The organism is Pseudoalteromonas sp. ABV4_021, assembly GCF_056159365.1.
The window spans coordinates 603074-660744 of record NZ_JBSWVB010000001.1 but is presented as its reverse complement, the minus strand read 5'-3'; the positions used below and the strand labels follow the sequence as shown (position 1 = coordinate 660744).

Here is a 57671-nt window from a genome sequence, read left to right as displayed (position 1 = left end):
GCCACGCTGCTTTTACCCTATTGCTAATTAAATGCATGGGGCGAATATCGCCCCAGAAAAAAGAAGATTGTCAATTATACTCAACGAGACTACTTACTCAACTAACTTAACGTCTATTTGTTGTTCAGTGTCTTTTTTTGCGATGTAATCGCGAATTTGCGTTTCTAGTTGGTCAACAATTTGCGTATTATCAATACGCGTTTTTTGACGCTCACCATTGATATACAAACCAGAGCGCTTATTAGCGCCCGCTAAACCTAAATCGCTCACCAGAGCTTCGCCCGGACCATTTACTACACAGCCAATAACCGAAACAGTCACAGGTTCAATAACGTCTTCTAAACGCTCTTCGAGCTGATTCATCGTGCTTACTACATCAAATTCTTGACGTGAACAGCTTGGGCAGGCGATAAAATTAATGCCGCGAGAGCGAATACGCAAAGATTTTAAGATATCAAAACCTACTTTGATTTCTTGCACTGGGTCGGCTGCAAGTGAGACACGTAACGTATCACCAATGCCCTCGGCTAGTAACATGCCTAAACCAACCGCAGATTTAACTGAGCCCGCTCTAAAACCACCGGCTTCAGTAATACCTAAATGCAGCGGCTGTTCAATTTCTTTCGCAAGCAATCGATACGCACCAACCGCTAAAAATACATCTGACGCTTTTACCGATACTTTAAAATTATCGAAATTAAGGCGCCTTAAAATATTTACGTGACGCATCGCTGATTCAAGCAATGCTTCAGGTGTTGGCTCACCGTATTTTTCTTGGATATCGCGCTCTAACGAACCACCGTTCACACCAATGCGAATTGGAATGTTCTTTTCGCGTGCAGCATCAACAACCGCTTGAATACGCTCTTCACTGCCGATATTACCTGGGTTAATACGCAAACAATCGGCACCATATTCAGCAACTTTTAGCGCAATACGGTAATCGAAGTGAATGTCCGCAACCAGCGGAATATCAACTTGCTGTTTAATTTCTTTAAATGCTTCAGTCGCGTCCATTGTAGGCACAGAAACACGTACAATATCCGCACCAGCTGCTTGAATTGCATTGATTTGCGCGACCGTAGCCGCGACATCGGTAGTTTCGGTATTGGTCATTGACTGCACGGCAATCGGTGCGCCATCGCCAATTGGCACATTACCTACATAAATGCGTTTTGATTTGCGGCGTTTTATCGGAGATTCTGAAAACATGCTTATTACTCACTCAACGGCAGGCTAAATTTGGCGAGTCGATTAGTAGGGAAATGTGACATATCAACTAACTCACCATTAAACTCAACATCAACAATATAGTGCTTGCCCAGCACCACATTAAATGGCGCTTTGCCATCTAATGTCATGACATAGCCTTTTTTCTTAACACCAAATGCGACACGCTCGCCATCGGCATCAAAAATCTCGACCCAGCTATCATCTTTAAACGTCATCACAATAGTACTGACGTTTTTCTTAGTATTTTTTTTCTTTTCAACCACCGCCGGTTCAGCCACTTGTGGCTGCTCAACTGACGTGGTTTTAGGTTCTTGACTGCTCGTTTGCAGAGGTTCGTCATTGCTGAACTGAGACACTTCAGCAAGGTTTATTTGGCTTGCAGCTTTACGCTCAGTTACGACCGGTACATTACTGTTTTCTTGACTTGGCGTTTCAACCACCGTTTTGCTTGTTTCAGCTTCCGTTGGTGCTGGTTCACGATTTTGCCACCAGATAAACAACGATGAACCAAGAATAAGTGCAATAATTGCGTAACTAAAAAGCATTAATCGGTTATCTTTTGCTTCGCGTTCCGTACGTCTTGAAAAGCTTTGCATTCGCTTTTCAGTTTCTTCCCTTTGGTGCCTAAACTGCGACATTAATTGTGCTTCGTTTAGGTTAAATTCGCGACAATAACTGCGAATATGGCCTTTTACAAAAGTGACGGGCCCTAACTGGCTGTAATCGTCACATTCTATGGCTGAAATTTGTTTTGATGTTAATTTTAACTTATGTGCCATTTCATCAATTGAAACAGCGTGTTGCTCGCGAGCAGTTGCTAACTGCTCACCTAAACCTATTGTTGGTTCTTGAGCTAATACTTCTTCGGTCATAGTGCGTAAGTTTTAGGATTTACTAACAAGATTTTTTTACCTGGGCTTAATGTTGCCGACTCTTGAATCTCGTTCCACTCAGCAAGCGACTTCATGCGTAAATTGTACTTCACAGAAATACTAAATAAGGTGTCGCCATCTTTAACTAGGTGGTAAATATTAGGGTTGTTAAGATAAATTTTTGTGCCAGCAAAAACCGGATCGTTTTCGGTTAAGCCATTCCATTCAAGTAACTTAGCTAATTTAACATTGTATTTAACCGATACCGAGAACAGATTCTCACCACCTTTCATAACGTGATAAGGCGTTTCAACCAGCTTATTAAGTGGAATACGTTGTGTAACCGGCGCTTGTTGCTGTGCTTTAGCTTGCGCTACAACCACTTCATTTTTCGCAACTTGTGTAGTTGGCTTAGCAACTTCCACTTTTACTTGTGGTTCAATCTCGGCTTTGCTTAGTGTTACTTCCGCTTGCTCTGGTTGCGCTTTACGTTTAACCACTTTTACTTGTGGCTTAGCAACAACCGATTTACCATCTGGGTTAAGCTCTTTTTTAAGCTTGCTTAACTCATTTTTGCGGTATTTTTCACGTAGACGCTCAAACTCACTGTCGGATGTTTTCTTAAGTTTAATCTGTTGTGCTTCAATTGAATTACTGTAGGTTTGCTGCAGCGTTAATGCCAATGTATTGGCTTTTTCGATATGCCCCATACGATTTTCAATTAAGTATGAGAGCATTAACGAGCGAGAAGAAATACGGCCTGATTTTTCGTAACGATTCATAAATGTTTGCGCACGATGTAAATCGCTTTTGGCATAATAAATCGCAGACAAGTTAACCAGTGACGAGCCACGCGATGGGCTGTGTTTTACTGAAGCTTCAAGATATTCTTCCGCCTCATCAAATTCGTTATTTTCAATCGCACATAGCGCTAGGTTTTCATAACTTTGCGAAACGCGCAGATAGCTTGGAATTTCGATTGCACGCAAAATGTATTCTGATGCTTCATCGTATTCACCTAAACCACATAAAAACACGCCATAGTTATTTAGCGTATTTGGATCATCCGGTGCAATATCAATTGCGCGTAAGTAAGACTCTTTAGCAAGTTCATTTTCACCCACTTGCTGGTAATAATACGCAGTAGTGTAATGAACTTCAGGTAATTTAGGCGCAAATTTAGCGGCGCGCTCTAAGTTATATTTTGCTTGTGTGCTATCGCCAGAAGCTAAGTATTTTAATGCTAATGAAATGCGTGTTCTTGCCGCTTCATCGTTATCTATTCGATTTTCGACAACTGGCTTATCACTACCAACATAAACACTTTCGGTTACACATCCTGTTGTTGCTAATAGCGCAACACCTACTAATATTGAACGACGCATAGTTATACTCATTTTCTGACAATTATCTCAATTCTACCCGAATTAGCCTCGGGATCATCTTATTTTTTCTAGATCCTTTACGGGTTTACCGTATTGACACTAATTTTGTTATCATCGAGTTGCTTTTTCTTCATTACACGCTTAGTACGATCCACAACATCACCCACTAACTGACCACATGCTGCATCGATATCATCACCACGTGTACGGCGTACAATACAAGTTAAACCAGCGGCTTGTAACACTTTAGAGAAACGGTCAATACGACTGTTACTTGAACGGCCGTATTCGTTGCCCGGGAACGGGTTAAATGGAATCAAGTTAATTTTTGATGGCGTGCCTTTTAACACTTTAACTAGCTCGTGTGCATGATCAGTGCTGTCATTCACACCTTGTAGCATAACGTACTCAATAGTGATGTCTTTGTTTGCTTTAGAGCCGTCAATATAGCGACGACACGCAGCTAAGAACTCTTCAATTGGGTACTTCTTGTTGATTGGTACAAGCACGTCACGCAATTCGTTATTCGGCGCGTGAAGTGAAATAGCTAATGCAACGTCAATTTTTTCTTTTAAGATATCCAGTGCAGGAACAACGCCTGAGGTACTTAAAGTAACGCGACGCTTAGATAAACCAAATGCCCAATCATCCATCATCAGTTCCATTGCTGGAACAACATTGTTGAGATTAAGTAGTGGCTCACCCATGCCCATCATTACCACGTTGGTAACTGGTCGCTTAGTTGAATCGCCATGTAAACCAATATCTTTTGCGACACGCCAAACTTGGCCAATGATTTCAGATACTTTTAGGTTACGGTTAAAGCCCTGTTGCGCTGTTGAACAGAAAGTACACTCAAGCGCACAACCAACTTGTGATGAAACACATAATGTTGCACGGTCTTTTTCAGGGATCCACACTGTTTCAACTTCTTGACCCCCTTCAAGCACTAATGCGTATTTAATTGTGCCGTCTGAAGCCACTTGCTTAACTGAAATTTCAGGCGCTTTAATTTCGCATTCTGCGTGTAGCTTGGCTTTTAGCTTTTTGTTGATATTCGACATTTCATCAAAGTTATCAATGCCGAAATGGTACATCCATTTCATTACCTGATCGCCACGGAACGGCTTTTCACCCCATGAAACAAATAACTCTCGCATTCCTTCACGGGTTAAATCTAATAAATTAATTTTCTTTTCCGCAGCACTCATAACTCAGACCCTAGTACGTAATACAACTTTATATTAGCTGATATATCAACTTTGCTTTACTTTTACATTTGCGCAATCGGCATATTTAGCCAAGTACCGTAAATTTAAAGCAAAGTTGACACTGTAACTAAAACAGACTGTTTTAGTTCAAAATGACAAGAAAAGGGCTAAAGAGCCCTTTTCTACTGCATTAACCTGAGCTAATGCACGTTTGTCTACGTCGTTAAAATTAACGAGTACGTGGACAGATTTCTTCGTCAGAGAAGAAGTATGCGATTTCGCGAGCAGCTGATTCTACAGCGTCAGAACCGTGTACTGCGTTCTCGTCGATGCTATCTGCGTAGTCAGCACGTAAAGTACCAGCTAGTGCTTCAGCAGGGTTAGTAGCACCCATGATTTCACGATTTTTAAGTACTGCGTTCTCACCTTCAAGAACAGTAACCATTACTGGACCAGATGTCATGAACTCAACTAAAGCACCGAAGAAAGGACGCTCGCTGTGCTCAGCGTAGAAACCTTCAGCTTTCTCTTTTGAAAGGTGAACCATTTTGGCTGCAACGATTTTAAGACCAGCAGTTTCGAAACGGTTGTAGATAGCACCGATGTGGTTTTTAGCAACTGCATCAGGTTTTACGATAGAAAAAGTACGCTCTAAAGCCATCTTTTATGCTCCATAAATAATTAATGATTTTAACGGCCGCGAATTATACGCATATTTGTGTGAAAATCCTATTAAAACCGAAAATAATCTGATTACTTTTCCAACAAAGTGAGAAAAATAAATAAACATTATCACCTCAATGCTAATTCAATACCGCCAAACAAAACACCTAGGCTAATTTGATCTATATCAAAATTCTCAATTTCTCGGTGCGTTAGAATTACCCGCTTTTTAAATCATGCAACTGGCCAGCACCCAGTTCGATGTATGAGGACACGTCAATGAACACACCTTTTGTACCTGAATTACTGTCACCTGCAGGTAGCTTAAAGAACATGCGTTATGCTTTTGCCTATGGCTCTGATGCAGTATATGCCGGTCAACCTCGCTATAGTTTACGCGTACGTAATAATGAATTTGACCTTGATAATTTAGCGCTCGGGATCAATGAAGCACACGATTTAGGTAAAAAGCTTTATGTGGTATCAAACATTGCACCGCATAATGCCAAGGTGAATACCTATTTGCGCGATATAGAACCTGTTATTGAAATGGGCCCCGATGCCTTAATTATGTCAGATCCTGGTTTAATTATGCTGGTACGTGAAAAATGGCCGGATATGCCTATTCACCTTTCTGTTCAAGCTAATGCTGTAAACTTTGCAACGGTAAAATTTTGGGCCCAGCAAGGGGTTGAACGCGTGATTTTATCGCGTGAGTTATCACTTGAAGAAATTGGCCAAATTCGAGAGTTATGCCCTGAAACCGAGTTAGAAGTATTTGTTCACGGTGCATTATGCATGGCGTACTCTGGTCGTTGTTTGCTGTCTGGTTATATTAATAAGCGCGATCCAAACCAAGGTACCTGCACCAATGCATGTCGTTGGGAATATGATGTAAAACCGGGCAAGGAAACCGAAACCGGTGATGTTGTTCATAAAATTGATCCAAACTCAGTGATCCCAACCCTAGGCCAAGGCGCACCAACAAACGAAGTATTTATGTTGGAAGAACAAGGCCGCCCTGGCGAATACATGCCTGCGTTTGAAGATGAACACGGCACTTACATTATGAACTCGAAAGATTTACGGGCAGTGCAATACGTAGATCAGCTAACCAAAATGGGTGTACACAGCTTAAAAATTGAAGGTCGTACTAAGTCGTTTTATTACGTTGCGCGCACCGCACAAGTTTACCGTAAAGCCATTGACGACGCTGTTGCCGGTAAACCATTTGATCCTAACTTGATGCGCACCTTAGAAAACCTTGCGCACCGTGGTTACACCGAGGGTTTTTTAAAGCGCCATGTGCACCAAGAATACCAAAACTATGAATATGGCCACTCAGTGTCAGACAAGCAGCAATTTGTTGGTGAAGTATTAGGCCGTCACAACAACGGTTTGGTTGAAATTGATGTTAAGAACAAATTCTGTACTGGCCATTCAATGGAACTTATGACACCACAAGGCAATATTCAGTTTACCTTAGATCATATGGAAAATAAGAAAGGTGAGCGCATTGATGATGCTAAAGGTTCAGGCCATATTGTAAAAATTCCATTACCGGAAGATATTGAACTTGATAAAGCGATTCTATTAAGGAATTTAGATTCAGACCAAGATACGCGTAACCCTTTTAAAAAGGCCTAGTATCATGGCATTGATGATAAATTCGAAGTGTATCAATTGCGATATGTGCGACCCTGAATGCCCTAATCAGGCAATTTACATGGGTGATAAAATTTATCAAATTGATCCAGAAAAATGCACCGAGTGTGTTGGTCATTACGACCAACCGACTTGTGTCAGCGTTTGTCCGATTGACTGTATTAAAAAAGACCCACAGCATGTTGAGTCTCTTGATGAATTAGCCGAGAAGTTTATTCGCCTAACATCAAACTAGTAACAGCAATTACAGATACTTTAGAAAGAAAAAAACCGAGCATATTTGCTCGGTTTTTATTATTTTTAATATGCTAATTAGAGTCAACTGGCTCTAACTGCAGTTTGCTGGCAATTAATACCGCTTGCGTTCGGTTGTATACACCCAGTTTTCTGAATATTGCCGTGATATGTGCTTTCACTGTGGCTTCTGAAATATTCAGTTCATACGCGATTTGTTTATTTAACAAACCTTCGTGTAAATAGCTTAAAACTTTGTATTGTTGTGGTGTGAGTGATGCAATTTGCTGCGCAAGCTCTGCATCTTGTTCAATCACTTCTTCAACTTTATCAGCCATTGATTCTGGCAACCAAGTTTCCCCATCTAGAATTTCTTCGATTGCAGCCGCAATTTGTGCTGAAGATGACGATTTTGGAATAAAACCAAGGGCACCATAACTCATGACTTTTGAAACAATTTGAATGTCTTCGGTGCCAGAAACAACGGCAATCGGTAAATCGGGGTAATCTTCACGAATACGAATTAGACCATATAAATCGCCGCTACCAGGCATGTGTAAGTCTAGTAATAATAAATCGAGCTCTTGTTGTTGTTCTAGTACTTGCAGCGTCGTATCAAAGCTCTCAGATTCAAATATCTCTAAATCATCGAAACTGCCGTTTAAAGCCCCTTTAAGTGCTTCGCGAAACAAAGGGTGATCATCCGCTATCAAAAACTTGCTCATATATGACTCCTAATAAAAAGGCTGTTATCCCTGATAACAGCCTTAATGTTACTGTGAGTTTAATTGATTCACAAACCTTTTAGCGGTTTAGACGGTTTTCAATTAGCTCCTCTACAACACTTGGATCGGCAAGTGTTGATGTATCACCTAGCTGTTGGTATTCATTTGCTGCGATCTTACGTAAAATACGGCGCATAATCTTACCTGAGCGTGTTTTTGGCAAACCTGGTGACCATTGGATCATATCTGGTGTTGCTATTGGGCTAAGCTCTTTACGAACCCAATTACGTACCTCTTTGGTTAATTCGTCGCTTACTGCTACGCCATCATTCGGCGTAATATAAACGTAAATACCTTGGCCTTTAATATCATGTGGGAAACCAACAACTGCCGCTTCAGCAACCGCTTCATGTGCAACTAACGCGCTTTCAATCTCAGCTGTACCTAAACGGTGACCCGAAACATTCAGTACATCATCTACGCGGCCTGTGATCCAGTAGTAACCATCTTCATCACGACGACAACCATCACCGGTAAAGTAAACGCCCGGGTATGCTGAGAAATAAGTCTGTTCAAAGCGCTCATGGTCACCGTACACAGTACGTGCTTGTGACGGCCAACTATCAAGAATAACTAGGTTACCTTCTGTTGCACCTTGTAATGTTTCACCCTCAGCATCAAATAACGAAGGCAAAATACCAAAGAATGGACGTGTTGCTGAGCCTGGTTTTAAATCTGTTGCACCTGGTAGTGGCGTAATCATCATACCGCCAGTTTCAGTTTGCCACCATGTATCAACGATTGGACAATTACTGTTACCAATATTTTCATAATACCAAGCCCATGCTTCTGGGTTAATTGGCTCACCTACTGAACCTAAAATGCGCAGTGATTCACGTGTAGAAGAAGCTGTTGGCTCATCGCCTTTCGCCATTAACGCACGAATAGCTGTTGGTGCGGTATATAGAATAGTAACGTTATGCTTATCAACTACTTCACCCATACGACCTGATGATGGATAGGTTGGTACACCTTCAAATACAACCTGAGTGCAACCATTCGCCAATGGCCCATAGGCAATGTAACTGTGACCCGTGATCCAGCCCACATCTGCGCTACACCAGAAAACGTCATCTTCTTGTAAATCGAAAACATATTGATGCGTAAGCGAAGTATAAACTAAGTAACCTGCCGTGCTATGTACAACGCCTTTAGGCTGACCTGTTGAACCTGAGGTATAAAGAATAAATAACGGGTCTTCTGCATCCATTACTTCTGGTTCGCAGTTTGTTGCTTGGTCAGCAACTAAATCATGCCACCAAACGTCTACATCATTCCATGCAACATCACCACCTGTAAGTTGGTGCACAACAACGTGTTCAACACTTGTAACGCCAGCTTGCGTTAATGCTTCATCAACGTTTGCTTTTAGTGGTACTGCATTACCACCGCGACGACCTTGGTCAGATGTGATAACCACTTTCGCACCAGAATCTTGAATACGGTCTGCAATTGCTGAAGGAGAAAAGCCACCAAACACAACTGAATGCACTGCACCAATACGAGCACACGCTTGCATTGCATAAATTGCTTGTGGCGTCATAGGCATATAAATCGCAACGCGGTCGCCCTTTTGCACACCTAGCTTACGTAAACCATTTGCTAGCTTACACACTTCATCATGAAGTTGCTGATACGTAATGTTTTCTGAATGCTCAGGGTTATCACCTTCCCAGATAAGCGCAACTTTATCGGCTTTATCTTTTAAGTGACGGTCAATACAGTTATAAGACACATTCAGTTGACCATCTTCATACCAACGGATATCAACATGGCCTTTATCAAATGAGGTATTTTTAACTTTGGTATACGGCTTAATCCAGTCTAGTCGCTTACCTTGCTCACCCCAAAATGCTTCTGGGTCGTCAATCGACCATTGATATAGTTCGTTATATTTTGCTTCGTCAATTAACGCTGCTTCTTTAACAGACGCTGGTACTGGGTAAATTTCTTGTGACATGAGTGCCCCTTTCTTAACTTTGTTGCTAGTCGCCTAAATGCAACCTAGTCCAATACCCTCAAGCATTACTCAGCTAGGTGGTATAAAGAATTAGACCTTAGTAGCATCTTAATTTAAATATAGAGAGTACTTAATCAAGAACATCTTTTTAACAACTCCAATTATTACTGCTATCTCAATTACTTTTATTATTCATAATATTAAATTTTTATTTTGCGATTTACCGCTATCTACGACTATATTTTTTAACGAATTATTCACAAATACAACTAGTTTCATGGGTTTTAATGGAATTAACACACTGTTTAAGCCCGTTTAGCTATACCTTAGTCGTATAGACCAATGGGTAATTGAGCAAAATCTGAACATAGCCAACAGTGAAGATGTTAACTTAATCGGGATACAGTTATGAAAAACAATAAACTAACAACAACAGCGCTCAGCGTTTTAGCAGTATTGTTCGGTACTTCAGCCCAAGCGGGTGTATTAGAGTCTACAGATGTAAAATATGGTGGTTATGTAAAGCTTGATGCAATGTGGAGTGATTGGTCTGCTGGTACGGTAGGTGGCACAAGCATTGGTCGTGATTTTTATGTACCAAGTACCACTCCAGTGGGTGGTGACGCAGATACAGATCCTGTATTTGATATGCATGCACGTCAATCACGTTTTAACTTGGCAACGTCCACTAAATTAGACAACGGCGAATCAATTAACACCAAAATTGAGCTCGATTTTATTGCATCGCCAGGTGGTAACGAGCGTGTATCAAATTCTTATGCGCCGCGTATTCGTCAAGCATTTGTAACGTACAATGGTTTCTTATTTGGTCAAGCGTGGTCAAACTTCCAAAACGTTAGCGCATTACCAGAAACACTTGATTTCGTTGGCCCTGCTGAAGGTACTGTGTTCGTGCGCCAAGCGATGATTAAGTACACTTCAGGCGGCTTTTCTGTATCGGCAGAAAACCCTGAAAGTACGATTACCACAGCAGGTGGTGTGCGCAACGAAACCGACGACTCTAGCTTGCCGGATATTACAGCTCGTTATACCTTTAAAGGCGATTGGGGTCACTTCACTGTTGCGGGCCTTGCAAGACAACTTACTTATAAAGCGGGTGGTGCAGACGCATCAACATCGTCATTTGGTGTGAGCGCGTCAGGTCGCGTTAACTTTGGTAAGAATAATTTAAAATACATGGTCACAGCAGGTAGTGGTTTAGGGCGTTACGTTGGTTTAAATGTCGCACATGGTGCAGTGCTTGATGGCAATGATTTAGATGCGATTGACTCAGTTTCGGGCTTTGTTGGTTATCAACACCACTGGAATGAAAAGTTACGTTCAACTTTCCTTGCGTCATATTTTAGTGCTGATAATAACCAAAACTTGTTAAATATCACTGGTGACCCAACAAAAACATCAATGAGTTACAGTGCAAACTTGCTTTATTCTCCTGAGAAAAAACTTACTTTTGGTGTTGAATACAAAGTAGGTGAGCGCGAAACCGAAAGTGGTGTTGATGGCGATATCAACCGCTTACAACTCTCAGCTAAGTATGCTTTCTAAAGCCTACTTGCGAACTTTATAACTTAGATTGCTTCCTAAGTTGTTGTCAGTAATAAGCGACCAATTGGTCGCTTATTTTTTAGTAAATTAACAGTCACTTCCTGCCCGATAAAAACGACACAGTATTTTTCAATACAGTTAATGCAGTGTTTACTTCGCTAAAAAAATCACCTAATTAAGTAAAATTGATACTACCTTTGACCTTCACCAAAAAAGTAAATTAGCGAAAAATTATATGCAGTGTCGTTGTTACTGTATTTACTATTGAAGAAACGTTTAGCGTCTAACTGAAGAGCAAAATTGTTGTTAATTTGGTAATGCATACCTAGGCCTGCATTTAACGCAAATGTACTGTCACCATCATCTTCATTATTTTTTGCATACAACATTTCACCAGCACCTGCACTAACAAACGGGCGAAAACTACTATCGCTGTTAAAGTAATAGTTTGCACCCACATTAAATTGTTCAAATGTTTGATCACCTGAACCAATTTCTCGCGGTAGTTGACCTTTTAAATAATCAAGCTTCATTGAGAAGCGCGGTGAAAAATACAGACCTAAATTCCAGCCATTGGCAACATCTTGCTCTAAACCCCAATGCTCACCAGGATTTAAACTGCCGTAATTTAGACCAAGGCCTATGACGCCGATATCAACTGGGTCTTTTTTACTAATATAGTTTTTTTGATAAGTAGGTGCTTGCTGCTCCTTACCTGAACCAAGTTGATAGTGCACATTAAGTTGCACTTGATCTTCATACTCACCCGTTGGTAGTTGCATCTTCGCAAAGTTAATTCCACCGGTACCCGCTTTAACCACTTCCATATCAAACAGGTTGTTAATGCCCTTACCCGCAGCATCAATTGGATCAAGTAAAAATAGCGATACATCACCTAAGGTTTTTGAGCCCCACACCTCTCCGCCAGTGCTACGAATTTCCATTTCTGTTTGATATGCCCATTCGCCGTAAGCCCAACCTAATACCGGTGTAATCACTAAATCTTGCATTGACGGTATTTCAGCAAATCCTTCAATACCGTATTCCCAATAAAATGTGCTCATAGTGAATGCGTATAAAAACGAATCCCACTGGCGATAGCCTGACTTACGTGCAACTTGGTAATAAACACCACCAAAATACGGGTGCCCAATCCAGTTGAGCCACCAAACGTCGCGGTCCCATGTTGGGCCTTCTTTTACATTGTCAGTCCACTTAGAAAATACGCCGTTTTCCTTATCCCATTTAGAGATATCTTCTGGCAACATTAAAATTAAGCCAGCAACACCGAAGCCATACCCCATCACAGATTTAGTTTGTGACCATAAGCGCTCTCGGTCTTGACCATAGTTGTTTGAAAATAAATTTATTTGATAAGGTGATTGATAAAAGTCATCGGGAATATCTTTTAGATTCCAATCGCTATTACTCGGTAAATTATAGGTTTTTACTTCAACCGACGTAATGTCATCTTTAAGCTGGGTATTTAACTGTTTTTGCTCTTCCTGGTTAGCAAAAAGTGGTTGAGTCATCACTGATGAAAACAGTGCTAACTTAATCATACGATTGAGCATTTTCATAGACTGTGTGTGCGTCCGTTCTTGGGTAAGCTGCAAAAAAGCGGCTATTTTAGCTGCTTTTGTAATTTAAGACACTTAATGTTAGCAAAAAATTGTAAACATCAATGCAAAAAGGCCACATTAGTGGCCCTTTTCGTCGTTTAGCTTATTTTATAGTTCAGCGTCATCCGCAGCTAAACTTTGCGTTTCACCTTCTTCAGGTTTAATTGTCGCTTGTAGCAATAACATTTCACGTAGTTTCTGCTCAATTTCATTGGCAATTTCAACATTCTCTTTTAAAAACTTAATAGAGTTTGCTTTACCTTGACCAATTTTGCTGCCTTTGTAGCTAAACCATGCACCCGCTTTATCAACTAGATTATGCTTAACACCTAAGTCAATTAGCTCGCCCTCTTTCGAGATACCTTGGCCATACATGATAATGAATTCAGCTTGTTTAAACGGCGGTGCAACTTTGTTCTTAACAATCTTAACGCGTGTTTCATTACCAACTATTTCATCGCCTTCTTTCACCGAACCCGTACGACGAATATCAATACGTACTGATGAATAGAATTTAAGTGCGTTACCACCCGTTGTGGTTTCTGGGTTACCAAACATAACACCAATTTTCATACGGATTTGGTTAATGAAAACACACAGCGTATTTGAGCGTTTGATATTAGCAGTTAATTTACGCAATGCTTGCGACATCAGACGCGCTTGAAGACCAACGTGAGTGTCACCCATATCTCCTTCAATTTCCGCCTTCGGTGTTAGTGCAGCTACAGAGTCAACAATCACTACATCAACAGCACCTGAGCGTACTAACATATCGCAGATTTCTAACGCTTGCTCACCAGTATCTGGCTGAGAAACTAATAACTCGTCAACATTTACACCTAATTTTTCAGCATATACTGGGTCTAGTGCGTGTTCAGCATCAACGAAAGCACATGTCTTGCCTTCTTTTTGCGCTGCAGCAATTACCTGTAGTGTTAATGTTGTTTTACCTGAAGATTCTGGACCATAAATCTCAACGATACGACCTGTTGGTAAACCACCTATACCAAGTGCAATATCAATACCCAGTGAACCTGTTGAAATAGCTTCAACATCTAGCGCTTGGCTATCGCCTAATTTCATAATTGAGCCTTTACCAAATTGGCGTTCAATTTGTGATAGCGCAGCTGTTAGGGCTTTTTGTTTATTATCGTCCATTTGACTCTCCGAATCTGTGTTATGCAGCAAAGTATACTGTATAGATTACCAGTATCAAGTGTTTTTTATTAATTAATTAGCTCAATTGCCTTTTTTAAAGAATATTCAATCACTTGCAACCTAACTTCGCTACGACCGCCTGCGAACAAACAGTGTTCAACTGATAGTTTATCCAGTACTTTTACCGCAATCCATACAGTACCAACTGGTTTATCTTTTGTACCACCTCCTGGGCCTGCAATGCCAGAAACAGCAATAGCAACGTCGGCGTTCGTTGCATTTATTGCCCCATCTGCCATCTGCTCGATAGTTTCTTTACTTACTGCACCAAATTGTTCAAGTATTTCTTGCTTAACCCCAAGTAACTCATGCTTAGCATTATTGCTGTAAGTGACAAAACAACGATCAATATAAGCTGAACTTCCAGCAGTATCGGTTAACGCATAACTAATGCCACCACCAGTACACGATTCAGCAGTAGTGATCCAAAGCTTTTTATTCGTTAAACTAGCACCTAACTTTGCCGCTAGCTCAGAAATATGAGCGGGTAATATCATTTTTACACCTTTTACATAACAACTATTAGTCAATTATGCCGTTAGATTTATATTCAGACCATACTATCAGCCAACAAACGCCAATGATGCAGCAATACTTAAAAATTAAGGCTGAACATCGGGATACATTAGTCTTCTATCGCATGGGTGACTTTTACGAACTGTTTTTTGATGATGCCAAACGAGCTGCAGAATTACTCGATATTTCGCAAACTCATCGCGGTAAAGCTGGGGGCGATCCTATTCCAATGGCAGGAGTGCCTTATCATGCAGTTGAAAACTACCTAGCGCGTCTTGTTCAAATGGGCGAATCTGTTGCCATTTGTGAGCAAGTTGGCGATCCTGCCACCAGCAAAGGGCCCGTAGAGCGCAAAGTCGTACGCATTATTACGCCGGGTACCATCTCTGACGAAGCCTTATTAAAAGAGCGTCAAGATAACTTGTTATGTGCAGTATCACATAACGATAAAGGTGCGTACGGTATTGCTTATTTGGATATCAACTCAGGTCGTTTTCGCATTTTACAAGTCGATACTGACGAAGCGCTGAATTCAAGCTTGCAACGCATTTCACCCGCTGAACTACTTTACCCTGAAACCTTTGAAAATTTAGCGCTGATTGAACAGTGTAATGGCCTGCGCCGCCGCCCTATTTGGGAGTTCGATTTAGACAGCGCCAAAACCGCGCTTAACAAGCAGTTTGGCACCAAAGACTTGGTTGGTTTCGGCGTAGAGAATGCAAACCTAGCACTACAAGCTGCAGGCTGTTTAATGCAATATGTAAAAGACACTCAGCGCACTGCATTGCCACACCTTAATGCGATTGGTCTGGAGCAAAATGAACAAAATGTCATTCTGGATGCCGCAACCCGTAAAAACTTAGAGCTAACCGTCAATTTATCGGGCGGGTTTGACAATACCTTGGCGCAAGTACTTGATAAAACAGCAACGCCTATGGGCTCTCGTTTACTTAAACGTCGCCTGCATAGCCCTATTCGCGACCAGCAAGAGCTTAACAACCGCCTTGATGCACTCGGTGAAATCCTCGACTTAGCAATTAATTTTGAACTACACGATACGCTTAAACAAGTCGGTGACTTAGAGCGTATTATTGCGCGCTTGGCATTGCGTTCAGCAAGACCACGTGATTTATCGCGTTTACGTTTAGCACTGCAAACACTGCACCCTATTCACGATTTATTAAATGATGCAAATAGCACGCGCTTAAAACAAATCAAGCACGCCACACCGATTTTAACTGAACTTCAAGACCTACTTGAACACGCTATTATCGACAATCCTCCGGTACTAATTCGCGATGGTGGTGTTATTGCCCCAGGTTATAACGCCGAACTCGACCAGTGGCGTAACCTTAGCAAAGGTGCAACCGATATTCTTGAGCAAATGGAAATTCGCGAACGTGAGCGCACTGGCATTGCAACCTTAAAAATTAGCTACAACAAGGTGCATGGCTATTACATAGAAGTCAGTAAGGCCAACGCTAACCTTGTACCAGCAGATTACGTGCGCCGTCAAACACTAAAAAATAACGAACGCTATATCATTCCTGAACTAAAAGAGCACGAAGATAAGGTTCTTAACAGCCAGTCAAATGCATTGGCGCTTGAAAAGCGTCTGTATGAAGAATTGTTCGACATTATTTCACCACAAATCGACGTACTACAAAAAATGGCTGCGGCGCTCAGTGAATTGGATGTAATTAATAACCTTGCAGAACGTGCTGAGTCTCTCGATTATGTTAGACCCAACCTCAGTGATGACAACTGCATCGATATTAAAGGCGGCCGTCATCCTGTAGTTGAGTTTGTTATGCAACAACCATTTATTGCCAACCCAACTTACCTTGATGATAAACGCAAAATGTTAATTATTACAGGGCCAAATATGGGTGGTAAATCAACCTATATGCGTCAAACTGCGTTAATCGTATTAATGGCACATATTGGTTGTTATATTCCAGCAGAGTCTGCCATCATAGGCATTACCGACCGTATTTTTACACGTATTGGCGCGAGCGATGACCTTGCATCAGGTCGCTCAACCTTTATGGTAGAAATGACTGAAACCGCCAACATTCTTAACAATGCGACCGAAAACTCGTTGGTATTAATGGATGAAATTGGCCGCGGTACCAGTACTTATGATGGTCTATCACTGGCGTGGGCAACAGCCGAATATTTAGCGAAGAATATCGCTGCGAAAACACTGTTTGCAACTCACTACTTTGAACTAACTGAGCTTGTTGACCAGCTGGAAATTTTAGCCAATGTGCACCTAGATGCAATTGAATACCAAGATACCATTGCGTTTAAACACACCGTATTAGATGGCGCTGCAAGTAAAAGCTTTGGCTTACAAGTAGCGGGCCTTGCAGGTGTGCCAAAAGCGGTTATTAACCGTGCCAAACAAAAGTTGTCGCTACTAGAGCAACATCAAAGTGTCAGTGAAATGCCGCTTAACAATGAGGCAGATACGCAAATATCACAACAGGCGAGTTTATTTGATGCGCCTAACCCTGTGGTTGAAACCTTAGACACTATTGACCCGAACGATTTAACCCCGCGTCAAGCACTTGATTTAGTGTTTAAACTGAAACAACTGGCAAAAAGTAGCTAACTCGCGTTTAAGCTAGCTAGTTTTTAGCTAACCAAAACTCGGATTAGTTACTTTAATTTAGAGCAGAGCTTGTCCTTTTTCTGACAAGCTCACTTTAACCCCGTGATAAAACTCTATTTCTTGGTGTAATAAACTGTCTTGCGTCGATATATTCAAATACTCACGCATTTCTTCAATCTGACACCAAAAACTTAAATCTCCCATAAACGGGACTTCTTCCAAATCTTGATTCGCACCAAATAACTGCGCTAACGACAAAGTTTGTCCGTTTAAACAATCCAAAATCTGCCATTGTGTGCGGTTTAAACCGATATCATCAGGTTGCTCTTGTAAGAAGCGTTGAACCGAAGTTTTTAGATTAGGCCAATGTTTAAAATCGAGCGCTAAACAACCTTCTAACGCAGCTAAATCGGTTGTCAGTGCTTGCCACACGGTCATTGCTAATTCAAAAAATGGTTCACTTGGACTAAAGCGGGTTTTATAATACTGTGCAACTTGGGTTGCCTCTAATTCACGCGGAGGTAAATGATCAGATAATAAAACCACGAACAGATTACGTGTGGTGTTAAATTTCGCCCGATACCACGCAATAAACTGTAAGCCAATCAAACTATCAAACAGCTCTGGCGTTAACCACAAGGTAGTTTCATCGCTGTCTTCTATGGCATTTAATTTAGCGTTACGCGCCTCAAACTTGGCCCGTACCTCTTTGAGCGGTAAACAAAAATAGTCTGCTAAAAATGCGGCGCGATAATCACTCATCGCAGGCAGCGATACTTCAGCGCTAATAGGACCATGATGAAGCACATCTTGCCACGCAATAAATTGCCCCTGAATGCCAATGCGCTTTAAAAATAGGTTTGCACTGTCGCCATTAGTAATATGATACATAAACTAACCTCATCGACTGATAGTTGTTTGTTCTAATCCACTAAATAATATTCAACACTCGAAACCACGCGCACACGTTTAATATGTGGTGAGTTAGAATCTCGGTCTGAAATACTAAATTGCCCTTGGCGCGCAGATTTAATTTTACCTAAGGTGGATTTTGAATCGGTGGCAAATTTTTCAGCAACTTCGCGTGCTTTTTCTGTTGCTTGTTGGATCATCTCTGGCTTGATGTCATTCAAGCCAGTAAAAATGTACTGTACTTTAGCGTCATAGCGATCGCTTGAGATGGCAATGCCCTGTTTTGCAAGTTGCGTCACTTTAGTTAACGCGTGGCGCACTTTTTTTGGCTCGTGGCTATAAACCGTAATGCTCGACATCACAAAATAACGCATTTGGCCTTTTTCTAATTGCGCGTATGGCTGCGCTAGCTTGTCTGCAACATTAGGCGGCGATACTGAAACTTCTTCGTCGCTAAAACCATGTAACGCTAAAAATGCACGTACTGCTTGGTTTTTAGCCTCTAGCTCATCGATCAATTTTGTTAAATCGTTACCCGCAAGTGAGTAATTAATCGGCCAAATAACGGTGTTTGCCATCACTTCTTTTTCTGCCAGTCCTTTTACCGCTACACTGCGGTCGAGGGTTTTAAACTCTACAATGCCTTGTTTTAACAACAAGCTGGCAATAATAATTGCCAGCGCAAAGATAATCGTACTGGTTAGCGATTGTTTATTCATGGTTATCTACCCTATGTTTATCCTTGCCAAAGTATTCAGGCGTTTGCGTTGACAGTACTTTCAGCGGCTGCGATGACGTTACCATAACACCATGTGGTGTATTTTCATCAATCTTTACAAAATCGCCTTTTTTAATTGTGAAGGTTTTATCACCGAGCTGCATTTGCCCTTCACCATCGACAATATAAACCATCTCACTGTGCTCTTTATGAATATGCAGTGGTACTGACTTTTTAACATAGATCAGAAATTGGCTTGCATCTTGGTTGCTAGTTAGCGGCACAACTTTTATGTTGTCTAAATCACTTGGTGCAACCATTTGCTCAAGATTGATAGGTGCTGCGCTAATAGCAGCGCTCAGCAGCAGTAGAGTCATATTTATTAGTCCATATTTATGCCCTGTTGAGCATAACAAGACCCTGTTTTATATCAAGTATCTAACAACATTATTGCTTTATACTTGTAAACGAATTTTATAAGATAGCAACAACTCAACTGTGGTGAAACGCTATGACGGTAAAAAGGATAAGTCAATTTTTCAACCCTAAATCAGTGGCAGTTATTGGTGCGTCAAACCGTACCAATCGCGCGGGTTACGTGGTGATGCGCAACTTGTTGCAAGGCGGTTTTAATGGCCCGATTATGCCAGTAACGCCAAAATATAAAGCAGTTCATGGCGTGCTTGCTTACCCAACAATAGACGCTCTGCCACAAGTGCCCGATTTAGCCGTTATTTGCACCAGTAAAGACCGTTGCTGCCAAATCGTTGAACAGCTCGGTAACAAAGGCTGCAAAAATGCCATCATTATCGCATCAGGTATTGATAAAGATTTAAAGCACGCACTAATCGACACCGCGCGCAAAGCTAATGTAAATATACTCGGGCCAAATAGCCTTGGGTTGTTAATCCCGCGTATCGGACTTAACGCGAGTTTCTCCCATATGGTTGCTAAGCCCGGAAAAATAGCTTTCGTGTCGCAATCTGCTGCAGTTTGCTCAACGATTCTCGACTGGGCACAAACAAAAGACATTGGCTTTTCATATTTTGTCTCGGTGGGCGATTGTGGTGATATTGATTTTGATGAATTGGTCGACTTTTTAGGGCGCGATGCCAATACTCAAGCAATCTTGCTTTATATCGACAATATTGAACATACCCGCCAATTTATTTCCGCCGCGCGAGCCGCTGCTTTCAGTAAACCCGTCATTGCAATAAAAACCGGAAAAACCGCCGCAGGCGCGGATGCTGCTATGGCGCACACCGGTGGCAACCAAGGTTCAGATGCGGTGTATGATGCCATGTTCCAACGCGCGGGTATGCTGCGCGTAAATGACTTACGCGAACTATTTGCCGCAACACAAACCTTAGCACTGCACCCTAAACTATTAAAACAAGAAGCCCTGACCATTTTAACCAATGGCGGCGGACCCGGTGTAATGTCTGTAGATACCTTAATCCAAAGCTCGGGCAAGCTTGCTGAGCTTTCAAAAGAAACCATTACTAAATTAAATCAGGTATTGCCTCAGCACACTTCGTTCGCCAACCCTGTTGATATTTACGGCGATTCCGATCCGTGGCGCTATCAAAAGGCGGTCGAAATTCTAGTGCAAGCACCTGAGGTTGATAATTTACTCATTTTACATAGCCCATCGGCATTGGCACCCAGTGAAGAGTTTGCCAAAATCATCTCAGAAACCGTTAATAAAGTGCCTAAAATGCAGCGCCCGTATGTAATGACCAACTTTATGGGCGAAACGGCAGCATATGAAGCGCGTAAAGTTTGCCAATCAGCGGGCATTCCCACTTACCGCACGCCAGAAGGTGCAGTAGCGGCTTACATGCACTTAATTCAGTATCGTCGTAACCAAAAGCACTTAACGCAAACACCAGAATCCCTATTAGATTCAGATAACATTCACACGGAGCAAGCTGGCAAGCTAATAAGCGGCTACTTGCAAGAGAAGCGCCACTACTTACCTACGCATGATGCAGCGGCGCTGCTTGAGTGTTATCAGATTAACTGCATTGCAACTGAGCATGCATTTACACCTAGCGAGGCACGCGAACTAGCCGAGAGCATTGGCTTTCCGGTTGCGCTTAAATTAGTAAGCCCTAACATTCCATCTAAGTCTGACGTTGGTGGTGTTGTATTAAACTTAAACGATGGCGTTGAAGTAGAGCAAACGGCATTTAATATGCTACTGCGAATTAATGAAACTTATCCAGATGCCAAAATTGATGGTTTTGCGCTACAAAAAATGGCAACCCGTGCTGGCGGGCAAGAACTGCGCATAGCAGTTAAAACAGATGCTAATTTTGGCCCTGTTATTTTACTCGGCGAAGCCGGTACTGCACTTAATTTTGACCTAGCAGCGGTTGCCCTGCCACCGCTTAATATGAATCTAGCCAAGTACTTAATCGCCGCTGCAAGCGATAAAGGGTTTATAAAAGAAAAACATTTACCGACCAAAATCGACAAGTACACTCTGTGCGCTATGCTTACTCGCGTATCACAGATGGTAGTAGAAAACCCCGATATCAAGTCACTTGAGCTTAACCCCGTATTAGCTTTACAAGGTAAATTTTTAGTACTTGATGCGGCAATTGAGCTTGAAAAATACCAAGCATCAAGTCGTGCAAAACGCTTAGCAATTAAACCGTATCCAAAAGAGCTTGAGCAAAATATTACCCTTAAAGATGGTTCAGCTGCGATATTAAGACCGATTCGCCCAGAAGATGAAGAGGCGCATCGAGAGTTCGACAACCAGCTGACCAAAGAAGATAGATACAAACGTTTCTTTGGTGAAATGCCGCAATTTAGTCATGAGCAATTAGCAAAAATGACGCAAATTGATTACGACCGCGAAATGGCATTTATTGTCACTCAGCGCCGCGACGATAAATGGCAAACACTTGGTGTGTCTCGCGTTTTAATGGACCCAGATAACCTTGTCGCCGAGTTTGCCGTGGTTGTGCGCTCCGACCTAAAAGGGCTTGGGCTTGGTCGTATTCTAATGCAGTCGGTGATAGATCATTGTAAACGCCAAAATGTGCAAAAAATTGAAGGCCTTACTTTACCTGAAAACGGTGGCATGATTGGCCTGTCGGAAAAACTAGGCTTTAAAGTGACGCGTGATTTCGAAGAAGGTACAGTTATTATGACAATGCCACTTAGCTAAGAGGTCGATGTGAATCAATTACGACTGAGTATTGCACAAGTATTGGAAAGTTCTGGTGAAGGACTAAAACTTGGTAGGTTTATCGATGCGCTATTGATAATTCTGATTATCGGCAATGTCGTTGCTATTGTACTTGAGTCGGTTGAAGAGGTCGCAGCCAGTTACAAACACCTTTTTTTAGCGGTTGAAATCTTCTCTGTCGCGATTTTTACTATCGAATACCTGCTGCGGTTATGGGTTTGTGTTGATAAAGAACATTATCGCGATTTGCCTATTCCCAACTGGCGAAAACGCATTCGTTATTTGCGCTCTCCTTTAGCAATTATCGATTTAATGGCGATTTTGCCAACATATTTAATGCTATTCGTTAGCTTTGATTTGCGTTTCTTACGTGTATTTAGATTGTTACGCGTTTTTAAGCTGACGCGCTACTCGCGTGCAATGCAATTATTGTTGCAAAGTATTCGAGAAGAAAAAGGCCCATTACTTGCCGCCTTTTTTATTATGAGCGTGGCGCTTATCACCGCATCGTGCGGTATCTACTTAATTGAACATGACGAACAGCCCGATAAGTTTGGCTCCATTCCCGATGCCATGTGGTGGGCAATGGCAACACTCACCACGGTCGGCTATGGTGATGTTGTACCAATTACGCCACTTGGCCGCTTTTTTGGTGGGGTAATAACCGTGCTGAGTATGGGTATGGTGGCAATCCCAACCGGTTTGCTGGCATCGAGCTTTTCAGATCAATTAAGACGCCGTAGGGTGCAATTTGCGCAGTACGTGGCATTATGCTCGCGCGATGGTGATATTTGTGAAAAAGACCAAATACAAATTGAAGAAATGCGTATTGAATTAGGCTTAAGTAAAAAAGAAGCCGAGCGTGCCATTAAGCGTAAAATGAATGAAATAAAACACATTAATTACTGCGCTAACTGTGGCCATAAGATCCCTTAGCATTTAACGCTTAAGTAATGACTTAACCTGTGACGCATCAAGCGGTGAGTAAAAGTAATAACCTTGCACATACTCACACCCTTCTGCCTGCAAGAACAACAACTGTTCCTTGCTTTCAACTCCTTCAGCAATACACACTTTACCTAAGCTTTTTGCAAGCGCTAAGGTTGAGCGAATAATCGCTTCGTCGTCTGCTTCATCGCCAATATTTCGAACAAAGCCACCATCAATTTTAATCACATCCACCGGAAAACGTTTTAAGTAAGCCAGCGATGAGTAGCCGGTACCAAAGTCATCAAGATAAATGCGACAACCTGCACTTTTTAGCTTATCCATGGCCGCTTTTGCACTATCAAAATCAGCCATAAGTACAGATTCGGTAATCTCAAGTGCCACCATGTGACATGGCACTTCATACCTGTTGCACAATGCAATAATTTGCTCTGCGAGATCATGGTGATGGAAATCTTTCGCAGATAGGTTAATCGATACATAAAAGTCATTATCGATCTCGCACCAGTGTTGCATATCTTGTACAGCGCGTGTTAACGACGCCATTGTCATTTCCGTTATGAGACCGGTGTTTTCGGCAATGGCGATAAAACGCGATGGGCTAATTGCCTCGCCATTGTGCTGCCAGCGCATCAAGGTTTCAAAACCAACCACCTTACCAGTGTTAACATCAATAATCGGCTGATACTGATTCGACAGCTCATTTTCACTATGCGCTTGCTTAAGCCTCGATTCTAAGCGAAGTAAACGCTGTACTTTTTTATTCATTTCTTGTTGGAAAAACAAAAAGCATTCGCCACCTCGTTTTTTAGCGTGATACATCGCAATATCGGCAGCTTTAATCAAATTAATTGCGGTTGTTTCATCATCTGGGAATATGGCAACACCAATGCTGGCAGTTATTCTCACAGTTTCACCTGCCAGCGCAAATGGCTCTTTTAGCGCCGCAATTAAGCGCTGACACAAGGCTATAATGTCTTCTTTACTGCTTATACTCTCAAGCAAAACCGTAAACTCATCGCTATTTAATCTCGCCGCGGTCGCCTTGCCGTCAATGACTTGTTTAATGCGTTCGGCTATTTCCACCAACAATTTATCACCATCATGATGACCAAATGAGTCATTCACTTTCTTAAACTGGTCAAGATCGATAAATAACACTGCCAATAACTGATCGCTATTTTTATTAAGACTAATGGCATGAGCCACTCGATCAATAAACAAACTGCGATTAGGTAATTTGGTTAGTTTGTCGTAATTTGCCAGTAAATACAGCGCTTGCTCAGCTTCTTTTTGACTACTGATATCGGTGATCACCACAATATAGTTATCAACCTCACCGTTTTCAGCCGCAATCGCTGTGGCTTTTATCAAGCAATTATATTTTGTGCCATCAGGGCTGGTAATGGTTTCTTCCGATTGATAATGCTCACCCACGTTTAGCTTGCCGAGCGCCCTCAAATAATAAGTGCGCCGTTTAGCACTTAGGCCAAGTGATAGCTTGCGTGCTGAATCTTGTTTAAGGTCAAAATGATGGCTTTCGCGCAATGCTTTATTTATCGCAAGAATATTAAACTCGCGATCCATCACAAATACCCAATCACGAGTATGTTCAAATGCGGCGCTAAATAAACGGGCACTGTTTTCAAAGTCACGCTCGCGCGTAAAGTTGGTATAGGTACCTGATACGCGCTGCGGCACATCTTCATCCCACTCAATAACGCGACCTACATCTTTGTACCAACGCCAATGGCCTTGGCTATGACGTACTCGGTAAGCAAGTTCAAATTCGCCTTTATCGGTGCTGACAAATTCTAACCATTCAATACGATAACGGGCTCTATCATCGGGATGAATTTTTGCTAAGTATTCATCCAGTGATACTTCACTTTTATCAAACCCTAATTCATCAACTAAACGTGGCTGATAACTATGACCAAGGCCACTTTGCCATTCCCACACCCCGGATTGACTGCTTTGTAGCGCCATTTTTAAACGCGTGGCATTTTCGCTGCTTTGTTTGTGTGCAGCTAGCAAGCGCGTTTGATAGCGATGACGACGTAACATCCACACCGACACAATACTTGCCAATAATATAAAGTAAATGGCAAATGCCGCGGGCGAGCGCCAAGGTGGGTAATTGACTTGAATCGTAAAACTCTTAAAGTCGGTATAGCTGCCGTTTAACGGGTCTCTGGCTCGTACGTAAAAGATGTGTTTGCCTGGTGAAATTCGTGCAAAAGCGACCTTGTTGTTACTGGTTCTAACTAATGCAGAATCATCTAAACGGTATTCGTATTCAACGCGTTCCTGATACTTAAATAACATCGCAGAAAAGCCAATTTCTAATCCGATATCATCGTAATCAAGCTCAAGTAAGTTTTGCTGAATAATCGACTCAGCTTCAAGTTTGCGCGACATTAGGGTAATTGAGGTTATATTCACTCGCTCTGATATGTGTTCATTAGCGTCATTGCGCTCAGGAAAGAAGCTGGTCACCCCTTTAATTGAACCAAATACAATGCGGCCATCAGAGTAAGTTATTTTAGCGGCTGAGTTAAATTCATTAACGGCAATGCCATCATCCACTGTGAACTGCCTAAAGTGTTGGGTATTTGGGTCAAAGCGCCAAATACCACTGTGGCTCGCCATCCAGATCATGCCTCGCTGATCTTTGGTTAGGCTATAAAACAATGAACCGCGAGTATCAACTCTGTCTTCAATTTTGTATTTTTCTTCAAATGTGGTGCTATCTAACCCGACTAACCCGTAACCATAATAAGAAAGCCAAAGAATGCCGTTGTTATCGACTACATAAGACGCAAGCGACAAATACTCCACTTCATCGGGGACTGGAGCTGTATAACGATACTCAACCGTGTTGTCCGGCATCAGTTGATATAATGTTTTATTGTGATAGAACAGCGGCAACTTGCTGTCATCTAGCGGTGGTAAAAAATACCCTGCAAACGTATCACCAATCACTTTTACGTCGGGGTGAATTTGCGTTAGTTCCTCTGTTACTACATTGTATTTAAAGTAGCCATAGCGAAAACTCTTAAAATACATATCACCTGCGTCGTTAAAATGCCCTATCACAACCTGCTTGCTAAACATGTCTTTGTACTTTTCAAAAGGCATTTCAACCGCTGAAATTGTTAACGTTTCCAAATCAAAGGTAAATAATCCTCGCGTGCTTACCAGCCATAACTTTTCGTTAAAGCTAAACATTTTATATACGTGGAATTCATGGTTTAAGCGGTCAGCTAAGTAACCTTCTAGATAGGTTTGGCTTTGGTAAGAATAAGGATTGAAACGCGTAATACCGTCACTAGTCGCTAACCAAATATCTTTATTATGCTCAACAATGCTCCAAATATTGTTATGGGATAAACCACCATACAAGGTATCGCGGTTATAGTTTTGAAATGAATAATTGTTATTCGAGACGAAGTACGCACCGTCGGTTTTACTGGCAAGCCACATTGAACCGTCATCTGAAAGCAGCATATCAACGATGCTATTGTCGCTCAATTTAAAATCGGAATTATCGAGTTCTGTGCTTTTTATTAGCTGATCATCATCGGCAAAGTAATTATAAACACCTTCATTGGTGGCAAGCTTTAATCCCGATTTAAACGGCATGATTTTCCATATGTTTAAATCTGAAATACGAAGTTCGCTACTCAGTTTATCTATTTCACCAGCTACCAAGCGTTCGATATGATCAAGTTCAACCGTGTGCAAACCTTGCACGGTGCCAAGCCAAAGTTGAGAACCCGAGATATGAAATGACTTTGTATTGTATTGATCGTGATGGGCTGCGGGCTCATTTAAAAACTCAAGTTTAACGATTTTTTCAGTACGCGTATCCATCACAAAGGCACCTTCCGATGTGCCTATAATTAAAAAATGTTTGTAATATTTAAGCGCTCTGACATACACGTATTTAAAGTCTCCTGGGATTTTAAACACACTTTTCACTTCACCGGTTTCACTGTTTAACAGCGCTAAGTCATGAACGCGTCCCAACCAGTAAAAATTAGGTTGATGGGTTTCTAACATCACGACTGGAGAGTGAGTTCGGTCATTTTTAAAATCAAGCACTCGCTCAAGATGGTAAGTATCAGTTTTATATCGATACAAGCCAGAATAGGTAGTGGAAATCCAAATATCGTTTTGTTTGTCTTCGTAGAGGAAATCTATCGATTTATCTCGCAGTTGCCCTTCAGCACCTGTCATAGTTGATAGTTGATAACCGTCGTAACGGTTTACGCCTGCTTCGGTTCCAACCCATAAGTAACCATTTTTATCAACTAATAAACCCGTTACATAAGACTGCGCTAGTCCTTCATTTGGCGAGAATCGACGTACGTTTGCCTTACTGTTTGCCAGCGCATTTATTGATACAGCACACAACAAAATCGCCAGTACGCAGTATCGCCAAATCATTATGCACAATCCTTATTGGCTAACATACAGACGATTTGACGCCCTTGATTTTGATAAGCGCTAAAAAACGGAGCCAACTCAGCTGGCGCAGTATGTTCGATAAATCCGCAGCTTTGATACCAGCTAACTAAATGATTGTACGCAAACGTGAAAAATGGTTTTCGATAATCCAAAGCGATTGTTTTAATTAGTCTTGATGCCAGTTTTTGACCGCGAAAGCATGGTGCTGTAAATACGCCAGATAATAAAAAATGTCCGTCTTTTAAGCTTAACTTTGCAGCTGCCACAATTTGATTTTCAGCTTTGATAACCCACACCTTATCATGGCTTTTAGCACGCCCTCTTACTTTAAAGTTTTGATAGAACTTATTAACCAAAGGATACATAACTGGGTCCAATTGCTGGCACGTAAATGAACTCACATCATTGTCGCTAAATAGCGTTCAAAACGTTGTTTTAGCTCACCTTGCTCTGATTGTGGACGCTGTAAAATAGATGAATAAATTTGATCGCGCGTTGCTTTGCCACGCTTTACTTTAAACGCCCAAAATGACGCCTCGTAATCGAGTTGAATTAAATACTTTTCTTGACGAGGTAAGTTACACAAATTGAAAGACATGTTCTTTTAATACAGCTAATAAAATATTATGTTATTGTAGCAATGTACCATATAAGTTTGACCAATCAACACTAAAATGAACGCTGCGTTACGTCATAAAATGATAAAAAGCTCGATAACTAAAAGCTGCAAGCGTGCTTGTACCATGCTTTGTGCCTTATTGTTTTTGAGTAAGATGGCGTGGGCAAATGCCCCCATAAAGCAAGCGCTAGTGTTTAATAAACCGTTAGATACACACGTTTCTCGCTTATTAATCAAACGTCTAACACCTGCTTATAAAGCAATTGGTGTCGATATAAGCATTATTGAATTTGATCACAAAAGCTCACTTGCTGCGGCTAACCTTGGAGAGCTTGATGGCCAGATTGGTCGTGTGATTGGTATTTCTAAGGAATACCCAAACCTAATTGCGAGTAATACTCCGTTAATGTATTTGAATCTGGTACTGCTTACCAACAAGGGACAATGCGAGAATTGTCGCATTCAGCAGTTGAGTACGATTAGCCACAACCCAAGCTACCCGTTTGCACAAAAGTTTATTGCTCAAGAAAAATTTAAAGGTGAGGTAATAAGTAATAATAACCTTGCTAGTCAACTGCATATGCTGCGCGACCGCACAATTGATGGCATTTTAGTACTAGAGTATTTGCTAACGCATTACATTGATGATGCCACCCTAGCCCATTTTGATAAACGCATTGTGTCGCAAAAGCCTATTCATCATTACCTGCACAAAAAACATAAAGCAATTTTGGCCCAATTAGACCTACAGCTAATGCAAAATGCTGAAGCTACCCTTGAACATAAAACCCCTAAATAAGTGAATTTAAATTAGCTAAGGCGAGACTAGGGAAAGCTAAAAGTCGAGTTTTGTTTGCTCTGTATCCAGCTCTGGTGAAATTTGTTGTTGAGCCATTTTTTGACGAATGCGCTTTTCGCGTTGCGCGCAAAGCTTAATCACATGTTTTTTTTGTGCGTTCGTTAATTGGTTCCAGTGAAAGCGCTCTTCTCGCGAACGAAAACAGCCTAAGCAATAACCTCGGTTATTAGCCTGACACACCCCTTTGCACGGACTGGGTATTTCAAATATTTCTATTTGCTCAATAATTGGTTTTTGCTCAGCCATTCACTCACAGTGGCTTGCTTGCAAAGCAGGCAAACCTAGGTCTTTTTTTACGCACTCATATTTACAGTTTAACCATTTTTTGCACAAAAAAAACCAGAGTATTGCTCTGGTTTCTTAAAACTATAATTTACTTAGGCTCGCTGGTTACTTTTGATTAAATACCGGCTTCGCGTAAATTTGCTTAATAAATTCATGTAATTCCGGAGCAACCCCTTCAAAGCGGCTGTGGTAAACACGCTTCGCATCATCACAAATTTCATGTTCTGCAGATTCTGCCGCCAAATAATTATTGGGGTGCAAAAAATAGTTTTTGTGAATGTAGTTATCAATGGTTTCAGCAAGTTGGTCTGGCGTATCGCAATCGCTGCTAATTGGCTCACCAAACGATAAATGCACATGCCCTTTATTGGTAGCAAACCCTTCAATAATACTGGCTATATCTTCACCTTGCGCTTTTTTGTATTCGCCAAAGGTCGCTTTATGATACTGCTCTTTTGCCTTCGCTTTTTCGCATGGTTCAAATTCGTATGAAATCGCAACCGGTACAACATTGATCGATTTTACATAGTCTGAAAAGTCCATTTTTAGTTTGCGACCATGTAGCTGCAACATTTTAATTAGTGCAGGATCGGTAACATCATTACCATCTTTCGCTCGTCCTTCTTTTTGCGCAATCCAAACTGAGTTACCGCTATCAAGCGAATCATAAATATAATGCGAAAGTGTCGTAAGCGTTCTCAGCATCTCTTTTGGCGACTTAACAGAACGTTTAACAATAAAACTCTTATTTAAACGCATTAACTCGGTCATGTATGGCACTTGCAACAGGTTATCACCAATCGCAATGCGCACGGTTTTCATATTATTTTGAAATAGACCGTAGTTTACAAAAGCAGGATCAAGCGCAATATCACGGTGGTTTGAGATAAACAGGTACGCTTTGTTTTTATCAAGCTTATCTAACCCTGAGAAAGTAACTTTGCTGGTTGTGCGCTTAACTAAAATATCAAGATAACGTGAAACGGCCTGCTGAACTTCATCAACAGTTTTAAATTTACCGTATTTGGTACGTAATTTTGATTTAACTAAATAGTTGCCAAGAAATGGAATAGCACGCAACCACGATGGTAAGTTGTGCTCTGCAATTACCGAGATAAATGCATCATCATTTAACAGACGCTCAACAGACGCGGCTACTTCTTCATCATTATATGGGCGAATATCTGCAAATTTATCGTTTGAATTAGTCATAACTTGGTTTACTGCATCACAAAAAGGTCAGATATTTTACCTGTCATTATTCTGTTTGGCTAAATTTAACATCTCTTACCAGTTAAGAGTAAATTAAATGGTTATCAAACCGCAACGGTTGTAACTGAAAAATAGGTATATTTTTACTATCGTTAATTACTTGTCCCTTGCCGTTTGTGACAATAAATTCATTTTGCGCACTCGCCACACCTGCACAATCAGCGAAACGTTCATGACGAATAAACTGATGATTATCCAATTGCCAATACGCCACAATAGCACCGCGAGGAGAAGTAACAGCAATACGATTATCACTGTCAGCAATTGCGATACTGGCAACGTATTGCTCGAAGTTTTGCCAAAAGTTCGGTGCCGCCTGCAATGGCTGAAGTTCGCGGCCTATTTTATGGCTAAACACCAAAGGATGCGCATCGCGATAATTTCCCTGATATTGCGCTCCGACAATCACTTCGCCACTTTTTGCTACCGCTAGATGACGTAAACTTAACTGAAAATGCGGAGGAGTGACAGATTCAACCAACTTGCCAGAGTCGAGGTGAATGTAGCTTAAATTTGGTGCCATACTCGCTAGATTTAATTTTTCACGACCTTTATCTGGATGTGTTTTAATGCCTCCATTGGCAACCACAATATGTTCACCATCGGGCATTAACGCGCATTGATGCGGCCCAATACCGCCACTTGGTATACGCTTTTCCACAGCAAAATTGTGAGTATTGCGCACAACTAAATAACCAACTGCACTTTCAATATGATTTTCCGTGGTGATCAGTTGCTTGCGTTTACTATCAATCACACCATGACCATAAAAATGAAAACCTTGCTCTGCGTTGAAGGTTTTCTCTAGCTGGTTTTGTGCTAAGTTCACCACAAACAGCTTGGTAAACGGGCGGCGTGAAAACGCCACAACCCGTTCACTATCAAGCATTAATAAATCATGGCCGCGATTATCAATTTTAACCTGGTTTAATAAATTCCCTGCTTTATCAAACGCCACCACAAAATGTTCACCCTGGTGGTTGGTTGCCGCACTAACAAAACGACGTTGCGCTTTGCTTGAACACGCAACTAAGTTAGCGCCGAGTGATAAACTTAAACCACATAACGCTAAACTTTTGATAAACGCTCTACGCTCCATGATTAATCACCGTCATTCGAATTAAAGTTAGGATTAAGGCCCGTAAGCTGAATAAAATCGGTAGACAGGTAAGTTCTTAATTCGTCTATTTTTGTGATTAGTGGCGACAGTTTATTGCGGCTGTCTTGTATTGTTACCGCTTGCGATAGCGGTTTCTCGATATCATTTAGTAACACATCAATTTCGTCAAAGTAATTTAGAATAGTGTCATTCACTTGTGTATTTTCATGAATATCCACTAAGTACTCGTCAAAGCCATAACCATTGCCCGCAAGGTAGGCCTGCTTCAGCCCTGCAAAATTGGTTTTAATGTTTTCAAGCGACGATAAGCTAATGTAACTTTCCGCTTTTTCTGGGTAACCTGGGATCAGTGTGCCTTTAACATTATTGAGCTTGTTATCTTTAATTACTTCAATTAGCTCAAACCAATTAGTAATAAAATCTTCAAGCACCGCTTGTTTCGTGTTGTACTCGCCGCTGCCATTTTTAAAATCAAGAACAAAACCAATCCTCTCGTGTTGCCATAGTGCTAAAATTTCAGTTGCGACTGTTTTCACATTAGCGGCAATTGCCATTACCGCGAGGCAACGATCGTGTTTATTGCTTGCACTTAGTAACGATGCATCTTGTGCTTGATTAAAAATTAATAACTCGAGCGCTGGTAACCCTTGTGCGCCATCTTGTAGGCTGGCAACGGCATTCTCATCGATCACTTGAGCCGCTAGCAATGACGCAACACCGCGCTGAACGGCATTATTGTTATCAGGCCAAAATTGTAAGCGATAATGGCGAAATTCTTCAGACTCAGGCCCCATTTTTACCGCTTTCGCAAATTGCCAAGCCTTACTTAATGCTAACCATGCATTTTTTAATTCTGTTAGCTCGCTTTCGCTTGGCGCCTGATAAGCACAAAACATAATGCTCGCCGCATCTAGTTTATCCGCGTCATCCATCAATGTTTGGTATGCTGGCAAAATATAATTATCAGCTTGCGCTGCTAATAATTTTGTCATGGCTTCATCTTTCGTTAGTTTAACCACGGGTGGCGTAATAGGTGGTTTTTCGCTGTTGCTATCACTGCCACCACCACATGCACTTAGTAACGCAGCCGTCACAAGCAAAGAAAGTACTTTAAGTTTCATCGTATTTGCCCTTAAATTTGTTTTAGAAAATAAATCAATGCGTCACGCTGCTGTTGGTCAAACGCTACAAACGCGCTTTTTGATTGCTCGGCTTCGCCGCCGTGCCACAAAATCGCTTCAGCCACTGTTTTCGCGCGGCCATCATGTAAAAATGCCTGATAGCCCTGTACTTTTTCTTGTAATCCTAAACCCCAAAGCGGTGGCGTACGCCACTCTCGACCATTGGCTAATCCTTCTGATTTACCATCAGCCAGTGCTTCGCCCATATCGTGTAACGCCAAATTGGTGTAAGGCCAGATAGTTTGATTTGCCAGCTCTTCAAGCGGGTAGTCGCTTGCCGTGGTATAACTTGGAGTGTGACAACTATGGCAATTCGCTTGATAAAAAAGTGCTCTGCCCTGTTGTGCTTTTTCCGAAGTAAGCTTTCGGGTCGGTTGCACCGCAATGTGCGCCCCCATAAATACCGTTAACTTATGCAGCTTTTCGGGTATTTCTAGCTTACGGTCGTGACCGCCCATTGTTGATGCACGTTGACAAAGCGGTTGAGATGACGTGCAAGTATCGCGTGTGAAAAACGGATTGGTTATGCCGATATCATTAACAAATGCCGCTGCCGTTTGTGATGCTAAACTTGGTTGACTCGCTTTAAAGCCAAAACGTCCAATCATCTGTTCCTTACTTTTAGCACTCATCACACGATTATACTTAGCCGAAATACCATCGTTGTTTTTATCCGCAATATCTTCTTGCGCAATAAGATCGTGTTCGCTAATCGCGTCCAATAACCCCATTCCATAAAGTGCTGGCGCATAGCGTGGCGATAACATCGTATTGGGTTGCAATTCACCATAGGCTAAATCAACCAATTGATAATGTGGCTTGCTTAAATTGTAAGGCGTGCCATCCGAGTATTGACCTGATATGGTTTCGTAACGAATGGTTACTTTGCCTTCCGCCGCAAGTGATTCAGGTTTTGCTAGTTTAATCGCAAATGGCTGAAATTGACCGCCATAGTGTTTATCAACCGCATCACCATCATCACCCTTGCCTAAACGAAAAAGCAATGCCATTGGCGAATGCGTGCCTTCACCAACAAGCTTTCCTCGACCACCACGAATATGACATGCTTTACATGAACGCGCGTTGTAAAGCGGGCCTAAACCATCTCGGTCTTGAGTTGCAGCAGGTGCTGCGACCCAAGGATCACGAAAAAATGAAAAGCCATCCCAAAAATCAAGCTGCCGATCTAAATCAAGATTTTCTGAGGGGTGAATAAAAGTACGTGTATTAAGTCGCTTTAACGTTGTTGCGCCACCAGGGCGCAACTCGCTATGTGAAAATTCAGGTACAGCTTGATCTTTACACCCAATTAGCAAAGCGCCAAAAGTACACGCAGTTAAAAGACTTCGTTTAATCATAGTGAATTTAAAAACGCCAATAATTGCGAGCGCTCAGTTTTAGACATTGCGAGGTAGGCTTGCTTAGCCTTTTCAGCCTCACCGCCATGCCATAAAATGGCTTCACTGATGGTGCGTGCTCGACCATCATGCAAATAAGTAGCGCGCGCATTTACCTGCTGAACCAAGCCTAATCCCCAAAGCGGTGCTGTACGCCACTCAGTACCAGATGCTTGTCCCTCAGGACGGTTATCTGCAAGACCTTCACAGCGCTGCACATAAATGCAATTTTCACCAACCTGACAGCTACCGCCTTGTGCGTTTTCTAATTTAATAGGCGCACATTCACCGCCCATATCATGCAGTAACAAGTCGCTGTAAGGATAAATAACTTGCTCGCTAAGTGCAGCAATCGGCGTACTTTCGCCAGTAAAGCCAAGAATATCGACATCACCTAACAAGCTTGCCGGTGCTTCACCCGTTTTATGACGTGGTACATGGCAGCCACTACAGTTCGCGTCGAAAAATAACGCACGGCCATGCTTGACTTCGTCTTGCCAAGTATTGGTTTGCTCGTCGAACCCTCGCCTTGCTGGCACAGCTAATAAACGGTTATAAAATTCAACTTGTGCGAGATCTAAATCACTTAAATCAAGACCATTGGCTTCACTGTTTTGCTCTAATGCAGCTTGTTCATTACAGGCAACTTGATTGTCGGTGCATGGCTCTGCTTGGTTAATACGATTAGTCACGCCCATATCACCGCGATAAGCCCCCGCTATTTGCTGTAATACTGATGCAGTGCCAAGTTTATAGCCAAAACGTGCTAATTTAGTTTGCTCAGAAATAGGCTCTGTTACATACACAGCACGGCCAGAAATACCGTCATTATCAACATCGTCAGGGTCGGCGTAGCTGGTAATGTATTGTTCAGGAATTGCATGCAGCAGACCTGAGCCAAAAATCGCAGGTGAAACACGGGCAGAGAACCTTACCGTGTCGTTAAATGGGCCGTAAGATAAGTCTGTTACTTTATAAATGGGTTTGCGCAACTCGTATTCTTCGCCATCGGCAAATTTACCCGTTACGTTTTCATACTCAACAAACGCGTAGGCTTCGCCATATGCCAAACCTTCACCTAACGCGCCGTTAAACTTAGGTAATGCGCCTGTCGGGTGTCCGGCAACCGTGCCAAATGTTTGTAATTGATCGCCATACACGGCATCGGGTTGACCATTCTCATCACTAATACGTAGGAACATACTGGTCATTGCACTCTGCGGTGAGCTTGGTACTTCACCACGACCATCTTTAATATGACACCCTTGGCAAGTTGGGTTATTAAAAACTGGGCCTAATCCTTTGTGTGTGCCTCTAAACAAGTGGTCGCCCGATTTAAATACCGCGTCTAATGCAAAATCGCTGCGAATTGCCGGTGCCGATTGGCTGAATGCGTCTTCATTTTGAACATCGGTTGTTACTGCGCCACCCGCTAGGTGCTCGTTGTTGTCAGGCGTACTGCTGCTAAGCGGAGCTAAGCCATCATTTGGCTGCCCGGGTAGTGTGACAACAGGCGGCTGAGGTTCGCTAGGCTTTGCTTCTGGTGATTGCGATGAGCCACCACAACCCAAAGCACTTAACATAAAACTGGTTAGTAAAAGGTGTCGCTTCATAAATGCCCCTAGAAACGAAAAAGCGCTGCAAAATAGCAGCGCCAATAATAGTGTTAGCCTAATTAGCTACCAAACTCGTCTGTGTCTTGCTCAAGGTCGCCCGTGGTTACTTCTAACGCTTCAATTGCTTGTTTAATCACTTGAGTTTGTGATTTAAGCGCTTCGATTGTGTGTGTAACAGGTTGCTTTAAATCAGCATTTTGAATTTGCACATCAAATGAGTAACCTAGCTTAGCGTTAGTATCGATAACTGCCGCTTTCGCCATCGTATCTTCAATCGCAGCACGTAATTCATTGGCAAGTTCGTGCGAACCATCCACTACCAGTAAATCGTAAATGCTAGCGCCTTCCAATGTTTCGCCATCCATACGCTGGTAAGCACCATTAAATGCGTTTTGAATACCCTTGGCATTTAAGAAAATATCGCGGTGTGTATTATCTGAAAAACACGAGTGTTCGTCTTCTTGTGAATCGGTACGAAGTGCAATACTCATGCGCTCACCAGCAAGTTCACCAAAGCTTAAACGGCCCATGCCTTCTAGAATTTTCGCCAACGACGCTTTTACGTTTTCGTCTTTAGTAAATTCAACATAGTGAAAACCTGAACCAGGAGTCCATGCATCAACAACGCCTTGTAAATCGTCGATCAGTAAATCTGCTGCTGCAATTAGGTAGTCACCGCGGCGTTCACAAATAACCGAATCAACCACGTTATCTACGCCAGATGTACACTCCCCCATGCCACTTGCCGCAGTGTAATAATCGTTTACTTTACGATAGCCTGCACTATAGTCACGGTTTGGCGTGTAAGAACCATCGGCGTTAAGATCTTGTCCCCACAGTAAAAATTCAATCGCGTGATAGCCTGATGTTACATTGGCTTCATCATCGCCGCGCTCAAATTGTTCAGCGAGTAACGCTTTGGTGATATCTGGGAACTCAGCAAGATCGGCAATAATATTACCACCTACAGGTAAGCTTGCAGGGTTTTCAGGCAGTTGTGCGCCATCCATGTCAATTGTGTAATCAATTAGCGCTTCGGCTAGTGGCCATGCGTTGATTGCGCCTTCTGGACCTTCTTCAGCAACTAATACCGGGTTGCCATTGTCATCACGCGTTAGATTGTCGATTGGCCCTTCACGGAAACGATACACTTCTGACTGACCATAAGGTTCGCGAGCATCTAACCACGCATTTTTAGCAGCGCTAAAGTTAGCTTCGCTTGGCTCTGCAACAAACTGCTCAATCACATTTTTAAGCTGCTTAGCAGCGATAAGTGAATCGGCATAAACCGCATATGCATGCTGCGCATTGGTAACAACGACATCTTTTTCGGTCACATACGTTGATACACCACTTTCGCCACTTACACCTGGTGCGCCGTCTGCCCCGTCTTTGCCATCGTCACCGCTACATGCTGCAAGCATTGCAACACATAACGAAGAAAGTGCAAAATTAGCTATTTTTTTCATTATGTTAATCCTGATATTTTTATGATTGAGTAATACCAATTTTTATCAAAAACGTAATTGGCTTAATAAAACTACGAAGCATTCTAAAACCCAAAACAAATTAGATCAATAACAGAAATTATTATCATTTAAAAAAATTTAAAATAAGTTTATATTTTGATTCATTTAAATTTATAAAGTTGATCTAGATCAAAAAAGGAGCCATTTGGCTCCTTTCTATTTAGCAAATCATCACAAAAAACAATGTCTTTCAAGCTTAAATATCAATCAACTAGTACACCTAAAAGCAAATACCCAAGCTATTTGGCGCTACTTAATTTGAGCCAAACCAAGCGCAATATTAACAGCGCAAGTAAGGCTCCCGCGCTGTACTCTAGCCACATTGGTAATACATGATGCGATTCTTGTAGCGACGGTACGATTGCGAATTGATAGCGTGCTACCAAATAGTCGGTAAAAAATCCGAAAATTAGCGCAACACCAATAACCCCTGTTAAATAAGCGACCACCGCGCGTTTGCCTAGTTCGCTCGCAACCACACCTAATGTCGCTACATTAGTTGCAGGCCCTGCTAACATAAATACCAACGCGGCACCGGGACTAACGCCCGACATCAATAACCCTGCGGCAATAGGCGTTGAGGCAGTTGCACAGACATACATTGGAATACTAATTAAAATTACGATTAGCATGGCCCAAATTCCACTACCATACTGTTGCAAAGAATCTTGCGGCACAAAGGTTTGCACTAGCGCCGCAAAAAACAAACCTATCATCAGCCACTTTGCGGTATCACTTAGCAGTTTGTTAGCACTAAATGAAAATGCACGCTTGAGTTTTGCTGTCACGGTTTCTGTTACAAGCTGCGTTTTATTGTCTGTTGAACAACACGAGCTAGTATTTTCTTTTTGCTCGTCAGAATCTTTTACCGAGCAACAAGCAGCACTGGTTGTTACATTCGACTTAGCTTCAGCTACTGTTGGCGCACAACAAGGAGAAGTTTGCACAACAGGCTTTTGCTGAGTACTGCAGCACGACCTCTTTTGTTCTGAAACCATATTATTGCTAGCCTGCGCCTTATTTTTCTCTGTGGTGCGCACGCTACTACAGCAAGTGTCATCGGCTTTTTCTTTTATGTTATCGGCGCTTTGTTGCGTATAAACTTTACTTTCACCGCCTACTAATAAACCCGCAGTAATGGCACTGGCAACAGCCGCAATCGGTCGGATAATTGCCATAAATGGGCCAAGCAAAACATAGGATACAGAAATTGAATCAACACCTGTTTCGGGCGTAGAGACTAAAAATGCCGTGGTTGCGCTTTTTGACGCTCCCGCCCTTCGAAGCCCGAGCGCTGCTGGAATTACGCCACAAGAACACAGCGGCATTGGCGCGCCAATAAGAGCCGCTTTAATGGTAGTAGCAAAGCCCTCTTTGCCAAGGTGGCGATTGAGAAAATCTTCAGGTAAGTAAACGTTTATTAATGCTGCTATAAACAATCCTAATAACAACCAAGGCGCTGAAATAATAAAAAGATCAATAAAGTTATTAACGAGCGTCATTTTGTGCCTCCAGCGCGGAAAGAATTGAACAATGAACGGCGGGTTCATTACCGCCGCAGCATGATTTGTGCAGTAGTTTAAGCGAATTTAAAATGGTATTTAACTCGGCAATTTTACGCTCAACTTGCGTTATTTTTTCACTCGTAAAATGTTTAACTTGCTCACAGCTGTGACTTTGCTTATCTACTTTTATTGCAAGTAACTCTTTAATTTCATTCAGTGTAAAGCCTACGTCCTTTGCCCTTAGTACAAACGACAGCTGCGCAACGTCTTGTTCAGAATACAAGCGATATCCCGACCTACTACGCGCCGATGAATTGAGAATGCCTTGCTTTTCATAGTAACGAAGCGTGTCGGTCGAGACCGCTAACCGTTTTGCAATTTCACCTATTTTTACCATTTGCCTGCCTAATTGAGATACACTAAATCTAACTTTCCTACTAAGTATAAACCTTAGAGTTAACTCCAAAGTCAAACCAAAACTTTAAAATTATGAAAATTGCTATTCTCGACTACGCAACAATTGAAAATGGTGACTTATCACCACTAAACGCGCTTACACAAAACATCGCATTATTTGACAATACTACGCCAGCACAAGTGATTGAGCGTTGCCAAGGCATGGACGTGATAATTACCAATAAAGTAGTGATAGACCAAACAGCATTATCTCAACTAAGCACGGTAAAGCTAATTTGCATTGCCGCCACAGGCACTAATAATGTTGATTTAGTAGCGGCTAAACAACATGGCATTGCAGTTACCAATGTTGCAGGCTATTCCAGCGCGAGCGTGGTACAACACACGTTCGCTTTATTATTTAACTTACTAGGTAATACCCATCAATACATTGCTGATTGTCATAACAATCAGTGGCAAAAAGCGAGCCATTTTTGCTTTTTAGACCACTTCATAGACGAAGTAGCAGGCTTAAAAATGGCATTAATCGGGTATGGCGATTTAGGGCGCGCAGTAGCAAAAGCCGCAACAGCATTTGACATTGAAACTTTGATTAGTGAGCGCAAGAACAGCCCTGTACGTGACGGTCGAGTTGCATTTGATGACGCGATAGCAAACGCCGATATTATTTCGGTTCACTGTCCCCTTAACCAAGAAACTGAAAATTTAATTAGTACGCGCGAATTTAAACTAATGAAATCTAGCGCGGTACTAATTAATACTGCGCGCGGTGGCATTGTTGATGAAAGCGCACTTGCCTACGCGCTGCAAACCAAACAAATTAAAGCAGCCGCGATTGATGTTTTAAGCAAAGAACCCGCACAAGACAACAACCCGCTCGTTCAGTATCAAGGGAGCAATTTATTGCTCACACCACATATTGCATGGGCCAGCAAGCAGTCAATCTCGCGCTTAATTAAGCAGATAGCGCTAAATATTAGTGCCTTTGAAAATGGCGAAACACGTAACCGAGTATAGGGTTGTTGACCTTTTATCGAAAAAACTTCGATTTTTAAGCGAAATTGATACACTGACTTTAACGCGGCTTTAACTCGCTTAGTCGCTTTAATCACTCAAGGGAAACACAATGAAAAAAACAGCCTTAAGTTTAGCGCTAGTTGCAGCACTTGGCCTTAGTGCATGCCAAACAACCAATTCAACAACTGACGCACCTGCAAGCCAACAGCAATCTCAAGCTGCTGCATTTAAAGCGTTTTCAGCACAATTTATCGAAGACTTTTGGCGTCACCGTCCTGAGTGGTCGCAATACGCAGGTTACGGCAAGTACGACCATATTTTAACGGTTCCCGACGCACAAAGCCGCGTTAACGATATTAACTTTGCCAATACACAACTCGCTAAATTAGCCCAGTTTGACCTTAATAAGTTACCAGCCAATTTAAAAACCGATTATCACTTAATCGAAAATCTATTAAAGAAATCAATTTGGACGGTAAACACATTTAAATCATGGCAATGGAATCCATCAAATTACAATGTTGCAGGTGGGTTTGCACAAATCATTAATAGTCGCTTTGATGATGACAACACAAAAATCACGAAAGTACTAAAGCGTCTTAAAAATGTACCTGCCTACTATGCAGCTGCCATTGCCAATATTGATACGCCAACACTTGAGTACACACAGTTGGCAATTAGCCAAAATAAAGGAGCATTTAGCGTACTAAATAAAGATTTATTTAATAAAGCTAAAACCTCAAATCTATCGGACGCTGATAAGCGATTATTTGAAACCCGTTTTAAAGCAGCAACAGCTGCGATTAATGAATACATTGAATTCTTAACTAAGCTGGAACAAGAGCTGGTTGCAAACAATAACGCGCGTTCATTTAGAATTGGCGAAGCGCTTTACGAGCAAAAGTTCGCATTTGATATTCAGTCGGGTTACAGCGCAAAAGAGGTTTATCAAAAAGCGCTGGCAGATAAAGACCGTGTTACCGCTGAAATGTTAAAAATCACCGAGCAACTTTGGCCTAAGTATTTTGCCAATACACAGATGCCAAGTGAACCTCAAAAAGCAATTTCAAAACTGATTAATCACCTTGCGGTTAAGCACGTAAAACGCGAAAACTTTGTTGAGGAAATTAAAAAGCAAATTCCTGAGCTTGAAGCCTTTATTAAAGAAAAAGACCTTATAACGCTTGATCCTGAAAAGCCGCTAGTGGTGCGTGAAACGCCAGACTATATGCGCGGTTTTGCTGGTGCATCGATTAGCGCACCGGGTCCATATGCGAAAAAAGAAAATACCTACTACAACGTTACGCCACTCGATAATATGAGTGAGGAACAAGCCAAATCGTATTTAAAAGAATATAACCATTGGATTTTACAAATTCTAAATATTCATGAGGCAATTCCGGGCCATTACACCCAATTAGTTTATTCAAATGAGTCACCGTCTCTCATTAAGAGTATTTTCGGAAACGGCGCAATGATCGAAGGTTGGGCGGTGTACACAGAGCGCATGATGCTAGAAGAAGGTTACGGTAATTTTGAACCAGAAATGTGGTTAATGTACTACAAATGGAATTTACGCGTAATTTGTAACACGGTTTTGGATTATCAAATTCAAGTTGAAGGTATCAGTAAAGAACAAGGCCTAGATCTACTTATGAACGGTGCGTTCCAAGAACGCGCTGAAGCAGAAGGAAAATGGCGCCGCGCGACGCTGAGCCAAGTTCAGCTAACAAGCTACTACACGGGCTACCGTGAAATTTACGATTTCCGCGAAGCGCAAAAAGCGAAACTGGGTGACGATTTTGACTTAAAAGCATTCCACGAACAGTTTTTAAGTTACGGCAGCTCACCGGTTAAATACATTCGTGAACTAATGGATAAGTAACCTGTATTCAAAGTAAATAATCCAAGATTAAAAGGAAGCACGTGCTTCCTTTTTTATTATCCAAATTAATAGTCTTAGTAATCAGCGTTAACACAGGTGGCCTTCGAATTTATTAAATGAACAGAAATATTTCGTTCTATCACAACATCTTGACTAAGCTTAATGTTATTTATGACAATTCACCTAACAGACTTTACGCAACCTCGGATATTATCATGGTTAAACTAAAACCAAGTTTATTGCTCGCTGTCATTTTTAGCCTTTGCGCTTTGCCGCTTTTTAGTCACTCGTTCGAGCGCAAAGTGGTACAAGAAAAACAACAACAAACGTTTTATTACACTTGGTTTGATGATCAAGACAAAGAACAAAAGCTTAGCTTTAGCTATTCAAACGACCAGCTATTTAACCACTACCGCCGCTTTAAAGGCTTTAACGCACAAGAATACCTCGACAAGATTGATATAAAAGTAAGAAACACCATTAAAGAGTTCGACCGACGTAAATACACACTCGAAACACAGCGTAAAGAACGCAGCATTGAATATAAAGTTTACAGTGATGACAAAGCGCTATTAAAAGACGTGGAAACGCGAGTTGAAAAAGCAAAACAAAGTGCGCGAAAAAGCTATTTACGCAAGCATCACTATGCTGATTTAGAGGCCATCTGGGCAATTGATGCGGTTAGACCCGACTTACCGCGCTTTGTGAAAAATTCATATGACTATATTTCACCGATTAGAGAAGCTATTTTAACTAAGTTTGGCAATAACGTTAGACCAAAAACAGTCATTAACTTTGTGTTAAGTTGGGTACAAGCGATGCCAACATCTGAGTTGCCAGACCGTTTTCATAACAGTGGCGAGAACTTTAAGCCTCCTCTTAAGCTAATCCGCCAACAATACGGCGATGTAGACAGTAAACTTGTGCTCACTAGCGCTATTTTAAAAGCGATTTACCCTCGCCTGACCATCGCGATTATTACCTCCCCTAACCATGCGCTAATTGGGTTAAATTTACCGATCCGCAAAGGCGACAAACATGTTGAAATTAATGGCTTAAAATACTTAGTCGGTGAAGTCACTGGGCCAAAGCAATACCCAATCGCAGAAGTAAGTAGCAGCTCTTGGAGTATGCTGAAAAGTAAGCAATACATAGTTGATATAATTTAAGTCGCACTCGCCATAGCACATAATTCTCTTGCGGCTGCGTTTATGTATTGTAGCGTTAAATGTGTTAACGATAGTTCCGCTTAAATCATCAAACAAAAAAGGGCTGATAATCATCAGCCCTTTTAACTTTTAATAGACACCATCGTTAGCTTATAAATTTTCTTCTGCAAAGCTCGCTAAACGGCTGCGTACTACACCGTTTAAATTAATCGTACTGCTGCCTTGGAAGTCTTTAAAACGTTCAACAATATAGGTTAACCCTGAAGTCACTGGGGTTAGATAATTACTGTCAATTTGTGCCAAGTTACCCGAGCAAATTAATTTAGTACCTTCGCCACAACGGGTAATAATGGTTTTTAATTGCGATGCGGTTAAGTTTTGGCTTTCATCTAAAATAACTATGGCGTTTTGAATGCTGCGTCCACGCATAAAGTTAATCGATTTAAATTGAATATTGGCTTTTTCCATAATGTAATTACGGCTCGAAACTGGGTTCTCATCGTTTTTATGAAGTACTTCTAAGGAGTCGGTTATCGCCGCAAGCCAAGGCATCATTTTCTCTTCTTCGGTGCCTGGTAAAAAGCCGATTGATTCTGCAATTTCGGGCGTGTTACGGGTCACGATGACCTTATCGTACATTCCCCGTTCAATCACAAGTTCAAGGGCGCAAGCCAATGCCAACAAGGTTTTGCCGCAACCTGCGGGGCCTGTCAAAATCACTAAATCCATATGCGGGTCGAGTAGCGCATTAATCGCCATTGCTTGATAAACATTTTTGGGCTGAATACCCCAAGCACTGCGTCCCATAATACGTTCAAAACCCAAATCAAGTAGCTTAATATGCTCTTCGTCGTAATCCACCACACGGGCAGCAAAGTGGCCTGTCTCATCGAGTAAGTACTCATTGATAAAGACTTCATTGAGCAAATTACGTGGTACGGTATGATACGTATCTCGGCCGCTTTGCTCGCTGTCGCACTCTTTCACATGCTGCCAAAAATCACCATCAAGTTTTTTATAGCCGCTTGTTAGCAAGCTAATATCATCAATCAGCTGATCGGTGCGGTAGTCTTCAACAAACTCAAGCCCTGCTCCTTTTGCCTTTAAGCGCATGTTGATGTCTTTAGTGACTAACACTACTTTTACTTCAACTTTTAGCTGTTGCAAATGCAGTGCGGTATTAATAATGCGATGGTCGTTTTCATCTCCTGGTAAACCCGAAACCGCATCCTCAAACATATGATCATTAACAATCGTCAGGCGACCTGTACAATTTTTAGCGACCGTTGAAAGATCAACCCCAGCAAGCATTTCTTCAGGACTTGCGTCTCTTAGTACATCATCCAAAGCACGAATAGCAATGCGTGCGTCTCGACTCACATCTTTTTTGCGATCTTTAATGTGGTCCAGCTCTTCTAACACTGTCATTGGGATAACGACTTGATGTTCTTGGAAAGATAAAAAAGCGAAAGGTTCGTGAAGTAATACGTTGGTATCTAGGACATAGAGTTTATTATCGTTATTGCGCATTTTTCCCATAAGCTGTTCCTTCTCTTAGCTGGCGGGTTTATGGTTTTTGCTTTACTTTTAAGTTTAGTCTATTTCAGGAATTTGGCTTTTTTATGACAAAAAAAGTGCAAAATTCTGGCTAAATTACAAACATTAAAGCGGCGAATAGGTATTAACCTCACGAGTTCTAAATTAACAGGTGAATCCAACGAGAAATCTAGGTAACATAGCCGCCTTTTTTCGATAGTAGCGAGTTAAAAATGAGCTTTTCTTTAGGTCAACGCTGGATCAGCGACACCGAATCCGACTTAGGCTTAGGTACAGTCGTAGCCTGTGAAGGACGCCAAGTAACTATTTTATTCCCAGCCAGTGGTGAGAACCGCGTTTACAGTATTTCTGAAGCACCTGTTACCCGAGTGGCATTTAATGTAGGTGATAAAATTCGTAGCGTTGACGAATGGGAACTCATAGTTGAGCAGGTTGACGAAGAAAATGGCTTGTTTACTTACACTGGTACTCGTGAAGACAATCAAGAACAAGTCGCACTTAAAGAAACCTTTCTTGATCACTTTATTAAGTTTAATAAGCCTCAAGATAAGCTATTTTCAGGGCAAATTGACCGTTTTGACCGCTTTACTCTGCGTCATAACACGCTTACCCATGTTCACCAAAACCAACAATCAAGCTTAAAAGGCTTAGTGGGTGCACGCGCAAGCTTAATTCCACACCAGCTTTATATTGCCGAAGAAGTAGGTAAACGTTTTGCCCCGCGTGTATTACTGTCAGATGAAGTTGGCTTAGGTAAAACCATTGAAGCCGGTATGATTATTCACCAGCAGGTGCTTACAGGTCGTGCTTCACGCGTGCTTATTGTGGTGCCTGAAAACTTACAGCATCAGTGGTTGGTAGAAATGCTGCGTCGCTTCAACTTACAGTTTTCAATTTTTGATGATGAACGCTGTACAGAAGCCTATGCCGATGCTGCAAACCCGTTTGAAACTGAACAGCTGATCCTAACCAGCCTTGAATTTATTACGAAAAAGAAAACTTGGTTTGAGCAAGCAACACTTGCCGATTGGGATTTACTCGTTGTCGATGAAGCGCACCACTTAAAGTGGAGCGAAAAGAAATCAAGCACAGAATACAACCGTATTGCTGAACTAAGCCAAGATATTCCTGGCTTAATTCTACTCACCGCTACACCTGATCAACTAGGTCATGAAAGTCATTTTGCCCGCTTAAAACTGCTTGATGAAAACCGTTTCTATGATTATCAAGCGTTTGTGGAAGAAGAAAGCCACTATCAAGAAGTTGCCGATGCGGCAAACCAGCTACTAGCTGATGAAGCCTTAAGTGATAACGCTAAGCAAACGCTTACATCACTATTAAAAGAAAGTGATATCACCACACTGCTTAGCCAAGTTGAAAAAGGTGAGCAAGCGGCTAAAAATGAAATTTTATCAATGCTACTCGACAGACACGGTACAGGCCGCATTTTGTTCAGAAACAGCCGTAGTAGCATCCAAGGCTTCCCATCACGTGAGCTACACGCTTACCCTGTAACTATGCCGAAACAATACACCACAGCAATGAATGTAATGGGCAATATTGCTGGCTTAAAAGATGCGGAAATGCGCGCAAAACGTGCATTATTTCCAGAAAAAATCTTCCAAGAGTTTGAAGGCGAATCTGCTAGTTGGGCACAATTTGACCCTCGTGTTGAATGGTTAGCCGAGAAACTACTTGAGCTTAAACGCGAAAAAGTATTGGTAATTTGTAGTGAAGCGCAAACAGCTCTGAGCTTAGAACAAGCAATTCGTGAAAGTGAAGGTATTAAAGCCGCGGTTTTCCACGAAGGTATGAGCATTATTGAACGTGACCGCGCAGCAGCATACTTTGCCGAGCAAGAAGATGCGGCGCAAGTATTAATCTGTTCTGAAATTGGTTCAGAGGGACGTAACTTCCAGTTTGCCCACCACCTAATTTTATTTGATCTACCGCTAAACCCTGATTTACTTGAGCAGCGAATTGGCCGTCTTGACCGTATTGGTCAAAGTGAAGACATTAAAATTCATGTGCCGTACTTTGAAAACACTGCGCAAGAAGTATTATTCCGCTGGTACCACGATGCACTAGAAGCATTTGAACACACATTAACCACTGGACAACTGCTGTATTCAGAATACAAAGATGAATTACTGGAGTTCGTGGCAAGCCATAATACCGACGAGGAAGAGCTTGATCCATTACTTGAATCGGTAAATAAGCAAAACCAAGCGTTAAAGCAAAAAATGGAACAAGGTCGCGACCGATTACTTGAACTACATTCAAAAGGACAAGGCCGCTCAGAGCAATTGGTAAGCGATATTGAATCGCTTGATAACCAAACTGCACTGCCTATGTTTATGATCAAGGTGTTTGATATTTTCGGTATTTCACAAGAAGACCGCGGTGAGAACTCAATTGTTCTTAAACCAACTGAACACATGCTAACGCCATCGTTCCCGTGTTTACGTGACGAAGGTCTAACCGTTACCTTTGACCGCGACACCGCACTTGCACAAGAAGATGTGCACTTTTTAAGTTGGGATCACCCTATGGTGCAAGGTGCAATGGAGCTGATTATTGATGATGATCTCGGCACTACTTCCGTTGCGCTACTTAAAAACAAGCAACTACCTGCGGGAAGCTTCTTTGTTGAGTTAGTGTACCTTGCAGAAACCAGCGCACCAAAAGCGCTGCAAATGGGTCGTTTCTTACCAACTACACCTGTGCGTTTATTACTTGATAAAAACGGTAATGATTTAGCTGCGAATGTCGCGTTTGATACGTTTAATCAGCAACTTAATGCAGTTGGTAAACAAACGGCTAGCAAGCTTGCCTCGGCGCTGCAATCAAGCGTTCATCCAATGATTGAAACGGCAAATAAATTAGCACAAAGTCAATTAGGTACACTAAAGCAAAGTGCTAAAGAAAGTGTAAATACTAACTTAGATGATGAGCTAGCACGCTTAAAGTCGCTTAAACAACTTAATCCGAACGTACGTGAAGACGAGCTGTTTTATTTGGAAAAGCAAAAGTCACAATTACTTGAGCATGTTGAAAAAGCAGAGCTTAAGCTTGATGCAATCCGCTTAATAGTGGTTTCTCACTAACTATAATTGCTTTAAAATGGGGCTTAGATTAAGCCCCATTTTTTTGCTGGAATCACTGTGCTGTTAAACTATAACCCGCCAACTTCGCCATACATCAATATTTTATATCGTGATGATGACCTAATCATTCTTAATAAACCAAGTGGTTTATTGACCGTGCCGGGCAAAGCGCTTGAGCACAAAGACAGCCTGATTAACCGCGTTAATTTAGTATTTCCAACGGCAACCATAGTACATCGCCTTGATATGGCCACCTCAGGCATTATTTGCCTTGCGCTAAATAAAGCGGCGCACCGTGAAATAAGCCGCCAATTTCAAGACAGAGAAACCAAAAAGCGTTATATCGCTCGCGTCTATGGCAAACTCGAACCAGAAACAGGCTCTGTGGATCTTCCGTTAATTTGCGATTGGCCAAACCGACCAAAACAAATGGTGGATCATGAACGTGGAAAACCCTCTCTTACCCACTATGAAGTGTTAAGCTATGAAGAACATGCAACGCGTGTTGCCTTAACGCCAATCACTGGTCGCTCACATCAGTTGCGTGTACATATGTTATCGTTAGGTCATGTGATTTTAGGCGATCGTCTTTATGCGCACGACGACGCACTTGCTATGGCGACAAGATTACAACTTCATGCGCAATACTTAAGCTTCACTCACCCAGTAACAAAACAGCAACTAAGTTTTTATAGTGATCCTGATTTTTAACTAAAATATTAGCTTAGAGTGTCGATAAGCTTAAAAAGTCAAAGTCAAATCATGCGTGTGAAGCCTAAATTTTACCTTACAGTTTGTTTGTTACTTGTTAGCGCGTTCTTAACTCAAGCTAAGGATGTTGAGTGGCTCGCACCTATCAATAAAGAGCTGCAAAACAATCAAGATGTGTCGCACTACTTCGAACCTTCAGAGGTTGTAACAGTAATGGCTGGCGACAATGAGTTAACAGCCTTGTACCGAGACCACACGGCAGAATTTGAAAAAGGTGTAGCAATCTTAATTGCTGATTGGCACTTGACCCAATCGAATGACCGTGGCATCGACTTTTTACGTAAATCACTAAATGATTATGGTTGGGTTACTTACAGCATTAGCGCAGGGAGTAGCCCGCGCATAAATAATGATGAATTGCCGGAAAATAATAACGTAAGCGTTGCACCAAGTTTATCGCAATTTAAAAAGCCCGACCTCGACGCCTACGCACTTAGTTTAACCAGCCGTTTTAAAGCCATGTATCAGCAAGCGTTGACTCACCCGGGTTTTGTAATTGTGATTACACAGGGACAAAGCGGCGCAATTTTGAATAGTTATCTCAATCAGCAAACATCGGAACAAATTGACGCACTGATTTTGCTTAATAACTTTTATAACGAAGCGCAGAAAAACAAGTCACTAAACCAAACCATCACTACAACCCCATGGCCAACGCTTGATATTTATTATCAAAGCCAAAACCATTGGCTTAACCAACAAATGGTACAGCGCAAAAAGCTTGCACGGCGTAACCATAAATTAAACTATCGCCAACGCGCTTTATTTGGCAACCAATCCAGTGAGCAGCAACATCAGCGTTTATCTAAAGAAATATATGGTTTTTTAACCTGGTTAGGTATTTAACTAACCCCCTTTAGTTCAGCTTTTAAAGCCTAACATGCTACTTCGCTTTTAAATATTCATATGCTGCTTGAATATCTTGGCTTTTCTGTTTGGCGAGCTGCATCATCTCAGGTGGTAACCCCTGCGACACTAATTTATCTGGATGGTGCTGAGCCATCAATTTACGATAAGCTTTTTTAATCGCTTTTTCGTCGGCATTACTATCTAACCCTAGTACTTGTAGTGCTGCACTTTTTGTTAATGCCGTATCTTGCGCTTTGTTCGTTGACGAGCGATGAGATTGCTGCTGATTTTGCTTTGTATGTTGATAACGATGAAACTCAAATTCTGCAATATAACGCTTTAAAATAAACTTAAAGTGAGTATTGTTAATGCCAATGTATTTACTCACCTGCTTAAGTAAATCGCGCTCTTTATCGCTTAACTCACCATCGCTAAATGCCATTTGAATTTGAATTTCAAGAAACAATTGGATTAAATCATAACGACCTGAAAAGCGGTCGCGAAAATCTTTAAGTACTGATTTAAAAGGGAAGTCAGCTTGTTTTCCACTGCGAAATGCGTTTTGCGCATCGCGGCGCGCGTCGTCGGTTAACCCCATTTCATCCATAAAACGAGACGCGGCACTAATATGCTGTTCGTTAACGCGACCATTCGATTTGGCAATATGACCCATTACGGCAAAACAGGTATAAGAAAATAACGCTTGTTTTTCAGAGACGCTGCTATTGTCGAAAAAGCCTTGAAAGCCACCGGCTTTATTAAAATCTTGCTTTAAACCGCGATCAAATAAATGGCCTAAATAAAGACCTAAAATTGCGCCAAACCATTTACCAAATAAGAAGCCAAACCCAGCACCTAATAACTTTCCCCACATTTAGTTTAATACTCCTGTTGGTTAATTTCGGCTAATCGCTCAGGTGTGCCGATATCTTGCCAATTGCCAATGTACAGTTCGGCGGTCACTAATTTTTCGGCCATTTTTTCTCGCAGCATTGGCGCGAGTGGTAAAAAATCCGCCTTGGTATTAGCAAAAAATGACTTATGGTAAAGCGCAATACCGGCAAATGTATGTTTTATTTCGGCATCGCTATCACTTGATGCAAACCCTTGCACTAACGAAAAATCACCGTTCGGATTATGTGCTGGATTTTCAACTAACACTAAGTGCGCTTGTTGCGGCAATAGCGCAATTTGCGTCAAACTTGCTGCATCATAATCAGTAAAAATATCACCGTTTATGACAATAAATGTCTCGCTAAGTAAATCGAGGGCATTGATAATACCACCGGCAGTTTCTAAACCTTCTCCCCCTTCGTCACTATAAATGAGACTAACACCAAATTGGCTGCCATCGCCTAATGTATTGCGAATACTTTCACCACACCAAGCCAAATTAATCACAATTTCGCTAATACCCGCCGCTTTTAAGCGTTCAATATGGTACTCAATGAGCGGTTTGCCATTCACTTTTAACATAGGTTTTGCGGTATCTGCTGTTAATGGCATCATGCGTTTACCGCGCCCCGCCGCTAAGATCATTGCTCTCATAATTTTGCCTTTAAGCTTGGTAAAACACTCACTTTAAGCCATTGTGAAAAGTAACCTAAGACAGGAAATGAATGTGCTAATTCGTCGCATGCTTCAACAACATAGTGCATGGTATCAAGCACATGAGGTAGGTATCCTTGTTTGTTATCTCGAATACTTAATCGACAAAAAATACCCGCAGCTTTTAAGTGACGCTGAATACCGGTTAAGGTGTATAAGAGTTCAAAATCATCAAACGATAAACCGACTGTCATTCCCGCTTTTTCGTACTGTGCAAACCCGTAGCGTACAAATTCTTGACGAAGGGTCTTTGGTAAAATGTGATAACAATCTTTTGTAAGAGACACTAAATCATAGGTGAGTGGGCCTCGCACCGCATCTTGATAATCGATAATTGCCAGCTGTTGTTGCCATACCATTAAGTTTCGACTGTGGTAATCACGGTGCATGGTCACTTTAGGCTGCATTTCTAACGCATTAATCAGTTGTTGCTTCACTTGTTGCCATGTTTTTTGCGCGCCAGTATCCATTGTGATCTGACAAAATTGCTCAATTAACCAGTGATTAAAAATTTCTAGTTCAAGATCGATAAACGCAGCATCATACGGCTTCATTGCGTTGGTTTTTGCTAACTTTGCTATGTTAGGCAGCATATCGATCGCTTGTTTATAAAGTTTCTGCTCATTACTTTGCCCTAAATAATCGGCAAAGTGAGTACTTCCTAAGTCTTCAATAAGCAGTAAACCTAACTCTTTATCTACTGCTAAAATTTGTGGCACTTTAAAAGAGCCCTGACTAAACAACTGATTCAGTTCAATAAAGGGTTCGTTATCGACTAAATTTGGTGGCGATACCATTAAGATATAAGTGTGGTTATCGGTAAAAACACGAAAGTACTTACGAAAACTCGCGTCACCTGTAATCAGCTCAACTTTGAATGCGTTCTGTTGCTCTAAATTCGGTAAGTTTTGCGTTAAAAACGCATCAAACATTTGGTTATGCAAGGCTTAACCCCAACTACAATTAATTACAAATTGTGCATTGTCCTGTGCCATTTGCTAACAGACTATAAATGGCGCTTAATTGCACAAGTATTTTTCTCTTTTCAATGGTATATTAACAGTTCAAGTAATGAGAGAAATCATTAAAATTAAATTATTATAGGCTTAGTTACGTGTGCGCTTTAAATTATGCTCAAGGCAGCAAGTTTTTATTGCATTAAAATGCCGTTGTTTAACTATATAAAATTAAGTGTAAGCCCCCAAATCAGCTTACAGACAAAAACAGCGCATAGTATAAAACGTAAGTAAGGTCTTTTTCACAAGGTTATCTGATTAATGAAACGCCCTTTTGGCATATTTGCGACACTGATTTTTATGTCACCTCTGGCCAGTGCTTCAGATATGTTTTCTCTTTGCGAAACCGATCCTAACTTAAGCTGGCAATCTACTTCCCAGCTTGCTGTTGGTCAGCTTGCGATTAATGCAGATCAGGTAGAATTAGCAGGAAAAAACAAAGCGCTCTTTAGCGGCAACGTGATGATGGACTCGACACAAATGAGTCTGACCGCATCTAGCGCTGAACTTGATAAGATAAATGGCATGCTCAATGCGATTGGCCCAATTGTTTATCAGGATCCCAACAGCTATATTTCATCAAAACACTTTTTTGCTAACTTAACCTCGTCTGAGTTATCTCTCGGTGACGCTAAATATCAATTTACCCAACAAGCTGGTCGTGGCGAAGCCAAACTGCTTGAAGTAAATCAATCACTTTTACTCTTGCAAGATGCCAGCTTTACAACTTGTCCAAGCGATAACCCTGTGTGGGCGCTGGATGCGAAAAAAATTAAACTATCACAAGAAGAAGGCTGGGGTGAAACCTACGGTGCTGTACTAAAAGTGTATGACACACCGGTGTTTTACCTACCGTATTTTACCTTTCCAATATCGGATAAACGTAAATCTGGTTTTATTCAACCAACATTTACCAGCTCTAATCGTTATGGTTTAGAGATTGAAATTCCGTTTTATTGGAATATTGCGCCCGATATGGATGCGACGATTACTCCGCGTTATATGTCAAATCAGGGTTTCCAGCTGCAAACCGAGTTTCGCTATTTAACTGAAGAGCACCAAGGTATGGCTGCAATTGAGTATCTTAATAGCGATGATTCTGAACCTGAATTGGGCAGTCGTTACTTACTGCACCTAAGCCAATACAGCAAAATTGACGATAACTGGCGAGGCCAAATCGACATCACGAATATCAGTGATGATAACTATATTAACGATATGGGGTCGAACTACGCTAATCGTACCGATACCCAGCTTAATCACCTAATTCAGTTAACTCATTTAGGTGATTACTGGCATACCGATATGAAGTTACAAGGCTTTGAGGTACTTGGTGATCATTTAGAATCTTATCGCGCACTACCCCAAATTACCTTTAGCCAAGTTAATGCGTTTGACTTTTATGGTGTCGACTTTACTTTAAACGGTGAATTTGCCCATTTTCAAAACGAAGAAGCACTGGTTGAAAAAGCTACCCGTGTTCACTTAGAGCCTAAGCTAAGCTACGGCATTAGCGACTACGCATGGAGCTTTTTATCTGAGGTTAGTTTGCTGCAAACGAATTACCATCAACAAGGTGATTTACTTGGCACTCAGTTAGAGGAAAACGTAAACCGCACCTTGCCAAAACTGCGCCTTTACGGGCAAATTAATTTTGAACGTGATACGCATTGGTTAGTGGATAACGGCCTACAAACACTTGAACCAAAAGCGCAGTATTTGTTTATTCCAGAAAAAGATCAGTCAAATATTGGTTTATACGATACGGTAAAGCTTCAAGATGATTTCCACGGATTGTTTCGCGAGCAACGCTTCTCGGGCGTAGACCGTATTGCTACGGCAAACCAATTTACCTTAGGTGCAACAACACGTATATTTAATCAACAAAATAACGAAGTATTTAACTTCAGCATTGGTCAAATCTTTTACGTCTCGGATGACGCTAAACCGTCTGAGATTGACGACAATGCTAGTTATAACTCGTTATTTGCCAGTGAAGCTATGTTACATTGGCACAAGAATTGGTACCTGTCAGCAGGTATGCAATACGATACTGACGGCAGCGACCTTGTTAACTCACACCTCACCCTCGATTATAAAGGGGATAATAATGAGTTAATTCAATTGAACCATAGGTACGCAAACAATGTCTCAGGAAATACAATTGAGCAAGTTGGTATTTTTGCTAGCTACCCAATTGGCGAGCAATGGCAACTTGTTTCGAGCTACCAGCGCGACCTAGAATCAGATCGCAGCGTGGAGTTTTTAACTGGTGTACAATACCAATCATGTTGTTGGGCGATTCAATTATCTGGTAGCAGACAAATAGAAACTGACTTAAATAAACCAGTTGGTCAATTTGCTAATGAATCAGCTAAATTTGACTCGAGTATTCAAATTAAATTTATAATGGGTCTAGATGCGCAAAAACTACTCAACCAAAGCATCTTTAGTTATCGCAGACCTTACTTTTTAACAAATTAATATGTAAGTAGAAAAAATCAATGAAGTTAAAACGATTAATGACAGCGGGCGTTGCCCTACTTGCTTTCTGCCAAAGCGCATACAGCCTTACTGAACTTGATAGCGTTGCCGTAAAAGTTAATGACGGTGTTATTTTACAAAGTGAAGTAGACGCACTGGTAAACCGTGTTAAAAACCGTGCAAAAGATTCTGGTCAGGAACTGCCTTCAGAAACGGCGCTAAGACGTCAAGCAATCGATAAACTCATTGACCAAGCTCTGCTACTGCAAATGGGTGAACGTATTGGTTTACGTATTTCTGATGCACAATTAGACCAAACCCTTTCGCAAATGGCTCGCGAGCAAGGTGCAACCCTTGACGATATGCGCCGCTCACTAGAAGCAAGCGGCGATAACTTCCAAACATACCGAGAAGAAATTCGCAACGAAATGGTTGCTAGCCGCACGATGCGTGCAAGTGTTGAGCGTCGCGTTTACGTAAGCTTACAAGAAGTACAAAACTTACTGCGTATTTTAGAGCAGCAAGGGCAAACAAACGAAGAATACGATATCGGTCATATCCTGATTGAAATCCCTGAAAACGCAACTGCGGAAGATATCAAAACACAAAAAGAACGTGCTGAAGCCGTTATAAGATTATTAAACGAAGGTCGCGAATTTAAGCAAATTGCAATTGCGTCATCAGGTGGTGGTAAAGCACTTGAAGGTGGTCAACTAGGTTGGATGAACATTAACGAAATGCCAACACTATTCGCTGAGGCGGTAAAAGGCCATAAGAAAGGCGACATTGTCGGCCCACTTCGTTCAGGCGCTGGTTTCCACATCGTCAAACTACAAGATGTACGTGGTGTTGAAGTCGTTGAAGCGGTGGAGCTAAAAGTACGCCATATTCTTGTTAAGCCATCTATTATTGTATCGGAAGAAAAAGCACGCTCTATGCTCGCTGGTTTTGTTGAAGACCTAAAAGCAGGTAATGCTGACTTTGGTGAGCTAGCTAAAGAGCATTCTGAAGATCCAGGTTCAGCATTAAACGGTGGTGAATATGACTGGACAGACCCGAACTCTTGGGTAGGCGAATTTAAAGAAACCGCATTAGGTTTAGAAAAAGGCCAACTTAGTGAACCATTCAGAACCCAATACGGCTGGCATATTATGGAATTATTAGACCGTCGCGTATCAGACAAAACTGAGCTTGTTAAACAAAACCGCGCGCACCAAATGATTTTTAATCGTCGCTTTAAAGAAGAAAGCTTTACGTTCCAGCGTGAATTACGCGAACAAGCTTATATTGAAGTTGTAGAAGAATAGTTATGACATTACGTATTGCAGTTACACCGGGGGAACCGGCAGGTATTGGGCCAGACCTTATTTTACAGCTGGCCCAACAAGATTGGCCTGCAGAACTTGTCGTAATTGCTGATAAAAATCTGCTAAAACAACGTGCCAAATTACTTGGCATAGATATTCAACTTATTGAATATCAGCCAAATAACACTGCGCAACCACATAATGTTGGTAGCTTAACAGTTAAGCATATTCCATTAGCAGAAGACGTGATTGCAGGCGAACTCAATGACGCCAACGGACAATATGTACTTGATACGCTGAAATACGCCTCTGATGGCAATATGCAAGGTGAATTTGCAGCTGTGGTCACAGGTCCTGTGCATAAAGGCATTATTAACCAAGCGGGTATTTCATTTAGTGGTCATACTGAGTTTTTTGCTCAGCAATCAAATACGCCAGATGTTGTAATGATGCTCGCTACAGAGGGCTTACGCGTTGCTTTAGTGACAACGCATATTCCTTTGGCGTATGTATCTAAAGCAATCACTGAAGACCGTTTAAGTAAAGTAACGCGTATTTTGCATCACGATTTAACCACTAAATTTGGCATTGAATCGGCAAAAATTTATGTCTGTGGTTTAAACCCGCACGCAGGCGAAAATGGCCACTTAGGCCGAGAAGAAATCGAAGTCATTTCACCTACCCTAGAACAGCTTAGAAATGAAGGCATTAACCTTGTTGGCCCGTTGCCAGCAGATACTTTATTTCAAGATAAATACCTAAAAGATGCCGATGCAGTGCTCGCAATGTATCACGATCAGGGATTACCTGTGTTAAAATACAAAGGGTTTGGTAATTCAGTTAATATCACCCTAGGTTTACCGTTTATCCGCACATCTGTGGATCATGGTACCGCTCTCGATTTAGCCGCTACAGGCGAAGCCGATGTGGGTAGTTTTGAATTAGCAATTTCAAAAGCAATTGAAATGGCAAGTAAAAGCGCACAATAGATGAATGATAAAGTACACTTAGGGCACCGCGCCCGAAAACGTTTTGGTCAAAACTTTCTACACGATACAAGCATTATCGATAAGATCGTAACCGCAATTGATCCAAAACCTGGCGATAACCTGGTTGAGATTGGTCCTGGTCTTGGCGCAATTACAGAGCCAGTGGCAGAGCTAACAGACCATTTAACGGTAGTTGAGCTCGATAAAGATCTTGCCCATCGCTTGATTCATCACCCATTTCTTGCCGACAAGCTGACCGTGCATCAAGGTGATGCCATGCAGTTTGACTTTGCATCACTTATTAAAGATGAG

Annotated in this window: 47 protein-coding genes (2 of these 47 running past the window's edge); 17 read left to right on the top strand and 30 right to left on the bottom strand. The window is 41.6% G+C overall.

The features are described 5' to 3' along the window. From hisS to ndk, 6 genes are all read right to left on the bottom strand, one after another. Window positions 1-5 carry the start of a histidine--tRNA ligase gene (gene hisS / locus ACXAFE_RS03090; protein WP_475148488.1) on the bottom strand. Its footprint begins 1270 nt before the window's first position, so only the first 5 of its 1275 coding nucleotides appear in the window; the start codon lies at window positions 3-5; the stop codon falls past the left edge of the window. An 88-nt stretch (window positions 6-93) separates the two neighbouring features. Beyond that, entirely contained in the window at window positions 94-1212 is a 1119-nt protein-coding gene (ispG, locus tag ACXAFE_RS03085) for a flavodoxin-dependent (E)-4-hydroxy-3-methylbut-2-enyl-diphosphate synthase (RefSeq protein WP_475148485.1), read from the bottom strand. A gap of 5 nt (window positions 1213-1217) precedes the next feature. Beyond that, window positions 1218-2105: a RodZ domain-containing protein gene (locus ACXAFE_RS03080; protein ID WP_475148482.1), complete on the bottom strand. Its 888-nt coding sequence runs from the start codon at window positions 2103-2105 to the stop codon at window positions 1218-1220. Beyond that, the gene (gene pilW, locus ACXAFE_RS03075; RefSeq protein WP_475148480.1) at window positions 2102-3490 is read right to left on the bottom strand and encodes a type IV pilus biogenesis/stability protein PilW; all 1389 of its coding nucleotides are present in this window, start codon (window positions 3488-3490) and stop codon (window positions 2102-2104) included. Before pilW ends, ACXAFE_RS03080 begins: the two co-directional genes overlap by 4 nt. Window positions 3491-3567: 77 nt before the next feature. Then, entirely contained in the window at window positions 3568-4701 is a 1134-nt protein-coding gene (gene rlmN, locus ACXAFE_RS03070) for a dual-specificity RNA methyltransferase RlmN (RefSeq protein ID WP_010560882.1), read from the bottom strand. Between the two features lie 229 nt (window positions 4702-4930). After that, window positions 4931-5362, bottom strand: a complete 432-nt coding sequence (gene ndk / locus ACXAFE_RS03065; RefSeq protein WP_010560883.1) for a nucleoside-diphosphate kinase — start codon at window positions 5360-5362, stop codon at window positions 4931-4933. 281 nt (window positions 5363-5643) lie between these two features. Between ndk and trhP the strand changes: the two genes are divergently transcribed. Both trhP and ACXAFE_RS03055 read left to right on the top strand, forming a co-directional pair. Continuing rightward, window positions 5644-7011, top strand: coding sequence for a prephenate-dependent tRNA uridine(34) hydroxylase TrhP (trhP, locus tag ACXAFE_RS03060; protein WP_475148477.1), 1368 nt, complete (start codon window positions 5644-5646; stop codon window positions 7009-7011). Between the two features lie 4 nt (window positions 7012-7015). Next, a complete protein-coding gene (locus ACXAFE_RS03055; protein ID WP_054979682.1) occupies window positions 7016-7264 on the top strand; it encodes a YfhL family 4Fe-4S dicluster ferredoxin in 249 nt (82 codons plus the stop codon). Window positions 7265-7337: 73 nt separating this feature from the next. Here ACXAFE_RS03055 and ACXAFE_RS03050 read toward each other — a convergent pair whose 3' ends face one another. Further along, window positions 7338-7988 carry a response regulator transcription factor gene (locus ACXAFE_RS03050; RefSeq protein ID WP_010560886.1) on the bottom strand — a complete coding sequence of 217 codons (651 nt, stop codon included), beginning with the start codon at window positions 7986-7988 and terminating at the stop codon, window positions 7338-7340. A 79-nt stretch (window positions 7989-8067) separates the two neighbouring features. Next, on the bottom strand, window positions 8068-10008 hold the full coding sequence (gene acs / locus ACXAFE_RS03045; protein ID WP_475148465.1) for an acetate--CoA ligase: 1941 nt from the start codon (window positions 10006-10008) through the stop codon (window positions 8068-8070). Between the two features lie 408 nt (window positions 10009-10416). Here acs and ACXAFE_RS03040 point away from each other — a divergent pair, with 408 nt between their 5' ends. After that, window positions 10417-11574: a DcaP family trimeric outer membrane transporter gene (locus ACXAFE_RS03040; protein WP_010560888.1), complete on the top strand. Its 1158-nt coding sequence runs from the start codon at window positions 10417-10419 to the stop codon at window positions 11572-11574. 191 nt (window positions 11575-11765) lie between these two features. On the opposite strand, the gene ACXAFE_RS03035 is transcribed toward ACXAFE_RS03040, so the two are convergent. The 3 genes from ACXAFE_RS03035 to ACXAFE_RS03025 all read right to left on the bottom strand — a co-directional run bounded on the left by ACXAFE_RS03035 (window position 11766) and on the right by ACXAFE_RS03025 (window position 14911). Next, window positions 11766-13136: a DUF3943 domain-containing protein gene (locus ACXAFE_RS03035; protein ID WP_475148454.1), complete on the bottom strand. Its 1371-nt coding sequence runs from the start codon at window positions 13134-13136 to the stop codon at window positions 11766-11768. A gap of 168 nt (window positions 13137-13304) precedes the next feature. Then, window positions 13305-14354 (bottom strand): recombinase RecA, encoded by a 1050-nt coding sequence (recA, locus tag ACXAFE_RS03030; RefSeq protein ID WP_475148449.1) that lies wholly within the window; start codon window positions 14352-14354, stop codon window positions 13305-13307. A 68-nt stretch (window positions 14355-14422) separates the two neighbouring features. Continuing rightward, window positions 14423-14911, bottom strand: a complete 489-nt coding sequence (locus tag ACXAFE_RS03025) for a CinA family protein (RefSeq protein WP_475148446.1) — start codon at window positions 14909-14911, stop codon at window positions 14423-14425. 35 nt (window positions 14912-14946) lie between these two features. Between ACXAFE_RS03025 and mutS the strand changes: the two genes are divergently transcribed. Beyond that, complete coding sequence (gene mutS, locus ACXAFE_RS03020) at window positions 14947-17547, top strand: DNA mismatch repair protein MutS (RefSeq protein WP_475148441.1); 2601 nt, start codon at window positions 14947-14949, stop codon at window positions 17545-17547. Between the two features lie 57 nt (window positions 17548-17604). On the opposite strand, the gene ACXAFE_RS03015 is transcribed toward mutS, so the two are convergent. From ACXAFE_RS03015 to ACXAFE_RS03005, 3 genes are read right to left on the bottom strand one after another with little or no spacing between them, the layout of a single operon-like run. Further along, window positions 17605-18438, bottom strand: coding sequence for a DUF1835 domain-containing protein (locus tag ACXAFE_RS03015; protein WP_475148437.1), 834 nt, complete (start codon window positions 18436-18438; stop codon window positions 17605-17607). A 32-nt stretch (window positions 18439-18470) separates the two neighbouring features. After that, on the bottom strand, window positions 18471-19178 hold the full coding sequence (locus ACXAFE_RS03010; RefSeq protein ID WP_475148435.1) for an SIMPL domain-containing protein: 708 nt from the start codon (window positions 19176-19178) through the stop codon (window positions 18471-18473). After that, entirely contained in the window at window positions 19171-19554 is a 384-nt protein-coding gene (locus ACXAFE_RS03005) for a cupin domain-containing protein (protein WP_475148432.1), read from the bottom strand. Before ACXAFE_RS03005 ends, ACXAFE_RS03010 begins: the two co-directional genes overlap by 8 nt. Window positions 19555-19688: 134 nt before the next feature. Here ACXAFE_RS03005 and ACXAFE_RS03000 point away from each other — a divergent pair, with 134 nt between their 5' ends. Both ACXAFE_RS03000 and ACXAFE_RS02995 read left to right on the top strand, forming a co-directional pair. Beyond that, window positions 19689-22358, top strand: a complete 2670-nt coding sequence (locus ACXAFE_RS03000) for a bifunctional acetate--CoA ligase family protein/GNAT family N-acetyltransferase (RefSeq protein ID WP_475148429.1) — start codon at window positions 19689-19691, stop codon at window positions 22356-22358. A 9-nt stretch (window positions 22359-22367) separates the two neighbouring features. After that, entirely contained in the window at window positions 22368-23315 is a 948-nt protein-coding gene (locus ACXAFE_RS02995; RefSeq protein ID WP_475148426.1) for an ion transporter, read from the top strand. Window positions 23316-23318: 3 nt separating this feature from the next. Here the strand turns inward: ACXAFE_RS02995 and ACXAFE_RS02990 are convergent, their stop codons facing one another. From ACXAFE_RS02990 to ACXAFE_RS02980, 3 genes are read right to left on the bottom strand one after another with little or no spacing between them, the layout of a single operon-like run. Next, on the bottom strand, window positions 23319-27779 hold the full coding sequence (locus ACXAFE_RS02990) for an EAL domain-containing protein (RefSeq protein WP_475148424.1): 4461 nt from the start codon (window positions 27777-27779) through the stop codon (window positions 23319-23321). Then, window positions 27779-28165, bottom strand: coding sequence for a GNAT family N-acetyltransferase (locus ACXAFE_RS02985; protein WP_475148422.1), 387 nt, complete (start codon window positions 28163-28165; stop codon window positions 27779-27781). The genes ACXAFE_RS02990 and ACXAFE_RS02985 overlap by 1 nt, the downstream gene beginning before the upstream one ends. Window positions 28166-28197: 32 nt before the next feature. After that, complete coding sequence (locus ACXAFE_RS02980) at window positions 28198-28398, bottom strand: DUF3283 family protein (RefSeq protein WP_010560900.1); 201 nt, start codon at window positions 28396-28398, stop codon at window positions 28198-28200. A 175-nt stretch (window positions 28399-28573) separates the two neighbouring features. Between ACXAFE_RS02980 and ACXAFE_RS02975 the strand changes: the two genes are divergently transcribed. Next, a complete protein-coding gene (locus ACXAFE_RS02975) occupies window positions 28574-29218 on the top strand; it encodes a hypothetical protein (protein WP_475148419.1) in 645 nt (214 codons plus the stop codon). Between the two features lie 36 nt (window positions 29219-29254). Here the strand turns inward: ACXAFE_RS02975 and ACXAFE_RS02970 are convergent, their stop codons facing one another. From ACXAFE_RS02970 to zntR, 9 genes are all read right to left on the bottom strand, one after another. Next, window positions 29255-29503: a DUF1289 domain-containing protein gene (locus ACXAFE_RS02970; protein ID WP_040641367.1), complete on the bottom strand. Its 249-nt coding sequence runs from the start codon at window positions 29501-29503 to the stop codon at window positions 29255-29257. 165 nt (window positions 29504-29668) lie between these two features. Continuing rightward, on the bottom strand, window positions 29669-30775 hold the full coding sequence (locus ACXAFE_RS02965; protein ID WP_475148414.1) for a 1-acyl-sn-glycerol-3-phosphate acyltransferase: 1107 nt from the start codon (window positions 30773-30775) through the stop codon (window positions 29669-29671). 82 nt (window positions 30776-30857) lie between these two features. Beyond that, entirely contained in the window at window positions 30858-31934 is a 1077-nt protein-coding gene (locus ACXAFE_RS02960) for a DUF1513 domain-containing protein (RefSeq protein WP_475148411.1), read from the bottom strand. A gap of 2 nt (window positions 31935-31936) precedes the next feature. Further along, complete coding sequence (locus ACXAFE_RS02955; RefSeq protein ID WP_475148407.1) at window positions 31937-33076, bottom strand: imelysin family protein; 1140 nt, start codon at window positions 33074-33076, stop codon at window positions 31937-31939. An 11-nt stretch (window positions 33077-33087) separates the two neighbouring features. Continuing rightward, window positions 33088-34494, bottom strand: a complete 1407-nt coding sequence (locus tag ACXAFE_RS02950; protein ID WP_475148403.1) for a di-heme oxidoreductase family protein — start codon at window positions 34492-34494, stop codon at window positions 33088-33090. Beyond that, window positions 34491-36146, bottom strand: coding sequence for a di-heme oxidoreductase family protein (locus ACXAFE_RS02945; RefSeq protein ID WP_475148398.1), 1656 nt, complete (start codon window positions 36144-36146; stop codon window positions 34491-34493). Before ACXAFE_RS02945 ends, ACXAFE_RS02950 begins: the two co-directional genes overlap by 4 nt. A 62-nt stretch (window positions 36147-36208) precedes the next feature. Then, window positions 36209-37618 carry an imelysin family protein gene (locus tag ACXAFE_RS02940; protein WP_475148394.1) on the bottom strand — a complete coding sequence of 470 codons (1410 nt, stop codon included), beginning with the start codon at window positions 37616-37618 and terminating at the stop codon, window positions 36209-36211. Between the two features lie 299 nt (window positions 37619-37917). Then, window positions 37918-39180 carry an SO_0444 family Cu/Zn efflux transporter gene (locus tag ACXAFE_RS02935; protein WP_475148390.1) on the bottom strand — a complete coding sequence of 421 codons (1263 nt, stop codon included), beginning with the start codon at window positions 39178-39180 and terminating at the stop codon, window positions 37918-37920. After that, entirely contained in the window at window positions 39167-39580 is a 414-nt protein-coding gene (gene zntR / locus ACXAFE_RS02930) for a Zn(2+)-responsive transcriptional regulator (protein WP_475148388.1), read from the bottom strand. Before zntR ends, ACXAFE_RS02935 begins: the two co-directional genes overlap by 14 nt. A 92-nt stretch (window positions 39581-39672) precedes the next feature. Here zntR and ACXAFE_RS02925 point away from each other — a divergent pair, with 92 nt between their 5' ends. The 3 genes from ACXAFE_RS02925 to ACXAFE_RS02915 all read left to right on the top strand — a co-directional run bounded on the left by ACXAFE_RS02925 (window position 39673) and on the right by ACXAFE_RS02915 (window position 43671). Next, a complete protein-coding gene (locus ACXAFE_RS02925) occupies window positions 39673-40617 on the top strand; it encodes a D-2-hydroxyacid dehydrogenase (RefSeq protein WP_475148384.1) in 945 nt (314 codons plus the stop codon). 109 nt (window positions 40618-40726) lie between these two features. Then, window positions 40727-42502, top strand: a complete 1776-nt coding sequence (locus ACXAFE_RS02920; RefSeq protein ID WP_475148378.1) for a DUF885 domain-containing protein — start codon at window positions 40727-40729, stop codon at window positions 42500-42502. Between the two features lie 215 nt (window positions 42503-42717). Beyond that, entirely contained in the window at window positions 42718-43671 is a 954-nt protein-coding gene (locus ACXAFE_RS02915; protein ID WP_054979706.1) for a hypothetical protein, read from the top strand. 150 nt (window positions 43672-43821) lie between these two features. Here the strand turns inward: ACXAFE_RS02915 and ACXAFE_RS02910 are convergent, their stop codons facing one another. Continuing rightward, window positions 43822-45210 carry a PhoH family protein gene (locus tag ACXAFE_RS02910; RefSeq protein WP_394227051.1) on the bottom strand — a complete coding sequence of 463 codons (1389 nt, stop codon included), beginning with the start codon at window positions 45208-45210 and terminating at the stop codon, window positions 43822-43824. Between the two features lie 230 nt (window positions 45211-45440). On the opposite strand from ACXAFE_RS02910, the gene rapA reads away from it, so the two are divergent. The 3 genes from rapA to ACXAFE_RS02895 are packed head-to-tail and all read left to right on the top strand — an operon-like array spanning window position 45441 to window position 49952. Continuing rightward, window positions 45441-48335, top strand: a complete 2895-nt coding sequence (rapA, locus tag ACXAFE_RS02905; protein ID WP_475148365.1) for an RNA polymerase-associated protein RapA — start codon at window positions 45441-45443, stop codon at window positions 48333-48335. Between the two features lie 57 nt (window positions 48336-48392). After that, window positions 48393-49046, top strand: coding sequence for a bifunctional tRNA pseudouridine(32) synthase/23S rRNA pseudouridine(746) synthase RluA (rluA, locus tag ACXAFE_RS02900; protein ID WP_336434549.1), 654 nt, complete (start codon window positions 48393-48395; stop codon window positions 49044-49046). Between the two features lie 57 nt (window positions 49047-49103). Next, entirely contained in the window at window positions 49104-49952 is an 849-nt protein-coding gene (locus ACXAFE_RS02895; protein WP_475148357.1) for a DUF3530 family protein, read from the top strand. Window positions 49953-49989: 37 nt separating this feature from the next. Here ACXAFE_RS02895 and djlA read toward each other — a convergent pair whose 3' ends face one another. Genes djlA through ACXAFE_RS02880 form a run of 3 tightly spaced genes read right to left on the bottom strand, consistent with a single transcriptional unit; the run spans window position 49990 to window position 52507 of the window. Beyond that, window positions 49990-50829: a co-chaperone DjlA gene (gene djlA / locus ACXAFE_RS02890; RefSeq protein WP_475148350.1), complete on the bottom strand. Its 840-nt coding sequence runs from the start codon at window positions 50827-50829 to the stop codon at window positions 49990-49992. Window positions 50830-50834: 5 nt separating this feature from the next. Continuing rightward, window positions 50835-51503, bottom strand: a complete 669-nt coding sequence (murU, locus tag ACXAFE_RS02885) for an N-acetylmuramate alpha-1-phosphate uridylyltransferase MurU (protein WP_475148345.1) — start codon at window positions 51501-51503, stop codon at window positions 50835-50837. Then, window positions 51500-52507, bottom strand: a complete 1008-nt coding sequence (locus ACXAFE_RS02880) for an aminoglycoside phosphotransferase family protein (RefSeq protein WP_475148339.1) — start codon at window positions 52505-52507, stop codon at window positions 51500-51502. Before ACXAFE_RS02880 ends, murU begins: the two co-directional genes overlap by 4 nt. 333 nt (window positions 52508-52840) lie before the next feature. Between ACXAFE_RS02880 and lptD the strand changes: the two genes are divergently transcribed. The 4 genes in view from lptD to rsmA are tightly spaced (at most 20 nt apart) and all read left to right on the top strand, a layout consistent with a single transcriptional unit that may run on beyond the window. Next, window positions 52841-55063, top strand: coding sequence for an LPS assembly protein LptD (gene lptD, locus ACXAFE_RS02875; protein WP_475148336.1), 2223 nt, complete (start codon window positions 52841-52843; stop codon window positions 55061-55063). Between the two features lie 20 nt (window positions 55064-55083). Further along, window positions 55084-56370, top strand: a complete 1287-nt coding sequence (gene surA / locus ACXAFE_RS02870) for a peptidylprolyl isomerase SurA (protein WP_054979715.1) — start codon at window positions 55084-55086, stop codon at window positions 56368-56370. Window positions 56371-56372: 2 nt separating this feature from the next. Further along, the gene (gene pdxA, locus ACXAFE_RS02865) at window positions 56373-57359 is read left to right on the top strand and encodes a 4-hydroxythreonine-4-phosphate dehydrogenase PdxA (protein ID WP_475148333.1); all 987 of its coding nucleotides are present in this window, start codon (window positions 56373-56375) and stop codon (window positions 57357-57359) included. Continuing rightward, window positions 57360-57671, top strand: partial view of a 16S rRNA (adenine(1518)-N(6)/adenine(1519)-N(6))-dimethyltransferase RsmA gene (gene rsmA / locus ACXAFE_RS02860; RefSeq protein WP_054979717.1) — the start only. Its footprint extends 495 nt past the window's final position; only the first 312 of its 807 coding nucleotides appear in the window; it begins with the start codon at window positions 57360-57362; the stop codon falls past the right edge of the window.

What these genes read in the sequence shown, in the direction of transcription:
- pilW (WP_475148480.1), bottom strand. Translation starts at nt 3,490, where the DNA reads ATGCGTCGTTCAATATTAGTAGGTGTTGCGCTATTAGCAACAACAGGA.
- ACXAFE_RS02965 (WP_475148414.1), bottom strand. Translation starts at nt 30,775, where the DNA reads ATGACTAATTCAAACGATAAATTTGCAGATATTCGCCCATATAATGAT.
- ACXAFE_RS02960 (WP_475148411.1), bottom strand. Translation starts at nt 31,934, where the DNA reads ATGGAGCGTAGAGCGTTTATCAAAAGTTTAGCGTTATGTGGTTTAAGT.
- ACXAFE_RS03005 (WP_475148432.1), bottom strand. Translation starts at nt 19,554, where the DNA reads ATGACTCTACTGCTGCTGAGCGCTGCTATTAGCGCAGCACCTATCAAT.
- recA (WP_475148449.1), bottom strand. Translation starts at nt 14,354, where the DNA reads ATGGACGATAATAAACAAAAAGCCCTAACAGCTGCGCTATCACAAATT.
- ACXAFE_RS02985 (WP_475148422.1), bottom strand. Translation starts at nt 28,165, where the DNA reads ATGTATCCTTTGGTTAATAAGTTCTATCAAAACTTTAAAGTAAGAGGG.
- ACXAFE_RS02940 (WP_475148394.1), bottom strand. Translation starts at nt 37,618, where the DNA reads ATGAAAAAAATAGCTAATTTTGCACTTTCTTCGTTATGTGTTGCAATG.
- ACXAFE_RS03025 (WP_475148446.1), bottom strand. Translation starts at nt 14,911, where the DNA reads ATGATATTACCCGCTCATATTTCTGAGCTAGCGGCAAAGTTAGGTGCT.
- rlmN (WP_010560882.1), bottom strand. Translation starts at nt 4,701, where the DNA reads ATGAGTGCTGCGGAAAAGAAAATTAATTTATTAGATTTAACCCGTGAA.
- ACXAFE_RS03015 (WP_475148437.1), bottom strand. Translation starts at nt 18,438, where the DNA reads ATGTATCATATTACTAATGGCGACAGTGCAAACCTATTTTTAAAGCGC.
- lptD (WP_475148336.1), top strand. Translation starts at nt 52,841, where the DNA reads ATGAAACGCCCTTTTGGCATATTTGCGACACTGATTTTTATGTCACCT.
- ACXAFE_RS02945 (WP_475148398.1), bottom strand. Translation starts at nt 36,146, where the DNA reads ATGAAGCGACACCTTTTACTAACCAGTTTTATGTTAAGTGCTTTGGGT.
- ACXAFE_RS03035 (WP_475148454.1), bottom strand. Translation starts at nt 13,136, where the DNA reads ATGATTAAGTTAGCACTGTTTTCATCAGTGATGACTCAACCACTTTTT.
- ACXAFE_RS02990 (WP_475148424.1), bottom strand. Translation starts at nt 27,779, where the DNA reads ATGATTTGGCGATACTGCGTACTGGCGATTTTGTTGTGTGCTGTATCA.
- ndk (WP_010560883.1), bottom strand. Translation starts at nt 5,362, where the DNA reads ATGGCTTTAGAGCGTACTTTTTCTATCGTAAAACCTGATGCAGTTGCT.
- mutS (WP_475148441.1), top strand. Translation starts at nt 14,947, where the DNA reads ATGCCGTTAGATTTATATTCAGACCATACTATCAGCCAACAAACGCCA.
- ACXAFE_RS03000 (WP_475148429.1), top strand. Translation starts at nt 19,689, where the DNA reads ATGACGGTAAAAAGGATAAGTCAATTTTTCAACCCTAAATCAGTGGCA.
- djlA (WP_475148350.1), bottom strand. Translation starts at nt 50,829, where the DNA reads ATGTGGGGAAAGTTATTAGGTGCTGGGTTTGGCTTCTTATTTGGTAAA.
- surA (WP_054979715.1), top strand. Translation starts at nt 55,084, where the DNA reads ATGAAGTTAAAACGATTAATGACAGCGGGCGTTGCCCTACTTGCTTTC.
- ACXAFE_RS02950 (WP_475148403.1), bottom strand. Translation starts at nt 34,494, where the DNA reads ATGATTAAACGAAGTCTTTTAACTGCGTGTACTTTTGGCGCTTTGCTA.
- pdxA (WP_475148333.1), top strand. Translation starts at nt 56,373, where the DNA reads ATGACATTACGTATTGCAGTTACACCGGGGGAACCGGCAGGTATTGGG.
- ACXAFE_RS02915 (WP_054979706.1), top strand. Translation starts at nt 42,718, where the DNA reads ATGGTTAAACTAAAACCAAGTTTATTGCTCGCTGTCATTTTTAGCCTT.
- ACXAFE_RS02920 (WP_475148378.1), top strand. Translation starts at nt 40,727, where the DNA reads ATGAAAAAAACAGCCTTAAGTTTAGCGCTAGTTGCAGCACTTGGCCTT.
- ACXAFE_RS03010 (WP_475148435.1), bottom strand. Translation starts at nt 19,178, where the DNA reads ATGAATAAACAATCGCTAACCAGTACGATTATCTTTGCGCTGGCAATT.
- rapA (WP_475148365.1), top strand. Translation starts at nt 45,441, where the DNA reads ATGAGCTTTTCTTTAGGTCAACGCTGGATCAGCGACACCGAATCCGAC.
- ACXAFE_RS02975 (WP_475148419.1), top strand. Translation starts at nt 28,574, where the DNA reads ATGGCGTGGGCAAATGCCCCCATAAAGCAAGCGCTAGTGTTTAATAAA.
- ACXAFE_RS02925 (WP_475148384.1), top strand. Translation starts at nt 39,673, where the DNA reads ATGAAAATTGCTATTCTCGACTACGCAACAATTGAAAATGGTGACTTA.
- ACXAFE_RS03050 (WP_010560886.1), bottom strand. Translation starts at nt 7,988, where the DNA reads ATGAGCAAGTTTTTGATAGCGGATGATCACCCTTTGTTTCGCGAAGCA.
- trhP (WP_475148477.1), top strand. Translation starts at nt 5,644, where the DNA reads ATGAACACACCTTTTGTACCTGAATTACTGTCACCTGCAGGTAGCTTA.
- zntR (WP_475148388.1), bottom strand. Translation starts at nt 39,580, where the DNA reads ATGGTAAAAATAGGTGAAATTGCAAAACGGTTAGCGGTCTCGACCGAC.
- ACXAFE_RS03055 (WP_054979682.1), top strand. Translation starts at nt 7,016, where the DNA reads ATGGCATTGATGATAAATTCGAAGTGTATCAATTGCGATATGTGCGAC.
- ispG (WP_475148485.1), bottom strand. Translation starts at nt 1,212, where the DNA reads ATGTTTTCAGAATCTCCGATAAAACGCCGCAAATCAAAACGCATTTAT.
- ACXAFE_RS02980 (WP_010560900.1), bottom strand. Translation starts at nt 28,398, where the DNA reads ATGTCTTTCAATTTGTGTAACTTACCTCGTCAAGAAAAGTATTTAATT.
- ACXAFE_RS02935 (WP_475148390.1), bottom strand. Translation starts at nt 39,180, where the DNA reads ATGACGCTCGTTAATAACTTTATTGATCTTTTTATTATTTCAGCGCCT.
- acs (WP_475148465.1), bottom strand. Translation starts at nt 10,008, where the DNA reads ATGTCACAAGAAATTTACCCAGTACCAGCGTCTGTTAAAGAAGCAGCG.
- ACXAFE_RS02955 (WP_475148407.1), bottom strand. Translation starts at nt 33,076, where the DNA reads ATGAAACTTAAAGTACTTTCTTTGCTTGTGACGGCTGCGTTACTAAGT.
- ACXAFE_RS03040 (WP_010560888.1), top strand. Translation starts at nt 10,417, where the DNA reads ATGAAAAACAATAAACTAACAACAACAGCGCTCAGCGTTTTAGCAGTA.
- ACXAFE_RS02910 (WP_394227051.1), bottom strand. Translation starts at nt 45,210, where the DNA reads ATGGGAAAAATGCGCAATAACGATAATAAACTCTATGTCCTAGATACC.
- ACXAFE_RS03080 (WP_475148482.1), bottom strand. Translation starts at nt 2,105, where the DNA reads ATGACCGAAGAAGTATTAGCTCAAGAACCAACAATAGGTTTAGGTGAG.
- murU (WP_475148345.1), bottom strand. Translation starts at nt 51,503, where the DNA reads ATGAGAGCAATGATCTTAGCGGCGGGGCGCGGTAAACGCATGATGCCA.